Annotated in this window: 48 protein-coding genes and 1 tRNA gene (1 of these 49 running past the window's edge); 31 read left to right on the forward strand and 18 right to left on the reverse strand. The window is 64.6% G+C overall.

Going from position 1 to position 57,671, the window contains the following annotated elements:
• Nucleotides 1–461: 461 nt before the first annotated feature.
• Nucleotides 462–537, reverse strand: a tRNA-Ile gene (locus CWO91_RS07380).
• Between the two features lie 358 nt (nt 538–895).
• Complete coding sequence (locus CWO91_RS07385; RefSeq protein WP_128956408.1) at nt 896–1,870, reverse strand: Bug family tripartite tricarboxylate transporter substrate binding protein; 975 nt, start codon at nt 1,868–1,870, stop codon at nt 896–898.
• A gap of 106 nt (nt 1,871–1,976) precedes the next feature.
• Here CWO91_RS07385 and CWO91_RS07390 point away from each other — a divergent pair, with 106 nt between their 5' ends.
• Nucleotides 1,977–2,939 (forward strand): TAXI family TRAP transporter solute-binding subunit, encoded by a 963-nt coding sequence (locus tag CWO91_RS07390; protein ID WP_130212877.1) that lies wholly within the window; start codon nt 1,977–1,979, stop codon nt 2,937–2,939.
• A 132-nt stretch (nt 2,940–3,071) separates the two neighbouring features.
• Here the strand turns inward: CWO91_RS07390 and CWO91_RS07395 are convergent, their stop codons facing one another.
• Entirely contained in the window at nt 3,072–4,283 is a 1,212-nt protein-coding gene (locus CWO91_RS07395) for an ABC transporter substrate-binding protein (protein WP_130212878.1), read from the reverse strand.
• Between the two features lie 111 nt (nt 4,284–4,394).
• Nucleotides 4,395–5,288, reverse strand: a complete 894-nt coding sequence (locus CWO91_RS07400) for a helix-turn-helix transcriptional regulator (protein WP_130212879.1) — start codon at nt 5,286–5,288, stop codon at nt 4,395–4,397.
• Nucleotides 5,289–5,557: 269 nt separating this feature from the next.
• Between CWO91_RS07400 and CWO91_RS07405 the strand changes: the two genes are divergently transcribed.
• From CWO91_RS07405 to CWO91_RS07415, 3 genes are read left to right on the forward strand one after another with little or no spacing between them, the layout of a single operon-like run.
• On the forward strand, nt 5,558–6,391 hold the full coding sequence (locus CWO91_RS07405) for a substrate-binding domain-containing protein (RefSeq protein ID WP_130212880.1): 834 nt from the start codon (nt 5,558–5,560) through the stop codon (nt 6,389–6,391).
• A gap of 54 nt (nt 6,392–6,445) precedes the next feature.
• A complete protein-coding gene (locus tag CWO91_RS07410) occupies nt 6,446–7,552 on the forward strand; it encodes a molybdopterin-binding protein (protein ID WP_130212881.1) in 1,107 nt (368 codons plus the stop codon).
• Between the two features lie 13 nt (nt 7,553–7,565).
• Nucleotides 7,566–9,515 (forward strand): molybdopterin biosynthesis protein, encoded by a 1,950-nt coding sequence (locus CWO91_RS07415; RefSeq protein WP_165405286.1) that lies wholly within the window; start codon nt 7,566–7,568, stop codon nt 9,513–9,515.
• A gap of 19 nt (nt 9,516–9,534) precedes the next feature.
• Here the strand turns inward: CWO91_RS07415 and CWO91_RS07420 are convergent, their stop codons facing one another.
• The 3 genes from CWO91_RS07420 to CWO91_RS07430 form a co-directional block, all read right to left on the reverse strand.
• Nucleotides 9,535–9,753 (reverse strand): hypothetical protein, encoded by a 219-nt coding sequence (locus tag CWO91_RS07420; protein ID WP_130212883.1) that lies wholly within the window; start codon nt 9,751–9,753, stop codon nt 9,535–9,537.
• 87 nt (nt 9,754–9,840) lie between these two features.
• Complete coding sequence (mobA, locus tag CWO91_RS07425) at nt 9,841–10,491, reverse strand: molybdenum cofactor guanylyltransferase MobA (RefSeq protein ID WP_130212936.1); 651 nt, start codon at nt 10,489–10,491, stop codon at nt 9,841–9,843.
• Complete coding sequence (locus tag CWO91_RS07430) at nt 10,478–11,368, reverse strand: formate dehydrogenase accessory sulfurtransferase FdhD (protein ID WP_130212884.1); 891 nt, start codon at nt 11,366–11,368, stop codon at nt 10,478–10,480. The genes mobA and CWO91_RS07430 overlap by 14 nt, the downstream gene beginning before the upstream one ends.
• Before the next feature lie 244 nt (nt 11,369–11,612).
• Between CWO91_RS07430 and mobB the strand changes: the two genes are divergently transcribed.
• The 15 genes from mobB to CWO91_RS07510 all read left to right on the forward strand — a co-directional run bounded on the left by mobB (nt 11,613) and on the right by CWO91_RS07510 (nt 31,183).
• Nucleotides 11,613–12,140 (forward strand): molybdopterin-guanine dinucleotide biosynthesis protein B, encoded by a 528-nt coding sequence (mobB, locus tag CWO91_RS07435; protein WP_130212885.1) that lies wholly within the window; start codon nt 11,613–11,615, stop codon nt 12,138–12,140.
• A 9-nt stretch (nt 12,141–12,149) separates the two neighbouring features.
• Nucleotides 12,150–13,406 (forward strand): molybdopterin molybdotransferase MoeA, encoded by a 1,257-nt coding sequence (locus tag CWO91_RS07440; protein ID WP_130212886.1) that lies wholly within the window; start codon nt 12,150–12,152, stop codon nt 13,404–13,406.
• Nucleotides 13,407–13,451: 45 nt separating this feature from the next.
• Nucleotides 13,452–13,685, forward strand: a complete 234-nt coding sequence (locus CWO91_RS07445; RefSeq protein WP_028142272.1) for a sulfurtransferase TusA family protein — start codon at nt 13,452–13,454, stop codon at nt 13,683–13,685.
• Between the two features lie 125 nt (nt 13,686–13,810).
• Nucleotides 13,811–15,244 (forward strand): sigma-54-dependent transcriptional regulator, encoded by a 1,434-nt coding sequence (locus CWO91_RS07450; RefSeq protein WP_091884263.1) that lies wholly within the window; start codon nt 13,811–13,813, stop codon nt 15,242–15,244.
• Nucleotides 15,237–17,261 carry a sensor histidine kinase gene (locus CWO91_RS07455; protein WP_130212887.1) on the forward strand — a complete coding sequence of 675 codons (2,025 nt, stop codon included), beginning with the start codon at nt 15,237–15,239 and terminating at the stop codon, nt 17,259–17,261. Before CWO91_RS07450 ends, CWO91_RS07455 begins: the two co-directional genes overlap by 8 nt.
• 340 nt (nt 17,262–17,601) lie before the next feature.
• Nucleotides 17,602–19,254, forward strand: a complete 1,653-nt coding sequence (locus tag CWO91_RS07460; RefSeq protein WP_130212888.1) for an OFA family MFS transporter — start codon at nt 17,602–17,604, stop codon at nt 19,252–19,254.
• A gap of 198 nt (nt 19,255–19,452) precedes the next feature.
• Entirely contained in the window at nt 19,453–21,156 is a 1,704-nt protein-coding gene (locus CWO91_RS07465; RefSeq protein ID WP_130212889.1) for an NADH-ubiquinone oxidoreductase-F iron-sulfur binding region domain-containing protein, read from the forward strand.
• Entirely contained in the window at nt 21,153–23,918 is a 2,766-nt protein-coding gene (gene fdhF, locus CWO91_RS07470; protein WP_130212890.1) for a formate dehydrogenase subunit alpha, read from the forward strand. The genes CWO91_RS07465 and fdhF overlap by 4 nt, the downstream gene beginning before the upstream one ends.
• A gap of 231 nt (nt 23,919–24,149) precedes the next feature.
• A complete protein-coding gene (gene ybaK / locus CWO91_RS07480; protein WP_130212891.1) occupies nt 24,150–24,623 on the forward strand; it encodes a Cys-tRNA(Pro) deacylase in 474 nt (157 codons plus the stop codon).
• 219 nt (nt 24,624–24,842) lie between these two features.
• Nucleotides 24,843–25,679 carry an N-acyl homoserine lactonase family protein gene (locus CWO91_RS07485; protein WP_164940322.1) on the forward strand — a complete coding sequence of 279 codons (837 nt, stop codon included), beginning with the start codon at nt 24,843–24,845 and terminating at the stop codon, nt 25,677–25,679.
• Nucleotides 25,680–25,790: 111 nt separating this feature from the next.
• Entirely contained in the window at nt 25,791–26,738 is a 948-nt protein-coding gene (locus CWO91_RS07490; protein ID WP_130212893.1) for an ABC transporter ATP-binding protein, read from the forward strand.
• On the forward strand, nt 26,735–27,436 hold the full coding sequence (locus CWO91_RS07495) for an ABC transporter permease (protein WP_128935809.1): 702 nt from the start codon (nt 26,735–26,737) through the stop codon (nt 27,434–27,436). Before CWO91_RS07490 ends, CWO91_RS07495 begins: the two co-directional genes overlap by 4 nt.
• Nucleotides 27,437–27,447: 11 nt before the next feature.
• Nucleotides 27,448–29,037, forward strand: a complete 1,590-nt coding sequence (locus CWO91_RS07500) for a Gldg family protein (protein WP_130212894.1) — start codon at nt 27,448–27,450, stop codon at nt 29,035–29,037.
• A gap of 38 nt (nt 29,038–29,075) precedes the next feature.
• Entirely contained in the window at nt 29,076–30,095 is a 1,020-nt protein-coding gene (locus CWO91_RS07505; RefSeq protein WP_130212895.1) for a DUF4340 domain-containing protein, read from the forward strand.
• Complete coding sequence (locus CWO91_RS07510) at nt 30,092–31,183, forward strand: HupE/UreJ family protein (RefSeq protein WP_130212896.1); 1,092 nt, start codon at nt 30,092–30,094, stop codon at nt 31,181–31,183. Before CWO91_RS07505 ends, CWO91_RS07510 begins: the two co-directional genes overlap by 4 nt.
• 6 nt (nt 31,184–31,189) lie before the next feature.
• Here CWO91_RS07510 and CWO91_RS07515 read toward each other — a convergent pair whose 3' ends face one another.
• Entirely contained in the window at nt 31,190–31,873 is a 684-nt protein-coding gene (locus CWO91_RS07515) for a GntR family transcriptional regulator (protein WP_130212897.1), read from the reverse strand.
• A 151-nt stretch (nt 31,874–32,024) separates the two neighbouring features.
• Between CWO91_RS07515 and tcuA the strand changes: the two genes are divergently transcribed.
• Entirely contained in the window at nt 32,025–33,416 is a 1,392-nt protein-coding gene (gene tcuA, locus CWO91_RS07520; RefSeq protein WP_130212898.1) for an FAD-dependent tricarballylate dehydrogenase TcuA, read from the forward strand.
• A complete protein-coding gene (tcuB, locus tag CWO91_RS07525) occupies nt 33,403–34,503 on the forward strand; it encodes a tricarballylate utilization 4Fe-4S protein TcuB (protein ID WP_130212899.1) in 1,101 nt (366 codons plus the stop codon). The genes tcuA and tcuB overlap by 14 nt, the downstream gene beginning before the upstream one ends.
• Before the next feature lie 168 nt (nt 34,504–34,671).
• Here the strand turns inward: tcuB and CWO91_RS07530 are convergent, their stop codons facing one another.
• The gene (locus CWO91_RS07530) at nt 34,672–38,076 is read right to left on the reverse strand and encodes an acyl-[ACP]--phospholipid O-acyltransferase (protein WP_130212900.1); all 3,405 of its coding nucleotides are present in this window, start codon (nt 38,074–38,076) and stop codon (nt 34,672–34,674) included.
• Between the two features lie 673 nt (nt 38,077–38,749).
• Here CWO91_RS07530 and CWO91_RS42760 point away from each other — a divergent pair.
• Nucleotides 38,750–39,370 carry a TetR/AcrR family transcriptional regulator gene (locus CWO91_RS42760; RefSeq protein ID WP_208752995.1) on the forward strand — a complete coding sequence of 207 codons (621 nt, stop codon included), beginning with the start codon at nt 38,750–38,752 and terminating at the stop codon, nt 39,368–39,370.
• Between the two features lie 14 nt (nt 39,371–39,384).
• Here CWO91_RS42760 and CWO91_RS07540 read toward each other — a convergent pair whose 3' ends face one another.
• From CWO91_RS07540 to CWO91_RS07550, 3 genes are all read right to left on the reverse strand, one after another.
• Nucleotides 39,385–40,692, reverse strand: coding sequence for a GGDEF domain-containing protein (locus CWO91_RS07540; protein WP_130212901.1), 1,308 nt, complete (start codon nt 40,690–40,692; stop codon nt 39,385–39,387).
• A gap of 513 nt (nt 40,693–41,205) precedes the next feature.
• A complete protein-coding gene (gene pncB, locus CWO91_RS07545; RefSeq protein ID WP_130212902.1) occupies nt 41,206–42,510 on the reverse strand; it encodes a nicotinate phosphoribosyltransferase in 1,305 nt (434 codons plus the stop codon).
• A gap of 80 nt (nt 42,511–42,590) precedes the next feature.
• A complete protein-coding gene (locus tag CWO91_RS07550) occupies nt 42,591–43,508 on the reverse strand; it encodes a LysR family transcriptional regulator (RefSeq protein WP_165405288.1) in 918 nt (305 codons plus the stop codon).
• Between the two features lie 105 nt (nt 43,509–43,613).
• On the opposite strand from CWO91_RS07550, the gene pcaH reads away from it, so the two are divergent.
• Nucleotides 43,614–44,402: a protocatechuate 3,4-dioxygenase subunit beta gene (gene pcaH, locus CWO91_RS07555; RefSeq protein WP_128938215.1), complete on the forward strand. Its 789-nt coding sequence runs from the start codon at nt 43,614–43,616 to the stop codon at nt 44,400–44,402.
• Nucleotides 44,403–44,405: 3 nt separating this feature from the next.
• Complete coding sequence (gene pcaG, locus CWO91_RS07560; protein WP_130212904.1) at nt 44,406–45,032, forward strand: protocatechuate 3,4-dioxygenase subunit alpha; 627 nt, start codon at nt 44,406–44,408, stop codon at nt 45,030–45,032.
• 21 nt (nt 45,033–45,053) lie between these two features.
• Here the strand turns inward: pcaG and CWO91_RS07565 are convergent, their stop codons facing one another.
• On the reverse strand, nt 45,054–45,659 hold the full coding sequence (locus tag CWO91_RS07565; protein WP_130212938.1) for an NYN domain-containing protein: 606 nt from the start codon (nt 45,657–45,659) through the stop codon (nt 45,054–45,056).
• 394 nt (nt 45,660–46,053) lie between these two features.
• Between CWO91_RS07565 and CWO91_RS07570 the strand changes: the two genes are divergently transcribed.
• On the forward strand, nt 46,054–46,443 hold the full coding sequence (locus CWO91_RS07570) for an SPW repeat protein (protein ID WP_130212905.1): 390 nt from the start codon (nt 46,054–46,056) through the stop codon (nt 46,441–46,443).
• A gap of 33 nt (nt 46,444–46,476) precedes the next feature.
• Here CWO91_RS07570 and CWO91_RS07575 read toward each other — a convergent pair whose 3' ends face one another.
• Complete coding sequence (locus CWO91_RS07575; protein ID WP_130212906.1) at nt 46,477–47,382, reverse strand: helix-turn-helix domain-containing protein; 906 nt, start codon at nt 47,380–47,382, stop codon at nt 46,477–46,479.
• Nucleotides 47,383–47,432: 50 nt separating this feature from the next.
• Between CWO91_RS07575 and pobA the strand changes: the two genes are divergently transcribed.
• Nucleotides 47,433–48,605, forward strand: a complete 1,173-nt coding sequence (pobA, locus tag CWO91_RS07580) for a 4-hydroxybenzoate 3-monooxygenase (RefSeq protein WP_130212907.1) — start codon at nt 47,433–47,435, stop codon at nt 48,603–48,605.
• Between the two features lie 273 nt (nt 48,606–48,878).
• On the opposite strand, the gene CWO91_RS07585 is transcribed toward pobA, so the two are convergent.
• From CWO91_RS07585 to CWO91_RS07600, 4 genes are all read right to left on the reverse strand, one after another.
• Complete coding sequence (locus CWO91_RS07585) at nt 48,879–51,029, reverse strand: CHASE2 domain-containing protein (protein WP_130212908.1); 2,151 nt, start codon at nt 51,027–51,029, stop codon at nt 48,879–48,881.
• A 20-nt stretch (nt 51,030–51,049) separates the two neighbouring features.
• Complete coding sequence (locus tag CWO91_RS07590; protein WP_165405289.1) at nt 51,050–51,718, reverse strand: hypothetical protein; 669 nt, start codon at nt 51,716–51,718, stop codon at nt 51,050–51,052.
• Between the two features lie 152 nt (nt 51,719–51,870).
• On the reverse strand, nt 51,871–52,923 hold the full coding sequence (locus CWO91_RS07595) for an HD domain-containing phosphohydrolase (protein WP_130212910.1): 1,053 nt from the start codon (nt 52,921–52,923) through the stop codon (nt 51,871–51,873).
• 165 nt (nt 52,924–53,088) lie between these two features.
• Nucleotides 53,089–53,787 carry a phosphatase PAP2 family protein gene (locus tag CWO91_RS07600; RefSeq protein ID WP_130212911.1) on the reverse strand — a complete coding sequence of 233 codons (699 nt, stop codon included), beginning with the start codon at nt 53,785–53,787 and terminating at the stop codon, nt 53,089–53,091.
• A 377-nt stretch (nt 53,788–54,164) separates the two neighbouring features.
• Here CWO91_RS07600 and CWO91_RS07605 point away from each other — a divergent pair, with 377 nt between their 5' ends.
• The 5 genes in view from CWO91_RS07605 to CWO91_RS07625 are tightly spaced (at most 36 nt apart) and all read left to right on the forward strand, a layout consistent with a single transcriptional unit that may run on beyond the window.
• On the forward strand, nt 54,165–54,488 hold the full coding sequence (locus tag CWO91_RS07605) for an STAS domain-containing protein (RefSeq protein ID WP_130212912.1): 324 nt from the start codon (nt 54,165–54,167) through the stop codon (nt 54,486–54,488).
• Complete coding sequence (locus CWO91_RS07610; protein ID WP_027562191.1) at nt 54,488–54,853, forward strand: response regulator; 366 nt, start codon at nt 54,488–54,490, stop codon at nt 54,851–54,853. Before CWO91_RS07605 ends, CWO91_RS07610 begins: the two co-directional genes overlap by 1 nt.
• Nucleotides 54,850–56,922 carry a chemotaxis protein CheA gene (locus CWO91_RS07615; RefSeq protein WP_130212913.1) on the forward strand — a complete coding sequence of 691 codons (2,073 nt, stop codon included), beginning with the start codon at nt 54,850–54,852 and terminating at the stop codon, nt 56,920–56,922. Before CWO91_RS07610 ends, CWO91_RS07615 begins: the two co-directional genes overlap by 4 nt.
• Entirely contained in the window at nt 56,922–57,383 is a 462-nt protein-coding gene (locus CWO91_RS07620; protein WP_165405290.1) for a chemotaxis protein CheW, read from the forward strand. The genes CWO91_RS07615 and CWO91_RS07620 overlap by 1 nt, the downstream gene beginning before the upstream one ends.
• A gap of 36 nt (nt 57,384–57,419) precedes the next feature.
• Nucleotides 57,420–57,671, forward strand: partial view of a methyl-accepting chemotaxis protein gene (locus CWO91_RS07625; RefSeq protein WP_130212915.1) — the 5' portion only. The gene runs 1,446 nt beyond the window's last position; only the first 252 of its 1,698 coding nucleotides appear in the window; its start codon is at nt 57,420–57,422; the stop codon falls past the right edge of the window.

Consider the following 57,671-nt stretch of genomic DNA (forward strand, 5'->3'; position numbering starts at 1 on the left):
CGCGGGCGGATATTTGCCTGCCCCAAGGTCAAAAGACAAAATTTGAATCGTGCGTGACCGATGTTGTCAAAATAACCGAGACCGGTTTGAAAATCATGGAGGCTGAAGAGCTTTCGATTGGCGACAAGATCGCGGAAAAATACGCTTGTTGAACTATCGGTTGCGATACCAGTCCGCACGATGATCCCCGCGCGCCCGCCCGCTCTTGTCAGTTGGGAAGAAAAAGGGCCTCCGGTCAATCGGCGGCACCCATCTTCCTTGGAGATGCAGCGGACAGCCCTCGACGAGAAAAGACCCCCTCACTTTTTTCGGGTCGCAAATTCGGCGAAAAAATCGAGGAGAAATTTGACAGGCGTTTCAGGGAGATCTGAGATCGAGTCGTTTTCAAAACGAAATCGAGTCGTTCTTAAAGCGGAAATCGAGTCGTTTTCAAAGTGTCCGCATAATGTGCGAGCGAAGGCTGGTGGGCCCGGCAGGACTCGAACCTGCAACCAGACCGTTATGAGCGGCCGGCTCTAACCATTGAGCTACAGGCCCCGCCGCGAGGCGGCCGCTTCGCGCGGCCGGCAACGGTGCGCGGTTCGTTTACAGGGCCTGAGGCGGGGGTGCAATGCCGGCTCTGGTCAACGGAAATCCGGGGCTGCGCGGCACGCACTGCTCGTCGGATGATCGCTGGATTCGGAATAATCGCATTTTGCCAATGTTTTGCCCGACGAGTCAAATGGCCATGCGGTCATCCGGCCGGTTCCTGCTCTTGCGTTTCTCTAACCCGCTGTGATTGCTCATATCTTCTACTGTGCATGGGGTTGTTTTTGCACTTTTTGTGTTGAGAGGGCCTGTCGGCCCCCTCAAATGCCTCGCCCGGCAGGCGACGCACCCCCGCGACGGGGGACGCCTAGTCCACCGAAACCCCGGCGAACTCGACCACCTTGCGCCACTTCTCCGTCTCGTCGGCGACCAGCTTGCCGAACTCGGCCGGGGTCATCGGCTTGGGGATGCCGCCGGTCTCCGCGAGGCGGGCGACCAGCTTGGGGTCTTTCAGGGCTTCGCCGACGGCCTTGTTGAGGATCTCGATCACCTCGGGCGGCGTGCCCTTCGGCGCGGAGATGCCGTAGAAGCCGACGGATTCGAAGCCCGGCACGGTCTCGGCGATCGCGGGCACGTCGGGCACGCTCGGCCAGCGCTGCGGCGAGGTCACCCCAATCGCGCGGACATTGCCGCCCTTCGCCTGCTCCATGGCGGAGGGCAGGTTGTCGAAGATCAGCTGCACCTTGTTGGAGATGATGTCGGGGAACGCGATGGCGGAGCCGCGATAGGGCACGTGCACCATGTCGCACTTGGTCATCACCTTGAACAGCTCGGCCGACATGTGCACTGAGGTGCCGTTGCCGGACGAGGCGAAGGAGACCTTTCCGGGATTGGCCTTGCAGTAGTCGATGAACTCCTGAACCGTCTTCGCCGGGAACGCGTTGGAGACGACCAGCATGTTGGTGAGCTGCATGATGCTCGCGACCGGCACGGTGTCGCGCAGGAAGTCGAACGGCAGCTTCTTGTAGAGCGAGGTCGAGATCGCGTTGTTGGGCGCGACGAACAGCAGCGTGTAGCCGTCCGGCGGCGAGTTGATCGCGGCGGCGGCCGCGATGTTGCCGCCGGAGCCGGTGCGGTTCTCGACGATGAATTGCTGGCCGAGACGGTCCGACAGCCACTGCGCCATGATCCGCGCCACGATGTCGACCGGGCCGCCGGCGGAAAAGCCGATCAGCCAGTGCACGGGGCGGTCGGGATAGGCGGCGGAGGCGGGAGGTGTGGCGCTGAAAAGACCTAAAAGAACTGCGAGCCCGAAAACACCATTACGCAAAATTCGCAACATGACGCCTCCCATTGTTCTATTGTCGTTGGGGGCATGCTTTCACAAAATCGGGCTGCTGCCTACATCGTCGCAAGTCGGTGTTGACGCAGGCTCGGCGGAAATGACCATGAGATTCGCGACTATCGTTATCACCGCGGCGCTGCTCGCCAGTCCCGCTGCTGCTCAAACCGGAGGCAACGCCATTCCGGCCACGACACTCAGCCTCGGCACTGCGACGCCCGGCGGCGGCTTTCCGCTCTACGGCAACGCCTTCGCAGAGGTGATGAACGCGGCCGATCCGCAAATCACCATCGTCCCGCGCAACACCAAGGGCAGCAACGAGAACATCCCGCTACTGGAGAAAGGCGAGCTTGATCTTGCGTTGGTCGCAGGCGAGCCGGCCTATGAAGCTTTCGCCGGCATCGGCCGCGCGAAGGTAGCGCTGAAGATTCTCACCGCGATCTATTCCAACCCTGGCATGTTCGTGGTGCGGGCGGACAGTCCCTACAAGACCATTCGCGATTTGGTCGGTCAGCCCGTCGCGTTCGGCGCCAAGGGCTCGGGCCTGCCGATCCTGGCGCGCTATGTGCTCGATGGCCTCGGCCTCAAGCAGGACGAGGATTTCAAGGCGGTCTATCTCGACCGCGCCGGCGACGGCCCCGCGATGGTCGAAGACGGCCGCGTCGCCGCGCTGTGGGGCGCGGGCATCGGCTGGCCCGGCTTTGCCGCGGTCGCATCGAGCGCGTCAGGCGCACGCTTCATCGCGCCTGACGCGGAAGAGATCGCGCGCATCCGTGCCAAGCATGCGTTCCTGAAGCCGCTCACCGTGCCGGCCAATAGCTATCCGAAGCAGACAGAGCCGATCGCTTCGCTCGGCTCCTGGAGTTTTGTCCTGACGCGCGAGGATTTGCCGGATGACGTCGCCTATCGCCTCGCGAAGACGCTGCACGGCGCCGAGACGACGTTCTGCAGCAAGCTTGCACAGGCCTGCGAGACGACGGCCGCGAACACAGTCGCGGCCGCGCCGAAGGTGGAACTGATCCATCCGGGCGTGATGAAGTACTTTCGCGAGATCGGGGTGGTGAAATGACGGTCGCAACCACACCCACGCTCGTCATGCCCGGGCTTGTCCCGGGCATCCACGTTCTTCTGTCCACGTGGCGAGACGTGGATGGCCGGGACAAGCCCGAGCATGACGTTTGCGGCTAGCTTGCGTTGCCCGTCACTTCTTCACCAGCGCGCACGCCGGGTCCGGCGGCCCGAACGCCTTGTCGCCGGAGATCGTCGTGAGGATCTTGTAATAGTCCCACGGATATTTGCTCTCCTCCGGCGTCTTCACCTGAACCAGCCAGAGGTCGTGCACCATCAGATTGTCCTCGCGTAGTCGGCCGTTGCGGGCGAAGAAATCCTCGATCGGCTTTTCCCGCATCTTGGCGGCCACTTTAAGCGGATCGTCGGTGCCGGTCTCCTTGATGGCGTTGAGATAGTGCATCACGCTGGAATAGACGCCGGCCTGCCACATCGACGGCATCTTGTTCATCTTGGCGAAATAGCGCTTCGACCATTCGCGGGTCTTGTCGTCCATGTCCCAATAGAACGACGTGGTCAGGAGCAGGCCTTGGGCTGCCTGCAGGCCGAGGCCGTGGATGTCGGTGATCAGCGCCAGCAGCGCCGCCATCTGCTGGCCGCCCTTGAACACGCCGAACTCCGAGCCGGTCTTGATCTCGTTCATGTTGTTGGGGGGACCGGCGGCGATGCCGATGATCTTGGCCTTGGAGGCCTGCGCCTGTAGCACGAAGGAGGAGAGGTCGGGCGTTGCCAGCGGCGGCCGCACCGAGCCCAGCACCTTGCCGCCATTGGCGGTGACGACGGCGGAGGCGTCGCGCTCCAGCGAATGGCCGAAGGCGTAGTCGTCGGTGATGAAGAACCAGCTGTCGCCGCCGCGCTTGACCACCGCATCCGCCGTGCCGACCGCGAGCGCGCGGGTATCGAACACCCATTGGATCGCGTAAGGCGAGCAGAACTTGCCGTGGAAATCCGCGGTGCCGGTGGAGTGGGTGATGAACAGCCGCTTCTTCTCGTTGGCGATGTTCTGCACCGCGAGCCCGACCGCGGAGACCGGCACGTCGACGATCAGATCGACCTGGTCGACGTCGTACCAGCGCCGCGCGATCGCGCCGCCGACATCGGCCTTGAGCTGGTGGTCGCCGATCACGACGCTGATCGGCTTGCCGAGCACGGTGCCGCCGAAATCGTCGATCGCCATCTGCGCCGCCGTCACCGAGCCCTGGCCGGTCGGTGCCGAGGCCGGGCCGTTCATGTCGGTGAGCACGCCGATCTTGACGACGTTGTCCGACACCTGCGCCGACGCCGCACCCGGCAGCAGCGCCGCCAAGGCGGCCGCGACCGGCAGTCCAAATCTGATTGGATTCATGCTTCTCCTCCCCTGATCCGGCTCGTTGGCCGGTGTTGCCCGGGTATGCCCGGCTGAATTGGTTTCTTTTGCAACTATTTGGGGGCGGGCGTCAATGTGCGGGCGTCAATGTCAGGCCGCGAAGCGGATCTGTCCGGCCGGCGAGGGGTCGTAACCGGTCAGCTCCTCGGCGCGCTGCCGCAGCCGCCTTTCGCCGAGCAGCCGGAGCACGGCCTGCATGGCGGGGCGGAAATAGCTGCGCTGCCGCATCGCGAGGTCGAAGTTCTCCCAGACCAGCGGCACGAAATCCAGCCCGGCCGAGCGCGCCGCCGCGCGCGTTGCGATCCCGCAATCGGCCTGGCCGGCGCGGACGATCTCGACGAGGTCCGGGCCGGTCAGAGCTGGCGTCTCAATGCGGCGCAAATCCCGCGTCGAGGCGCCGGCGCGCTTGAGCAGCACGTCGAGCAGCATCTGCGCGCCCGTGCCCTGTGGTCGCATCGCCACCCTGGCGCCGCGTGCGAGCACGTCGGACAGGTCGTGCAGATGCTTGGGATTGCCGTGCGGCAGCATGAGGCCCTGCTCGCGGCGCACGAACGCGACCAGCACCGCATCGTGCAGGTCGGGAGCTGCGCGCAGCGCCTCGACACTGGCATCGCCGGCGAGATTGTCGGCGGCGTCCAAGGCATGGAAGTGCACCGCCGCGGCCATCACTTCGTTGCGCTGCAAGCGCTCGAGCCCGCGCGCGCTGCCCTCGCTCATCGATCCGAGCCCAGAGCCGGATTCGCGCAGGCTCCAAGCCAAGAGCTCGTCCTGGCTGCCGCCGACGACCGGCGGCGGCTCCGCGATCAGCATGCCGGCCGGGCGCGCCAGTCCCGACAGCACCCAGAGATCAAGTTCGTGCCGCGGGAAGAGCCACTTCCCGGTCACCTTGGTGCAGGGGATCGCACCGGTGGTGACGAGTTCGTAAAGCTTGCGTTCGCCGAGCCGAAGATAGTCGGCGGCTTCGCTGGTCGTCAGGAATTCCATCCTGCATTCCTATGCAAATTCTTGCTTCTTTTTGACGTTCGACGCAGGTGGAATTCTGCATTTCAATTCGTGTCCGCGGGAACCATGCCCGATCATCTCGCTGCTTTGCAACACATCCTCGCGCGCGATTTCTGCTTTGGTGAACGATCCCAAAGCGCTCGCGCTTTGCCGAAATTTCCCGAGTGGGAGTGCAAGCAGCAGATGGCGTCACGAGTGCGGCGCAATCGATCATCATCATGATCCCGTCACAGCCAAGGGGAACCCTTATCATGGCCGTCCGCTGCCTTTCCGTTGCATTCGCGCTTCTCTGCGGCCTTGCCGCGGGCGTTGCGGCGTCATCCGCGGAGGAGCGCGGCATCGTGCTCGCCACGACGACGGCGACGCAGGAGTCCGGCCTGCTCGATTATCTGCTGCCGATCTTCCGCGCGAAGACCGGCATCGACGTGACGGTGATCGCGCGGCGCGCCGACGAAGTGCTCGACGGGGCGCGACGGGGCGAGGTCGACGTCGTGCTGATTCATGCGCGGCCGCAGGAGGAGAAATTCGTCGCCGACGGCTTTGGCGTGAAGCGCCTCGACGTGATGTACAACGACTATGTGCTGATCGGGCCGAAGAGTGATCCCGCGGGCGTGAAGGGCAAGGACATCGCGACCGCGCTGAAGGCGATCGAGGCCAAGGGCGCGCCATTCGTGACGCGCGGTGACCGCTCGGGCACCCATGCCGCGGAGCTCGCGCTCTGGATCGTCGCCGGCATCGACATCGCGAGCACCAAGGGCGCCTGGTATCGCGAGGCCGGGCCGGGGATGACGAGGGCCCTCGACGCCGCGCGGGCCGCGAACGCGTATGTGCTGTCGGACCGCGGCAGCTGGATCTCGTTCAGGGATCGCGGCGATCTCGACATCGTCGTCGAAGGCGACAGGCGCCTGCTCAATCAGTACGGCGTGATGCTGGTGAACCCCGAGAAGTTTCCGAACGTGAAGAAAGATCTCGCGCAGACCTTCATCGACTGGCTGACCTCGCCGGAGGGGCAGACGGTGATCGCCGGCTACAAGGTCGACGGGCAGCAGCTGTTCTTTCCCAATTCGGACAGGTCGGGCGGCTGACGTCCGCAGCGCCGGCGGTTGCCAAACCGGGCGATGCATGGTCCATCATGGCGCATGACCCAACGCCTGCCGTCCTCGCTCACGCCGCTCGACACTGCGCTCGCCGCGTTGCTGCGAGGCGTCGATCCTGTCGCGCCGGTGGAGTTGCCGCTGGCGGAAGCGATCGGTTGCATCGCGGTGGGCACTCCGCTGCTTGCCGCCTATCCTCCGCGCGACATTGCCGCCGCAGACGGCTGGGCGCTCTCGGCCAATGATCTCGTCGGTGCGTCTGCGTACTCGCCGCTGCCGCTGGCGATGGCTCCTGCGTGGGTCGATGCCGGTGACGCGATCCCGGAGGGATGCGACTGCGTGCTCGATGCCGGCGCGGTCGAGGTATCAGGTCCGCTGGCCCAGGTGCTGGCAGAGGCCGTGCCGGGGCAGGGCGTCAGGCGCGCCGGAAGCGACGTCGCCGCGCGCACGCCCGCCGGCGCCGAGGGATATCCCGTCGGTGCGGCTGATCTCCTGATCGCGCGCATTGCGGGCCTGGAAAAGCTCAGCGTGCGGCGGCCGCGGCTGCGCATCGTCAATGTGCCGGGCGCAACGACGACGGCGCAGATGATCGCCGAGATCGCGCGCGCGGCGGGGCTGGATGTGGAGACGTATGAGGCCGGCGCAGGCGATGAAGCATCGATTGCCGAGGCGCTCGATGCGTCCTCCTGCGACCTGCTGCTGACCGTCGGCGGCAGTGGCGTCGGCCGCCGGGATGCAGCTGTCGCGGCGCTGGCCCGGCGCGGCGAGGTGCTCGCCCATGGCGTTGCGCTCCAGCCTGGACGGACCGCTGCGGTCGGTCGGCTCGCGCGTGTTCCCGTTGTCGCCTTGCCCGGCTCGCCCGATCATGCGCTCGCGGCCTGGCTCGCGCTCGCGCTGCCGCTCATCGACCGCCTGTCGGCGCGCCGGCCACGCCGACAGGTAAGCTTGCCGCTCGCACGCAAGATCGCATCCGGCGTCGGCATCGCAGAAGTGGCCCTGCTCGCCGAGGAACATCATGCGTGGATGCCGCTTGCCGTGGGTGAATGGCCGCTCCAGGCGATCGCCCGTGGCGATGCATGGCTGCTCGTCCGCGCCAGCCACGAGGGATTTGCGGCGGGCACGCCGGTCGGTGCTTATCTGATGCGGGAATGATATGGGTTCCGGCATGACGATGATTCCGCGATCGCAAGACCGCAGCGCGCTCGAACAGGAGCAGTTCCTCAAGATCCTGTCGCGGGAGGAAGCGCTGGCACGCTTCGAGGCGGCGCTGTTCCCACGGTCGATTCCGAGTGCAGCGTGCAAGCTCGCCGATGCACTCGGTGCGGCGCTCGCCGAAGACGTCACGGCACCGATCGACGTTCCGCCGTTCGACCGCTCCAATGTCGACGGCTTTGCGGTCCGCTCAGCCGATGTCGTGGCGGCGGGGGAAGGTGCACCCGTTCGTCTCGCCCTGAGCCATGAAACCATCCACTGCGGCACAGCCCCGACGCTGCAAGTGGCGGCGGGATCCGCAACGGCGATCGCTACGGGCGGTCCGCTGCCACGCGGGGCCGACGCTGTCGTCATGGTCGAGCACACCCAGCCGGCAGGGGCGGATGCGATCGAGGTTCGTCGTGCCACGTCTCCCGGGCAATTCGTCTCCTATGCCGGATCCGACATCGCGCGCGGCGAAGCGCTGCTGCGTGCGGGGACGATCATCGGCTCGCGCGAGATCGGCATGCTGGCCGCTTGCGGCATCGCCGAGGTGAATGTCGCGCGCAGGCCGCTTGTGGCCGTGATCTCCACCGGCGACGAATTGGTGCAGCCCGGCGAGGGGCTCGCGCCCGCCGAGATCTACGACACCAATGGTGCGATCGTCGCTGCTGCGATCGACGAGAACGGCGGCGAGGCGGTCTTCCTCGGCGCCATTCCCGACGATGAAGCCAAGCTCGAAGCCGCCATGCGCCGCGCGCTGGCGGATGCCGACATGCTGGTGCTGTCGGGCGGCACGTCGAAAGGCGCGGGCGACCTGTCCCACCGCATCATCGACCGGCTCGGCCAGCCCGGCATCGTCGCGCATGGCGTTGCGCTCAAGCCCGGCAAGCCGTTGTGCCTTGCGGTCTGCGACGGCAAGCCGGTGGTGATCCTGCCGGGCTTTCCGACCTCGGCGATGTTCACCTTCCATGACATGATCGTGCCGGTGCTGCGCAGGATGGCCGGACTGCCGCCGCGCTCCGATGCCAAGGTCAGCGCGACCGTGCCGGTGCGCATCGCCTCCGAGCTTGGCCGCACCGAATTCGTCATGGTCTCGCTGGTCGAGGGCAGGGATGGCTTGATCGCCTATCCCTCCGGCAAGGGGTCCGGTGCGATCACGTCATTCGCGCAGGCCGATGGCTTTCTGCGTATCGACGCGCTCGCCGACCAGATGCCGGCGGGGACCGAGGCCGAGGTGACGCTGTTCACGCCTCATGTGCGCGTGCCCGATCTCGTCATCGTCGGCAGCCATTGCACCGGCCTCGATCTCGTCACGGCACAGCTCGCGCATGCTGGCCTGACCGTGCGCTCGATCGCGGTCGGCAGCCTCGGCGGGCTCGCGGCGGCGCGGCGCGGGGAATGCGATCTCGCGCCGATCCATCTGTTCGACGACAAAAGCGAGACCTACAACACGCCCTATCTCGTCGAGGGGCTCGAGCTCGTTCCAGGCTGGCGGCGGATGCAGGGCATCGTCTTCCGCAAGGGCGACAAGCGTTTCGAAGGCCTCAGTGCAAAGGACGCCGTCGCGGCTGCGCTCACTGAGCCCGCCTGCATCATGGTCAACCGCAACCAGGGCGCCGGCACGCGCATCCTGATCGACCGGCTGCTCGGCGGCGTGCGTCCGGAAGGTTATTGGAACCAGCCGCGCTCGCACAATGCGGTGGCCGCGGCCGTGGCGCAGCACCGCGCCGACTGGGGCATGACCATTGCGCCGGTCGCCCATGCGGTCGGCCTCGGTTTCATTCCGCTCGCGGAGGAGCATTATGATTTCGCGCTGGTGACGGCGCGCAAAGACCGGCCGGCAGTGCAGGCCTTTCTCGACGCACTCGGCTCGGACGCCGCGCGCGCGGAACTCGAGCGCGCGGGCTTCCGGCCCGCGTAGATACCAGCTGGGTCTACGGCTACGACGCCTGGTCGGTGCCGCTGGCGGCCTGAGCGGTGCGCTCGCGTTCCTCGGCTTCGGCGAGCGCACGCTGCGCTGCGGGCGGCAGCGGCTTCGGGTCCGGCGGGACCTCGACGATGTCAGGCTTGCTCAGCTGTTTCGTGCGATCGATCGCGTCCGAGAGATCGAACGCGAAATCGACGACGTCGAATACGGCATTCAAGAGCGAGTCGGCCATGGCTCATCCGGGGCAACGTCCCGATCCTTGGTCGCTCCCTTGCCCGGTCCGGTTCAACGATCCATGAATGCGGATGGCGGCCGCCAGCTAAGATGCATCATCGAGCGCCGCCAGCCGCTCGGCCTCGACGATGTCCTCGACGGTATTGGCATTGAAGAACGGGTCGAGCGGCTCGGTCGGCCACGTCACCGTCGCCAGCGGATAGCGCGCGGTCCAGCGGTCGATCTTGCGTAGATCCTCGACGACGAGTGCGTGGCGGAGCTCCTCACGCAGGTCCACGCGCCACAGCCCGATCACCGGATGCGACTGATCGCCCGATGCGGCGACCGCGAGCTGCGCGTTCTCGCGCGCTCGCGCCTCATGTAGGCGGGCGACCAGATCGCGCGGCAGGAAGGGACAGTCGCCGGCGGCGCTGAGCACCCACTCTATCTCCGGCCGGTTAGCCGCGGCCCAGTCGAGCGCGGCGAGGATGCCGGCGAGCGGGCCGGGAAAGCCGGGCACGTCGTCGGCGACCACCTGCAAACCGAATGCGGCGAAGCGTGCGGGATCGCCGTTGGCATTGAGGATCAGTCCGCTGCATTGGGGTGAAAGCCGCGCGATCACACGCTCCAGGATGGTGCGGCCGCCGATGCTGCGCATCGGCTTGTCGCCCCCGCCCATGCGGCGGGCGAGACCGCCGGCGAGTAGCACGCCAAGAGTCGGCGGAATGCTCGTGGCCGGAAAACTAGTCGTCACCACCTTCACCCTTGCGCTTGTGCTTGGCCGATTCCTCCTCGACGTAAGCGAGGTTCTGGTCGTAGACGATGCGGTCTTCGCCCGCGAGCGCGATGAAGCGCTTTCCACGCGTGCGCCCGATCAGCGTCAGCCCGACCTGCCTTGCGAGATCGACGCCCCAGGCGGTGAAGCCGGAGCGCGACACCAGAATCGGAATGCCCATGCGCACAGTCTTGATCACCATCTCCGAGGTGAGGCGTCCCGTGGTGTAGAGGATCTTGTCGCCAGGCTCGACGCCGTGGCGGTACATCCAGCCCGCGATCTTGTCGACCGCGTTGTGGCGGCCGACGTCCTCGGTGTAGCAGAGCGGGGTGCCCTCCTTGCACAGCACGCAGCCATGGATCGCGCCGGCCTCCAGATAGAGCGAGGGCATCGTGTTGATGGTCTGGGTCATCTGGTAGAGCCAGGAGGTGCGCAGCTCCGCCTTCGGCAGTGCGACGCTCTCGACCGCTTCCAGCAGGTCGCCGAAGGCGGTGCCCTGTGCGCAGCCCGAGGTCTGCGTGCGCTTCTTCAGCTTGGCCTCGAAATTGGTGTGGTGCGTGGTGCGCACCACGACCACCTGGAGGTCGTCGTCGTATTCGACCTCGGTGACCGCGTCATTATATTTCAGCATGTTCTGGTTCAGCAGGTAACCGAGCGCCAGATATTCCGGATAGTCGCCGATCGTCATCATGGTGACGATCTCCTGCGAATTCAGGTAGAGCGTCAGCGGCCGCTCCATCGGCACCTTGATCTCGACCCTGGCGCCGGTCTGGTCGGTCCCGGTCACGCTTTGGGTCAGGCGCGGGTCGTCCGTGTCAGGGACGATCAGGGGCACCGGGGTCTTGTCGATCTTCATCATGGTTGCGACGTTAGCATGACATTCGGGTCAAGCCGATATAAGCATGGCGGGGAGACAACGAAATGCCGCCGTCGTCATTGCGAGCCAACGGGTCCGCGCGAAGCGCGGCCCGATGACAGGGTCCGCGAAGCAATCCAGGAATGCACCCGCGGCGACAGTCTGGATTGCTTCGCTCCGCTCGCAATGACGGGGAGGGGACGGTGGTTCCATCAAGGACCAGGTTGCTCGCGGAGACGGAGCTGGAATGAAAGTCATCGGCCTTGCAGGCTGGAGTGGGGCGGGCAAGACCACGCTGTTGACGCGGCTGATCCCGCATTTCAACGCGCAAGGCCTGCGCGTTTCCGTGATCAAGCATGCGCATCACCAGTTCGACGTCGACGTGCCCGGCAAGGATTCCTGGCGCCATCGCGAGGCCGGCGCGGCTGAGGTGCTGGTTTCGTCGGCGAACCGCTGGGCCCTGATGCACGAATTGCGCGGCGCGGCGGAGCCGCGGCTGCCGGAACTCTTGGGCAAGCTGTCCGCGGTCGATCTGGTCGTGGTCGAAGGTTTTAAGCGCGAGCCACATCGCAAGATCGAGGTGCATCGCGGCGCCAATGGCAAGCCACTGCTGTTTCCAGACGATCCCGGCATTGCCGGCATTGTCGCCGACGTCGCGGTTGACACCCGGCTGCCGACTGTCCATCTCGACGATATTCCGGCCGCGGCGGCATTGTTGCTGCGCGCGGCGATGCCGGTCGAGGAAGCGGTGGCGAAAAGCGCCGCGATGCGCTGACGAGGCACCATGGCGCAACTATCGGACGATTGCTTTGCCTTCGGCGGCCCGATGATGTCGGTGGACGAGGCCGTTGGCTTGATCACCACGCGCGTCAATGCGATCACTGATCTCGAAACGGTTGCGCTCGTTGACGCGGACGGGCGCGTACTGGAGCGCGATATCGCAGCGCCTTTGCCGCTGCCGCCCTTCACCAACTCGGCCGTCGATGGTTACGCCGTCCGCAACGCGGATCTTCCGCAAAGCACGGAGCAGGCGCTGCCGCTCGACGGCCGCATCCAGGCCGGCGGTCTTGCGCAGGCGCCGATCAAGCCCGGCCACGCCGCGCGCATCTTCACGGGCGCGCCGCTGCCGCCGGATGCCGAAACGGTCTTCATGCAGGAAGATGTCCGCATCGATAAGTCCGGCAAGGTGGTGCTGCCGCCGGGACTGAAGCCGGGTGCCAATGTCCGCCCTGCGGGCGAGGACATTCCCGAAGGGTACGTCGCGCTGCGCGCCGGCCAGCGCTTGCGGCCGCAGCACGTTGCCCTCGCCGCCGCTTTCGGCCTGAGCAGCCTCGATGTCGTCAGGCGCATCCGTGTCGCGGTGTTCTCGACCGGTGACGAACTGGCCTCGCCCGGCGAGCCGCGCGCAGCCTCGCAACTGTTCGATTCCAACCGCTTCATGCTGATGGCGATGCTGCGCCGGCTCGGCTGCGAGGTCAGCGATCTCGGTATCTTGCGCGACGAACGGACGTCGCTTGCGAACGGCCTGAAGCAGGTCGCAGGCAGCCATGACCTGATCCTCACCACCGGTGGCGTCTCGACCGGGGAGGAGGATCACGTCAAGGCGGCGGTCGAGAGCATCGGCTCGCTGGTGCTGTGGCGGATGGCGATCAAGCCCGGCCGTCCCGTGGCGATGGGCATCATCGACGGCACGCCGCTGATCGGATTGCCCGGCAATCCCGTTGCGAGCTTCGTCACCTTCGTCCATGTGGTGCGGCCGACGGTGCTGGCGCTCGCCGGCAGCCTGCCGGAGCCGCTGACTTCGATCCCTGTACGCGCCGCGTTCACTTACAAGAAGAAGGCGGGCCGGCGCGAATATGTTCGCGTCTCCTTGCGGCGCGGAGAGGACGGCATGCTCGAGGCGATCAAGTTCCCGCGGGAAGGCGCTGGGCTGTTGTCGTCGCTGATCGAGACCGACGGCTTGGTCGAACTCGCCGAAAGCGTCACGGGCGTCGAGCCGGGGCACAGCGTAGGTTTCCTACCCTACGCCGTTCTGCGCTGACGCGGTTGCGTTGACGCCATCGCCTCATCCCGCCATGTTGCGCCCATGACCCGAACGACGCTCGATCTCACCGGGCTGAAATGCCCGTTACCTGCTCTGAAGACGCGCAAGGCGCTAAAGCCGTTGCAGCCTGGCGATCAACTCGAAGTGCACTGCACCGATCCCTTGTCGGTGATTGACATTCCGAATCTGATTCGCGAGACCGGCGACAAGGTCGAGATCACCGAGCGCAACGAGGCGCGCATCGTATTCCTGGTCGAAAAGAGCGACGCCCCGTAGAAAGGCGAATGTTCACGGCGGCGACGTTTGACTATGCTGCGCCTGCGGGGGACGGCCGAAGCTTCGCTGCAGTGCGAAAGGCGCCGAATATTGCGGTGGATGATCTCAAACCTAAGACATCGGGCATGACTTTCTCAACGCCGAGGGCAAGCGCAGCCGCGAGTCCCGCGGTGGGCCGCGAGCCTGCCGTCAAGCTCGGCAAGACGGCTGCAGGGCCGGAGTTCGGCGCGCTGGCCCAGGCCTCCATCCTGATCGTCGACGACGAGCCGGGCATGCGCAATTTCCTGGTGCGCACGCTTGCGCCGCGCTGCAAGTTGGTGGACGAGGCAGCCGATACCGACCAGGCCTCGCGCAAGCTCGATTCCAACCGCTACGACGTCGTCATTCTCGATAACATCATGCCAGGCAAGAATGGCGTCGATTGGCTCGCCGAGCAGCGCGCCGTCGGCTTTTTCGCCGACGCCATCCTCATCACCGCCTATGCCGACCTCGACACCGCGATCCAGGCCCTGCGCGCCGGTGCGGCCGATTTCGTGCTCAAGCCGTTCCGCTCCAACCAGATCCTCAACGCGGTGGCACGATGCCTCGACCGTGTCCGCCTCCAGCGCGAGAACTATGTCCTGCGCTATGCTCTGCGTGCCTCGTCCGACCGCACCTTTCTGCGCGACAATCTGATTGGACAATCGGCAGCGACGCTGCGCGTACGCGAGACCATCGCGCGGGTCGCGCGCCTGCCGACCTCGGTTCTCCTCACCGGCGAATCCGGCACCGGCAAGGAAGTGGCAGCGCGCTCGATCCACTCGCTGTCCGACCGCGCCGACAAGCCCTTCGTGCCCGTGAATTGCGCGGCGATCCCGCCCGAGATGATCGAGGCCGAGCTGTTCGGACACATCAAGGGCGCCTTCACCGGCGCCGATTCGGGGCGCGAGGGCTTATTCCTGTATGCGCATGGCGGCACGCTGTTCCTCGACGAGATCGGGGAGCTGCCGCTGCCGATGCAGAGCAAGCTGCTCCGCGTGCTCGAAGACCGCCGCGTCCGTCCGGTTGGCTCCGAGCGTGAAGTTCCGGTCGACCTTCGCTTCATCTTCGCAACCAATGCCGAGCTTCAGAAGGAGGTCGAGAAGGGCCGTTTCCGAGCCGATCTGTTCTACCGGCTCAACGTGATGCAGATCCGCCTGCCGCTCCTGAAGGATCGCGGCGATGACGTGCAGGAGCTTGCCGCCATCTTCATGAGCAAGCTGTCGGCTCAGCTCGGCATGCCGCCGGTGCCGATCGACGCCTCGGTGCGGGCGGCGCTCGCAAGCTATGACTGGCCGGGCAATGTGCGCGAGCTGCGCAATTTGATCGAGCGCACGCTGATCCTCGGCGCCTTCCCCGACGATTTCGCCGGTCCCCGCAACAACGGTCAGTCGGCGCCTGCCGACAGTCTCGCGGAGCTCGAGCGCCGTCACATTCTCGGCGTGCTGAAGGAGGTCAATGGCAATCGCGAGGAGGCGGCGCGTCGCCTCGGTATCTCGCGCAAGACCATCGACCGCAAATGCGCGTTGTGGGATGTCTGATGCTGCCGGCCGCAGCGGCGAGCCCGTGCGGGGACGCTCCGTCCGCTTCCGGCTGCTCGCCATCGCGCTGCTGCCGATGCTGGTCATCCTGCCGCTCCTGCTCGGCGTTGCGATCTATCGCTGGAACGCGAAATTCGACGCGACCCTGATCTCCAAGGTCAACGGCGATCTCACCATCGCCCACCAATATCTCGCCCGCATCCTGGAAAAGACCGGCGTCCAGCTCCGGGCGCTCAGCCTGTCGGCCCGCTTCCACGAGGTGCTGGCGCCGGATGCGCGCGGCTCCCTGCAGGATCTGCTCGACGAGACCCGCAAGGAAATCGGTCTCGATTTCCTGTATCTGACCAACGGTCGCGGCGACGTCCTGGCCTCATCGCCGCCGCTGCAGCATCGACCGAGAAGTGACTGGCCGATCATCATGTCGGCGCTGTCGGGCCAGGTCCCTGCGACGGGCGTCGACATTTTCGGCAATGACGAGCTCGCCGCAATTTCGCCGGCCCTGGCTGAGCGCGCGCGATTGGACCTCGTGCCGACCCCGAACGCGGTGCCGACCGACCGCAACACGGAGACGCGCGGCATGGTCGTGCATGCGGCGAGCCGGGCGGTGCTACCTGACGGTGGCGCCGCTGCGCTGGTCGGCGGCACGCTGCTCAACCAGAATCTCGAATTCATCGACACGATCAACGATCTCGTCTATCGCGCGGCGAGCCTGCCGGAGGGCAGCCAGGGCACTGCGACGCTGTTCCTGGACGACGTGCGGATATCGACCAACGTCCGTCTGTTCGAGGGACGGCGCGCGCTCGGCACGCGCGTGTCGGCGGCGGTGCGCTCCGCCGTGCTGGGCGAGGGGCGGACCTGGCTCGACAGCGCCTTCGTGGTCAATGACTGGTATATCTCCGCCTACGAGCCGCTGGTCGACAGTTATGGCAAGCGGGTCGGCATGCTCTATGTCGGCTTTCTGGAGAAGCCGTTCAGCGAAGCCAAATACCAGACATTGATAATCATCATCGCAGCGTTCATCGCGATCACCGCAGCGACCGTACCAATCTTCCTGCGCTGGGCGAGCTCCATCTTCATGCCGCTGGAGCGCGTCACAGCGACGATCGCCGAGGTGGAGCGCGGGAACCTCTCCGCCCGCACCAAGATGCCGGTGTTGGGTGACGAGATCGGCCGCGTCGCGGTTCATCTCGACAGCCTGCTCGACCAGATCCAGGAACGCGACCGACAGCTCCGGGAGTGGAATGAGGAACTGAACGTCCGCGTGCGGGAGCGCACCCGGGACCTCGAGCACGCCAATCTTAAGCTCGAGGCAACCACCAAGCAGCTCATTATGTCCGAGAAGCTGGCTGCGATCGGCGAGATCACCGCCGGCGTTGCGCACGAGATCAACAATCCGATCGCGGTGATGCAGGGCAATCTCGACGTCATCCGCAGCGTGTTCGGGGCCGATGCCGACAAGGCGAAGGTCGAGTTTCGCCTGCTCGACGAGCAGATTCACCGCATTAGCCAGATCGTGACCAAGCTGTTGCAGTTTGCAAGGCCGGAGGAATATGCCGGCTATGTCGAGCGCCATGCGCCGGCGAGCGTCATCTCCGACTGTCTGCCGTTGGTGCAGCATCTTCTGAACAAGACCGAGATCGCCGTGGTCAGGGACGACCGCGCCAACCGGCTCGTGCTGATGAACCGCAACGAGCTGCAGCAGGTCCTGGTCAATCTCATCGTCAACGCGATCCACGCCATGCCGGAAGGCGGAACCCTGACGCTCCGCTCCTTCGATGCCGAGCGCGACGGCCATCAAGGCGTCGCCATCGAGGTCGCCGACACCGGCATCGGCATGAGCGCCGAGGTGATCGAAAAGATATTCGACCCCTTCTACACCACGAAACGGCGGCAAGGCACCGGACTCGGCCTCTCCATCAGCCAGACGCTGATCAAGCGCCAGGGCGGACAGATCACGGCCGAAAGCCGCGTCGGTTCCGGGAGTACATTCACGGTGTGGCTGCCGGAAGCGACCTGATTGGACATTTTGTCCGAGGATCTCGGGACATTCTGTCCGGCGCAGCACATTGCGCTGCGGGAAGTCGTTGAATTGTCACGATGCGACTTCTGGCACGTACGTTGCTCATGTCAGGACAGGGTGTTGAGGGGGATGAGGGCGCGATAGCCGTCACAGCAACGCTGCTTGCGAGGCGAAGGGACATCACCCGCAACCAACTACTTGCTCGGCGCACATGACGAATACGCACCAGACGATTCCGCTTCGGCATGAAGTCCGACCTGTCATGCGCGGCTGCCAAGCTCGCACGACCGGTCTCAAACCGATGTGCCGGCAAGGCCGCGCTTGGGAGGTAATGCTTATGACGACTGCCGATACCGTTCTTGCACCAGTTGGTGCTTCCGGCTTCCTCGATCGTGAACGCACGATCGCGACTGCCGGCTTCAATCGCTGGCTGGTGCCGCCGGCCGCGCTGTGCATCCATTTGTGCATCGGCATGGCCTATGGCTTCTCGGTGTTCTGGCTGCCGCTCTCGCGCGCGATCGGGTTGACCGCACCGAAAGCCTGCCCGGATATGTCGCTGTGGCAAGAGCTCTTCACCACCACCTGCGACTGGAAGGTCGCGAGCCTGGGGTGGATGTACACGCTGTTCTTTGTCTTGCTCGGCGTCTCCGCCGCGATCTGGGGCGGCTGGCTCGAGCGCGCCGGTCCGCGCAAGGCGGGCGTCGTCGCCGCCTGCTGTTGGGGCGGTGGTCTTCTGATCGGTGCTTTCGGCGTCTACGTGCACCAGCTCTGGATCATGTGGCTCGGCGCCGGCGTGATCGGTGGCGTGGGACTTGGGCTCGGCTACATTTCCCCCGTGTCGACCTTGATCAAATGGTTTCCGGATCGTCGCGGCATGGCGACCGGCATGGCCATCATGGGATTCGGCGGCGGTGCCATGATTGGAGCGCCTTTCGCCAATCTCTTGATCAACTATTTCAAGACACCCACTTCGGTCGGCGTCTGGGAGACCTTCGTCACGATGGGGGTGGTCTACTTCGTCTTCATGATGATCGGCGCCTTCGCCTATCGCGTGACGCCGGCCGGCTGGCAGCCCGAAGGCTGGACCCCGCCGAGCGAGAAGAAGTCGATGATCACCGAGCACCATGTGCACCTCGACAACGCGCACAAGACGCCGCAGTTCTGGCTGATCTGGTGGGTGCTCTGCTTGAACGTCTCGGCGGGTATCGGCGTGATCGGCATGGCCTCGCCGATGCTCCAGGAGATCTTCGCCGGCAAGCTGATCGGGCATCCGGAGCTGACGTTCGGCCAGCTTTCGGTTGAACAGAAAGCCGCGATCGCTGCGATCGCCGCCGGCTTCGCCGGTCTGTTGTCATTGTTCAACATCGGCGGCCGGTTCTTCTGGGCGTCGATGTCGGACCTCATGGGCCGCAAGAACACCTATTACACATTCTTCATCCTCGGCATCGCTCTCTACGCGCTGGCGCCGACCTTCGCAGCGATGGGCTCGAAGCTGCTCTTTGTGCTCGGCTTCGGCATCATCCTGTCGATGTATGGCGGCGGCTTCGCGACCGTGCCGGCCTATCTCGCCGACATGTTCGGCACGCAGTTCGTCGGCGCCATTCACGGCCGGCTGCTGACGGCGTGGTCGACCGCCGGCATCATCGGCCCGGTCGTGGTGAACTACATTCGCGAGTTCCAGCTCGCGGCGGGCGTTCCGCGCGACCAGCTCTACAACACCACTATGTACATCCTCTGCGCCATGCTGATCGCGGGCCTGATCTGCAACTACCTGATCAAGCCGGTCGATCCGAAGTGGAACATGAGCGAGGAGGAGGTTGCCAAGCTTCAGGCTGCAAGTGCCAAGACCCAAGCCGGCATCCGGTATGGCTCCTTCGGCATCGGCAAGGGCGGTTTGGATGCCAGGGCCGCGCTGTTCTGGGCCTTCGTCGGTGTTCCCTTGGCATGGGGTGTGTACAAGACGCTCGAAAGCGCGGTGAAGATCTTCTGATCGCGCGGGCCCCTCTCGCAGCGGAAATCTTCACTCCAACGTGCATGAGGGGCGGCGCCAGATCGATCCGAGCGGGGCATGTGGCTTGTTGGCCGCATGCCCCTTAAATACTTATTGCAACGGACGAATTCTCTTGGCATCTGGTATGCCAATGGCTAGAGTTGGACATGTTCTAAAGAAGGGCTACGAGACGCAGCGATGAGCCACGACGTGCAACAGGTCCGCTCGTTCGAACATCCGGGCGAGGGGCGGAAGCGAGCCAAGGCGACGCCCAAGGGGCGCCAGGTCGATCCTACGGCCGCGCACGAGATCGAGCAGCTGCTCGGCGACAAGCCGCGGCGGCGCGATCTGCTGATCGAATATCTGCACCTGATCCAGGACAAATACCACCAGATTTCGGCCGCGCATCTCGCCGCGCTCGCTGACGAGATGAAGCTCGCCTTCGCCGAGGTGTTCGAGACCGCGACCTTCTACGCCCATTTCGACGTGGTGAAGGAAGGTGAGCCCGACATCGCGCCGCTGACGATCCGCGTCTGCGATTCGCTGACCTGTGCGATGCTCGGCGGCGAGAAGCTGCTCAAGGATTTGCGGAGCGCGTCGGGTCCCGGCATTCGCGTCGTGCGCGCGCCCTGCGTCGGCCGCTGCGATACGGCACCTGCTGCTGAAGTCGGCCACAACTTCGTCGACCACGCGACCGTCAACAGCGTGATGACGGCGGCGAAGGCCGGCGACACCCACGCGCATCTGCCCAACTATGTCGGCTACGAGGCCTATGTCGCCGGCGGCGGCTATAAGCTGCTCAACCGCCTTCGCTCCGGCGAGCTGCCGAAGGACGATCTCTTGAAGGCGCTCGACGACGCTTCGCTCCGCGGTCTCGGCGGCGCAGGCTTCCCGACGGGGCGCAAATGGCGTGCGGTGCTCGGCGAACCCGGGCCGCGGCTGATGGCGATCAACGGCGACGAGGGCGAGCCCGGCACGTTCAAGGACCGCTATTACCTCGAAACCGATCCGCACCGCTTCATCGAGGGCATGCTGATTGGCGCGCATGTGGTGCAGGCCTCCGACGTCTACATCTATTTGCGCGACGAATATCCGGCCTCACGCGAGATCCTCGAACGCGAGATCGCCAAGCTCCCGCCGGGCGGTCCGACGCTGCATATGCGCCGCGGCGCCGGCGCCTATATCTGCGGCGAGGAATCCTCGCTGCTGGAGAGCATCGAGGGCAAACGCGGTCTGCCCAGGCACAAGCCGCCGTATCCGTTCCAGGTCGGCCTGTTCGGCCTGCCGACGCTGATCAACAACATCGAGACGCTGTGGTGGGTGCGCGACATCGTCGAGAAGGGCGCCGACTGGTGGAAGGGCAATGGCCGCCATGAGCGTCATGGCCTGCGCAGCTTCTCGGTCTCGGGCCGCGTCAAGAATCCCGGCATGAAGCTGGCGCCCGCGGGCATCACCGTGCGCGAGCTGATCGACGAATATTGCGGTGGCATGGCCGACGGCCATCAGTTCTACGCATACCTGCCGGGCGGCGCGTCGGGCGGCATCCTACCGGCGTCGATGGACGACATCCCGCTCGATTTCGGCACGCTGGAAAAATACGGCTGCTTCATCGGCTCCGCCGCGATCGTGATCCTGTCGCAAAAGGACAGCGTGCGCACCGCGGCGTTGAACCTGATGAAGTTCTTCGAGGACGAGAGCTGCGGTCAGTGCACGCCGTGCCGCGTCGGAACCCAGAAAGCGGCGCTGCTGATGCAGAAGCCGGTCTGGAACCGGGCCTTGCTGGAAGAATTGAGCCAGGCGATGCGCGATGCCTCGATCTGCGGGCTCGGACAGGCGGCATCGAATCCCGTGACCACCGTGATCAAATATTTCCCTGACGAGTTCAAGGAAGCGGCCGAATGACCAAGATTACGTTCGAGCTCGACGGCAAGCAGGTCGAGGCCAAACCCGGCGAGACGATCTGGCAGGTGGCCCAGCGCCAGGGCCGCGAGATCCCGCATCTCTGCTATTCGCCCGCACCCGACTATCGCCCCGACGGCAATTGCCGCGCCTGCATGGTCGAGATCGAGGGCGAGCGCGTGCTGGCGGCGTCCTGCAAGCGTACGCCGTCGGTCGGCATGAAGGTGAAGACCGAGAGCGCGCGCGCCGTTGCCGCGCAAAAAATGGTGATGGAGCTGCTCGTCGCCGACCAGCCCGCGCGCGAGACCTCGCACGATCCGGATTCGAAGTTCTGGCACTGGGCCGAGACGACCGGCGTCACCGAGAGCCGCTTCCCCGCCGCCGAACGCTGGGCAACGGACGCCAGCCATCCGGCGATGCGCGTCAATCTCGATGCCTGCATCCAGTGTGGCCTGTGCGTGCGCGCCTGCCGCGAGGTCCAGGTCAACGACGTCATCGGCATGGCCTACCGCAATGCCGGCGCCAAGATCGTGTTCGACTTCGACGATCCCATGGGCGAGTCGACCTGCGTCGCCTGCGGCGAATGCGTGCAGGCCTGCCCGACCGGCGCGTTGATGCCGGCCGTGATGCTCGACGACAAGCAGACCCGCGTCACCTATGCCGACAGGAAGGTCGATTCGCTGTGCCCGTTCTGCGGCGTCGGCTGCCAGGTGACCTACGAGGTCAAGGACGAGAAGGTGATCTATGCGGAGGGCCGCGACGGCCCCGCCAATCATAATCGTCTGTGTGTGAAGGGCCGCTTCGGCTTCGACTACATCCACCATCCGCATCGGCTGACCAAGCCGCTGGTACGGCTGCCGAACGCGAAGAAGGATGCCAACGACCAGGTCGATCCGGCCAATCCGTTCACGCATTTCCGTGAAGCGAGCTGGGAAGAGGCGCTCGACATCGCGGCCAAGGGCCTCGTGAAGATTCGCGACGAGAAGGGCGTGAAAGCGCTGGCCGGCTTCGGCTCGGCCAAGGGCTCGAACGAAGAGGCCTATCTGTTCCAGAAGCTGGTGCGCACCGGCTTCGGCTCGAACAATGTCGATCACTGCACCCGGCTGTGTCACGCCTCGTCGGTCGCGGCGCTGTTCGAAGGCTTGAGCTCGGGCGCGGTGTCGGCGCCGTTCTCCGCCGCGATGGATGCCGAGGTGATCTGGGTGATCGGCGCCAACCCGACGGTGAACCATCCGGTCGCTGCGACCTACATCAAGAACGCTGCCAAGAACGGCGCAAAGCTGTTCGTGATGGACCCGCGCAAGCAGACGCTGTCGCGCCACGCGACCAAGCATCTGCAGTTCAAGCCGGGCTCCGACGTCGCCATGCTGAATGCGATGATCAACACGATCATCACCGAAGGCCTGACCGACGACCAGTACATTGCCGGTTACACCGAAGGCTTCGAGGAGCTCAAGGAGAAGATCAAGGAGTTCACGCCGGAGAAGATGGAGCCGATCTGCGGCATCCCGGCGCAGACGCTGCGCGAGGTCGCGCGGACCTATGCGCGCGCAAAATCCTCGATCATCTTCTGGGGCATGGGCATCAGCCAGCACGTCCACGGCACCGACAATGCGCGCTGCCTGATTGCGCTGGCGCTGATCACCGGCCAGGTCGGCCGTCCCGGCACCGGGCTGCATCCGCTGCGCGGCCAGAACAACGTGCAGGGCGCCTCCGATGCCGGCCTGATTCCGATGTTCCTGCCGGACTATCAGCCGGTCGGCCGCGACGACATGCGCGGCGCTTTCGAGAAGCTGTGGCAGCAGGATCTCGATCCGGTCCGCGGATTGACCGTGGTCGAGATCATGAACGCGATCCATGCCGGCGAGATCAAGGGCATGTACATCGAGGGCGAGAACCCCGCGATGTCCGACCCCGACCTCCAGCACGCGCGCCACGCGCTGGCCATGCTCGATCATCTCGTGGTGCAGGATCTCTTCGTTACCGAGACCGCGTTCCACGCCGACGTGATCCTGCCGGCCTCGGCCTTTGCCGAGAAGGAAGGCTCCTTCACCAACACCGATCGCCGCGTGCAGCTCGCGCGCCAGGTGATCAAGCCGCCCGGCGATGCGCGGCAGGATCTCTGGATCATCCAGGAGATCGGCAAGCGCATGGGGCTGCCGTGGAATTATTCCGGCCCCGGCGACGTCTACACCGAGATGGCGGAGCTGATGCCGTCGCTGAAAAACATCAGCTGGGAACGGCTGGTGCGTGAAGGCGCGGTCACCTATCCGGCCGACGCTCCCGATAAGCCCGGCAACGAGATCATCTTCACCACGGGCTTCCCGACCGCGAGCGGCCGCGGCAAGATCGTGCCGGCCAAGGTCATCCCGCCGGACGAGCTGCCCGACGCCGAATATCCGATGGTGCTGTCGACCGGCCGCGTGCTCGAGCACTGGCACACCGGCTCGATGACGCGCCGCGCGCAAGTGCTCGACCAGATCGAGCCCGAGGCGGTCGCGTTCATGTCGCCGAAGGACATGCGCAAGAAGAGGCTCGCGCCGGGCGATTTCATTCGCCTGGAGACCCGCCGCGGCGCCGTCGAGGTCAAGGTGCGCTCCGACCGCGACGTGCCCGAGAACATGGTGTTCATGCCTTTCTGCTACGCAGAGGCGGCGGCGAACCTGTTGACCAACCCGGCGCTCGATCCCTTCGGCAAGATCCCGGAGTTCAAGTTCTGCGCGGCCAGGGCGGAACGGGCAGAGATGCGGGACGCGGCGGAGTAGGGGCCTCGCTTCTTGGGCGAAAGGACGCCGTCAGTTTCTCGGTGTCGTCCTGGCGAAAGCCAGGACCCATACCGCGGAATCCATCGATAGCAGGCGGTCGCAGTACCGAACAACGAATCTTCGCCAAACTCTTCCCTGGGGTAATGGGTCCTGGCTTTCGCCAGGACGACGGCTGAGAGCGTGGTGCTCTACGCACTTCGCCGCTGGCATCGACGGTGCTACACATCGCCCATGTCCAAAGTCACCCCCGCCACACGGGCGCTTGAAGCCGCCGGTGTGGCTTTCACCGTCCACACTTATGACTACGATCCCGACGCAGAAAGCATCGGGCTCCAAGCCGCTGCCGCGCTTGGTGAGGATCCGGCGCGCGTGCTGAAGACGCTGATGGCCTTGGTGGACGGCAAGCCGGTCTGCGTGGTCGTGCCGTCCGACCAGGAAGTCTCAATGAAGAAGCTCGCCATCGCTGCGGGTGGCAAGTCGGCGCAGATGATGAAGCCGCTCGAGGCCGAGCGCGTCACCGGCTACAAGGTCGGCGGCATCAGCCCGTTCGGGCAGCGCAAGCCGGTGCGCGCTGTGATCGATCGGCGGGCCATGACGCAGGAACAGGTGTATCTCAACGGGGGCCAGCGCGGCTTACAGGTGCGGCTCAAGCCGGACGATGCGCGCGAGGTCCTCAAGGCAGTCGTGGCCGACGTGATCGCCTGACCACGACGGCGGTCGCACGCGCCATCAGTTGCGGTGCACAAACGCAGCGTCTTGCAAGTTGAATTTGTTGCACGCTCGCGTGCATGGAGCCTGCACAGCATCATTAGACTATGGTAGGGTACGATATCCGCGGAAAAAAAGTGCGTCGAAAACAGGGAGGACGACATGCGGGTGATTGCGTCGAAGGTCCTTGGCTCGTTGGCCGCAGGACTTTTTTTTATGTCCGGTGCCGTGATGGCCGCGGAGCCGCCGAAGGAGATGAAGCTCTACGTCTTCTCGTCGGGGGCGCTCAATCTCGACAAGTCTATCATTCAGAATGGCAGTAGTGGCAAGGTCCAGATCCCGGTCGGCTTCTTTCTGATCCGGCATCCGAAGGGCGACGTGCTGTTCGACTGCGGCAACAACGACCGCATCATCAAGGATCCCGACTATTGGGGCCCGTTCGTGAAGGCGCTTGACCCCGGCCGTTCGCCCGACATCGCCATCGACGCCCAGCTTGCCAAGATCAACGTCAAGCCGTCCGATATCAAATATGTCGTGCTCGGCCATTTCCACGTCGATCACGCCGGCAACATTGGAAAATTCCTGGACTCGACCTTCGTGTTCCAGCGTGACGAGATCAGGAACGCGTTCTGGCCGGCGCCTGGCTACGCGACCTTCTTCATCTCGGACGACTTCGCCATGCTGCGCAACAGCGTCGGCGGCGGCATGCCGGCCAAGTACAAGACCATCGAGCTCGACGGCGATCTCGATCTGTTCGGGGACAACAGCGTCTTCATTCATCGCACCGTGTCGCACACGCCCGGAAGCCAGATCCTGGTGGTGCGGTTGCCGAAGACCGGAACAGTGGTGCTGACCAGCGACGCCATCTATCTCCAGGAGAATCTGGATAAGAACATCCTGCCGAGCATCGGCAGCGTCTATGATCCGGTCGGCATGCTCGATGCCTATGCCTGGGTGAAGCGGGTCCGCGATACCGAGGGCGCCGACATCATCTACGCCCACGATCCCGACGTGTTCAAGGCGCACAAGCATTCGCCCGAATTCTACGAGTGATCGGTCGCGACATCGGGTCATCTCGCGCAAGTCGTTATCCCAGGTCCCTGGGCCCGGGATTCCGTTCGGTGCTCCGAGGGAGTGCCCGCCAGAGGGGTGTCTAAAGTCTCCATGCTTCCGGCTGTCTCTCCGGTCGTTGTCGCCGAGCGCGTGACAAAATGGTACGGGCCGCGGCGCGCTGTCGCCGACGTCTCGTTTTCCATCGCGCGGGGCGAGATCGTCGGACTGCTCGGGCCGAACGGATCCGGCAAGAGCACGATCTTCCGCATGCTCACGGGCTATCTGGTTCCGACGAGCGGGCGCATTGCGGTCGCCGGCCACGACGTGGTTGAGGATTCCATCGGTGTGCGCCGCGCCATCAGCTACGTGCCGGAAGATGCGCCGCTCTACGACCACATGCGGGTCGGCGAATTCCTGCATTTTATGGCGGGGCTCAAGGGCCTGCACGGGGCGAAGGCGAGGGCCGCGGTCGACGAGGCGGCCGAGCGGCTCGACCTTGCGCGCGTCATGAAGCTGACCGCCGGCAAATTATCGCGCGGCTTCCGCCAGCGTGTCTCGATCGCGCAAGCACTCTTGGGCGATCCAGACGTTCTGGTGCTGGACGAGCCGACCAGCGGGCTCGATCCGCATCAGGTGATCGCCGTACGCGACCTGATCCAGTCGCTGGCCGGACGGCACACCGTGCTCATGGCCTCCCACGTCCTGCCCGAGATCGAGAAGATTGCTTCGCGGGTGATGATCCTGCTCGATGGCGTGCTGCTGACATCCGATGCATTGAAGGATGCCGCGCCCGATCTCCGGCTTCGCTTGTCGGCGGATGCGTCGCTCGAATCCATTCGCGCTGCGGCTGGTGCGGTCGCCGGCGTGCGCGACATCGTCGCCGCTGCCGATGGAGGTGGGCGCTTTCTCGTTGCGGCGGATCGGCGTCCCGCACTTGCCGCCGACCTCCTGTCCGCGCTGGTCAGCGCGCAAATTGCGGTGCGTGAGCTGACCGAGCTGCGGCCCGACCTCGAGCGGGTCTTTCTCGACCTCACCCGCCAGCCGGAGGCGGTCGCATGAGAAGCTTCGCCGTGCTGCTGGGCAAGGAAGCGACGGCGCTGTTCTCTTCGCCGATCGCCTACGTGCTGATGACCGTGTTCCTGCTGATCATGGGCTATAGCTTCACGCTGACGCTGTTCCTCAGCCATCAGCCGAGCATGGTGCATGTCTTTTTCCAGATGTTCGTGCTCTTCATGCTGACCGCGCCGCTGATCACCATGCGCCTGTTCGCGGAGGAGCGGAAGCTCAAGACCCTGGAGGTGCTGCTGACCGCGCCTGTCTCCGAGGTCGCCATCGTGCTTGCGAAATTTCTCGCCGCGATGAGCCTGATCGTGGTCATGCTTGTGCTGTCGGGGGCCTATGCGGCCGCGCTTGCCTGGTTCGGCGATCCGGATTTCGGCCCGATCTACAGCGGCTATTTCGGCCTCTTGCTGTTCGGCTCGGCCCTGGTCGGCGCGGGGCTGTTGGCCTCGGCGTTGACAGCCAACCAGGTGATCGCAGCGCTGATCTCGCTCAGCGTGTTCCTCCTGCTCTGGATCATCGACAATTTCGGCTGGCTGCTGCCGAGCCCGTTCGACACGCTGGTGGTGAACCTGTCGCTCTCGGTTCATTTTCGTCCCTTTGCCGTCGGCTCGATCTACCTGTCCGACGTGGGCTTCTTCCTCAGCGTCACGCTGCTGATGCTGCTGTTGACGGTCCGCGCGTTGGCGCGGCGGTGAGAGGCAACGGAATGACCGGCCCCGCCAGATCGAACGTCGCGCTGCTCGCCCTGGCGGCCGGAGCGATCATCTGCGGCGCACTAGGCTTTGCCAGACTCGGCGAGACGGCCACGAACATCTTGCTGTTCATGGCCTGCGTCCTCACCTTGCTCGCACTCTTCATCGTCGCGATCAGGCTGCCGTTGCGCAGCGGCGGTTCGGCCTGGCTCGCGAACACGTCGATCGTCCTTGCCGCCATCGCCGTCGTGATCGGCGCCAACGTTGCGCTCTATCGCCACGATTTGCACTTCGACGTCAGCCGCGAAGGGCGCAACACGCCGCCGCAGCAGCTCACCGACGTGATCGCGCAATTGCGCGTCCCGCTGTCCCTGACCTATTTCTACAATGCCGGCGATGCAAATGCAGTCAACCTCAAGGAATTGGTTCAGACCGCCGCGCGCAACCATCCGTTGTTCGCGTTCCGCGCCATCGATCTCGACAAGGAGCCGGGCCTTGCCCGCGATCTCGGCGTTCGCGCCTACAACACGGCGGTGCTCCAGGCCGAGGATCGCAAGGTCCTGGTCGAGAACGTCATTGATCCCGCCCGCATCGGCTATGCGGCGCTGCGGGTGCTGCGCAAGCGGGTGGAGATTGTGTGCTTCGTCACCGGTCACGGCGAGCCGTTTCGGCCGTTGCCCTCGCATTTCCATTTCAGCCATGTCGAGACGCTGAAGGGGCACGAGACGCCCGGCGCCGGCGACGTGCTGGAGGCGGCGCCCGAAGCGCTCGATAGGCTTCAACTCGCGTTGAACCAGATCGGTTTCGAGATGCGCGAGCTCGTCACGGCGACTGGCTCCAGCATCCCGTCGGACTGCTCGGTCGTCGCCGATGTCGGCCCACGCACTGCCTTTTCCGCTGACGAGGCGGCACTGCTTGGCGACTATGTACGAGGAGGGGGCCGGCTTCTGCTGCTGATTGATCCGCTGTCGGAGGTCAACGGCGATTTCGAGCGCCTGCTGTTGAGGCCTGTCGGCTTGTCGACCGAGGCGGCGATCGTGATCGATCCCCTCAATCATTTCCGCACCGACGCCGACAAGGTCGCGGTCCCCTATTATCCGCCGCATCCGATCACCCGGCGCCTGGCGTTGACCGTGTTTCCGCAAGTCCGGCCGCTCGCCGTGGCGCAGCCGCCAAGCGGCGTAAGCACGATCGTGCTCGCGGCCAGCAGCCAGGACAGCTACCTGCGTTCGCCCAGGACTGTTGCCGCTGCGAGCGATGGGGCGGCAACAGGGCCCCGCAATGCCCAGCCGCTCGCGGTTGCTCTCGAGGGGACCTGGCCGGGCGGCGCGCCAGACAAGCGCTTCCGCATGGTCATAGCCGGGACCAGCAAGTTCGCGAGCAACGAATATTTCCCCTATGTCTCCAACGGCGAGCTGTCGCTCGCCACGCTACGCTGGCTCGCCGAGGATGATAATTCGCCAAGTGTCGCGCCGCAGACCTTCAAGCTGCCGGAGATCGTGTTGACCAGCGGCCAGATGCGCGACACCTTCATTGTGCTGGAAGTCCTGTTGCCGCTGAGCACGGCCTTGTTCGGTGTTGCGATGTGGTGGAGGCGGCGGTGAGGGCCGGGGCGGCCGGAGGCGGGACGCCCCGATGGCTGATGCCGCTCTTGGCTCTGGTGCTGGTGGCGCTCCTCGGGCTGCTGGTCCTCAGTGGAGAGTGGCCGGCGCTGCGCAGCAAGGTCGCATTCGCACCCAAGGGCCTCCTGGCTCTCACGCCGGCCGACATTCGGAGAGTGGAGATCCGTTCGGATGGTGACAGCGTCGTCTTGCTTCGCAGGGAAGGCGCATGGGCGATCGAGGGGCTGGATGGCACCATGCCGGCTGAGCTCAGGACGCATCTCGAGACGGCGCTGCGGCTCGCCACGGTGAGCGAGCCGGCGCGCGAAATCCCCGCCGGTGAGCTCAGCCCGGCAAGCTTCGCGGGCTTTGGTCTGGACCCACCCGCAACCGTCGCGGTCATCGAGGCCGTCGACGGTACGGCGACGTCGGTGAATGTGGGCGCGCTCAATCCGGCGAACACGTCGCACTATGTCCGGGTCAGCGGTCGCCCCGCCGTATACCTGATGCCGCGCCATGTCGGCGAGGAGTGGCGCGTCACCTTCGACATGACACGCCGCCTGCGCGGTCCGGCCGGCGCCGATGCGGCGAGCCGCGGCAAGAGCCTGTTGCTGCCGGTATCGATGACGCGGGTCTGGGCGCTCGAGATCGTCTTCGCCGGCAAGCTCACCCGTTTCGAGCGCGATGCCGGCGGCAATTGGTTCCGCCATCTCGGTCAGCACAATCATGCCGCCGGTAATGTCGTCCATGTCGCCGATTCCGAGCAGGCCCGCATCATCGATGCAGCGCTGCGTGCGTTCGATGCCGCTGCGGTCGAGACGCGGATTGGCGCTGCCGATCCGTCGCAATTGGCGCGCTACGGCCTCAATCTGCCGAGCCTGATCGTTCTGGTCTTCGCGCGCGACGCGCCGGCGCCGCTCGCAAGGCTCGAATTCGGCGCCTCCGCCGACAGTCTCGATCGTTACGCGCGGCTCGCGCCCGACGGTGCCGTGGTCACGGTGGTCGAGTTCGAGATGCGGCGCTTGACGGAGCTGCTGCGCGCGGTCGGAGCCGGATCATGATGCGACCGCGCCTGGCGCTGCTCGGCATGATTCTGCTCGGCATCGGCATGCCGGCATGGGCACATCAGGTCAATCTGTCGACCGCACGTGTCGCACTGACCGCCGCTCGCGCCGTGACCATCGAGGTGGCACTCAAGGGTAGCGACGTCGACCGGCTTGTCGGCACGAAGGTCTATGACGCGAAGCAAGATGCGGTCGATCTGGCCGCGGTCGACGTGGCCGCGGCATCGATCCTGACCTATGTGCGATCACATCTCGCGGTAACCGGCGTCGGCGGCACGGCGTGCTCGGCCGGGACTGCCACGATCCTGGCAGACGGCGACGGCATCATTTATCGCAACAGTTTCGACTGTGCCGCCGTAGTCGGTGACATCGTCTATCGCTCCACCGTGCTGACCGAGAGGGATCCCACTGCGCGTCAGGTGGTGCTGGTCGCGCAGAATGGGACGGAGGCGCAGGCGCTGCTCGATTCTGGCAATACGACGGTCACGCTGTCCGCCCCCGCGCCGCAGCTGTGGTCGACGATGCAGCGCTATCTCCTCACCGGCGTCGAGCACATTTTTCTCGGCTACGATCACATCGCCTTCCTGATCGCCGTCGTGCTGTGGGCGCGCCGGCTCATTCCCATCATCAAAATCGTCACCGCCTTCACCATTGCCCATTCGCTCACGCTGTCCCTGGCCGCGCTGAACGTCCTCGTTATTCCGAGCCGGATCGAGGAGCCGGCGATCGCCGCCTCGATCGTGTTCGTTGCCGTGGAGAATTTCTTTTCGCGCGACATCGACAAGCGCTGGCGCGTGACCTTTCTGTTCGGGCTGATCCACGGCTTTGGTTTCGCCGGTGCGCTTCAGGAGATTGGCCTGCCGGCGAACGCGGTGGTGCCGGCGCTCGCCGCCTTCAACATTGGCGTCGAGATCGGGCAGGTCGCGATCGTTTCGATCGTGCTGCCGTTGCTTGGCCTGGTCGATCGGCTGTTTGCAGCCGACCGGACGAAGCCAGTGCGGGCTGCGAGGCTGGTCTATGCGGTCTCCGCGGCAATCAGCCTGCTCGGCGGCTACTGGCTGCTGACGCGCGTCTTCGAGGCGTGATCCCCGTTACTGCTTCTGCAGCAGTTTCAGCCGGCAGCGCAGGGCCTCACGGATGTGTGCACGCGCAAGCTGCTCGGCCCTGTCGCCGTCGCGCGCGGCGATGGCGTCGATGATAGCTCGATGTTCGCCGTGGCTGGTTGAGGGACGGCCGGTCACCGTAAAGGTGGTCGGGCCGAGCAGGGCGATCCAGTCCTGCAATTCCCGCGAGGCGTTGTCGAGATAGCGGTTGCGCGCGGCGCGGCAGATGGCTTCGTGGAAGGCGCGATTGAGCCTCGCCATCTCGGCCGCGTCGCTCTCCGACACCTCGACAAAGGCTTGCTCGATATCGCGGAGCGCGTCGATCTCCGTGGCGGAGGCGTGTGCGGCGGCGAGGCGCGCGGCGGCGCCTTCCATGATCTCGCGCATGGCGTAGAGCTCGAGCACCTCGGATATGTCGAGGTTGCGCACGATCAGCCCGCGGCCGCCGGCCGGCGCGACGAAGCCGCGTGCCGCGAGCCGGCCTAAGGCTTCGCGAACCGGGGTGCGGCTGACCTTCAGCCGCTGCGCGACCTCTTCCTCGCGCAGGCGGTCGCCGGCGCGGTAGCTGCCGGCCTGAAGCGCCTCGCAGAGCGAACGGAACACGGCTTCGCCGAGCGCGACACCGCCGCCGCGCGCGATCGTTCCGCCTGTCTTTGCCGGACGTCTGGCCATTGTTCCTCGATGCGCATCCGGCCCGTGCAAAGACGCCGCTTGCGTCGCCTATGTATATCTTTGTATACAAAGGTACGCAACGGCGCCCTGGTTGGGTATGGCCGCTGACGGACAGAATGTCTCCAATCTCGCGTGCCAGCGGGCAGACGGTATGGGCAGCAAGTACGATGTGCTGGTGATCGGCGGTGGCAATGCCGCGCTGTGCGCAGCGATCGCCGCGCGGCGCGGCGGAGCGTCGGTGCTGGTGCTCGAGGGTGCGCCAAAGTTCTATCGCGGTGGCAACACCCGCCACACCCGCAACATGCGCTGCGCCCATGACGCCGCCACCGAAATCCTGACCGGCCCCTACACGGAGGAGGAGTTCTGGGAGGATCTGCTGCGCGTTACCGGCGGGCAGACCGACGAGGTGCTCGCCCGTCACATGATCCGGGAGTCCAAGGATATTTTGAACTGGATCGTGGAGCAGGGCGTGCGCTGGCAGCCCTCGCTCGGCGGCACGCTGAGCCTCGGCCGCACCAACTCGTTCTTCCTCGGCGGCGGCCGCGCGATGCTGAATGCGCTCTACCTCACGGCCGAGCAGTTGGGCGTAGAGGTCGAGTACGATGCCGAAGTCACCGACCTCGTGATCGAGAACGGCATGTTCCTTGCCGCGCGCCTCAAACGGCCGATCAAGGGCGAGACCGAGATCCGCGCGACCTCGCTGGTCGCGGCGGCCGGCGGCTTCGAGGCCAACATCGAATGGCTCAAGCAATATTGGGGCGAGGCCGCCGACAATTTCCTGATCCGGGGCACGCCCTACAACCGCGGCTCGATCCTGAAGATGCTGCTCGATAAGGGCGTGCAGGAGGTCGGCGATCCCACCCAGTGCCATGCGGTTGCGATCGACGCCCGCGCACCGAAATTCGACGGCGGCATCATCACGCGCCATGACTCCGTCGTGTTCGGCATCGTCGTCAACAAAAATGCGCAGCGCTTCTATGACGAGGGCGAGGACATCTGGCCGAAGCGCTACGCCATTTGGGGCCGGCTGGTCGCGGCGCAGCCGGATCAGATCGCCTACATCATCTTCGACTCGACCGTGGTCACGAGCTTCATGCCGACGCTGTTCCCGCCGATCGCCGGGCAGACCGTGGCGGAGCTCGCCGGCAAGCTCGATCTCGATCCGGCCGCGCTGGAGAAGACCATCACCGAGTTCAATGCCGCGGTGCGGCCCGGCACCTTCGATCACACCATCCTGGACGACTGTCGCACCGAGGGCATCACGCCGCAGAAGACCCATTGGGCGCGGCGGATCGAGACGCCGCCTTATCTCGCCTATCCGGTGCGGCCCGGCATTACCTTCACCTATCTCGGCACGCGCGTGAACAAGGAGACGCGCATGCTGATGGCTGGCGGCAAGCCGTCGGCCAATATGTTCGCGGCCGGCGAGATCATGGCCGGTAACGTGCTCGGCAAGGGCTATGCCGCCGGCATGGGCATGACCATCGGCAGCGTGTTCGGACGGATCGCAGGACGGGAAGCGGCGAAACATGCACGGAACTAGGATTCTCGACGAAGCCGACCGTCTGATGACGGTCTGCAATTCCTGCCGCTATTGCGAGGGATTGTGCGCGGTGTTTCCGGCCATGGAGATGCGCCGCGCCTTCTCCGACGGCGATCTCAACTATCTCGCCAATCTCTGCCATGCCTGCGGCGCCTGTTATGTCGACTGCCAGTTCTCGCCGCCGCACGAATTCAACGTCAACGTTCCGAAGACGCTGGCCATTGCGCGCGCCGAGTCCTACGCGGCCTATGCCTGGCCGCGGGCGCTATCCGGCACATTTGCGCGGAACGGCCTCGTCATCAGCATCATCGCCGCGCTCAGCATGGCCGCCTTCATTCTCGGCTTCGCCGCTTGGAACGACCGCAGCGTGCTGTTCGGCGTGCACACCGGTCCCGGCGCGTTCTACAGGCTGATGCCGCACAATTCGATGGCCGCGCTGTTCAGTGCCGCCTTCCTTTATGCGATCCTCGCTCTCGTCCTGAGCGTGCGCGCCTTCTGGCGCGACATCGGTCCGCCGATCGGCGGCCGCGCCGATGGTGGCTCGATCTTTCAGGCGATCCGCGATGTCGGCGAGCTGCGCTATCTCCATGGCGGCGGCGTCGGCTGCTATAACGAAGACGACAAGCCGACCGATCGGCGCAAGCTCTATCACCACCTGACCTTCTATGGCTTCCTGCTGTGCTTTGCCGCGACCTCGATCGCCACGCTGTATCATTATCTGCTCGGCCGCGAGGCGCCGTATCCGTGGTGGGACCTGCCAGTCGTGCTGGGCACGTTCGGCGGCATCGGCCTGATCATCGGGCCGATCGGCCTGTTCTGGGCCAGAATGCGGCGCGATCCGGCGTTGCTCGACGAGAGCCGCTACGGCATGGATGTCGGCTTCATCGCCATGCTGTTCCTGACCGGCATCACAGGAATGGCACTTCTGCTCCTGCGCGAGACCTCTGCGATGGGGCCGTTGCTGGCGCTGCATCTCGGCGCAGTGTTCGCGCTGTTCATCACCATGCCCTACGGCAAGTTCGTGCACGGCATCTATCGCTTCGCGGCGCTGGTGCGTTATGCGCAGGAGCGGCGGACGGCGGCGTGACCGTTACCCCGGCCGAAAGCGGCCGTCGCGCAGGAAGGCGATCGTCTGTTCAATTGCAATAGTGTGGCGCGGAAGTCCGTGGGAAGCAGAGGTCCGCGCGATGCCATGAAGCAAAACCACTCCCGGGCATCGCGCCTCGCCTGTTTGGGGCGCCCCGTGCATCTCTCGTTACGCCACCTCGCGCTCCGGTGTTGACGCTTGCTCGCGGGCCATCGTCGTTGCCGTGACATAGTCGGTCTTGCCGGTGCCGAGCAGCGGCACCTTGTCGACCACCATGATCGTTGCCGGAACGGTCAGTTCGGACGCGCCGATCGCCTTGGCCTGGCCCTGCATCGCGCTGCGCTCGGCGTTCTTCTCCGTCGTCAGCAGTACGATGCGCTCGCCCTTGCGCTGGTCGGGGATCGACACGGCGACCGAGGCGGCCTGCGGCCACAGCGTCGTCGCGATGCTCTCGACCGCCGACAGCGAGACCATTTCGCCCGCGATCTTGGCAAAGCGCTTGGCGCGGCCCTTGATAGTGATGAAGCCGGCCGCGTCGATCGACACGATGTCGCCGGTGTCGTGCCAGCCCTCGGCGAGCGGCTCGAGCACGCCGGGATTTTCGGCCCGCAAATATCCGAGCATCACGTTCGGTCCGCGCACCGAGAGGCGTCCGCCGTCCTCGATGCCGGGGACCGGATCGAGCCTGCTTTCCATCAGCGGCGACAGGCGGCCGACGGTGCCGGGGCGGTTGGCCATCGGCGTGTTCATCGCCAGCACCGGCGCCGTCTCGGTGACGCCGTAGCCTTCGAGGATGCGGATGCCGTAGCGCTCCATGAACACCTGACGCGTCCGATCCTTGACCGCTTCGGCGCCGGCGATCACGAGGCGCAGCGTGCGGAAGTCGTAGGCGTGTGCCGAGCGTGCATAGCCGGTGAGGAACGTGTCGGTGCCGAACAGGATCGTGGCGCCGGTCTGATAGATCAGCTCGGGGACGATCCGGTAATGCAGCGGCGAGGGGTACATGTAGATCGGAATGCCCGCCAGCAGCGGCATCATCATTCCGCCGGTCAGCCCGAAGGAGTGGAACACCGGCAGCACATTGAACACCTTGTCATTGGCGTTGGCGTCGACCCGCGCCAGCGCCTGCGCCGCGTTGGCGAGGATGTTGCGGTGGGACAGCACCACGCCCTTGGGCGTGCCTTCCGAGCCGGACGTGAACAGCACGACGGCCGGATCATTGGCCCGGCGGGTGACGCGCGGCGCGGTGCCGGCGAGCAGGCCCTTGATCTTGTCGGCCACACCGATCGAGGCGCGGACGTCCTCGAGATAGACGATGCGAGCCTCCGCGGAGATTGCCGCCATCAGCTTGTCGAGCTTGCCCTTCTCGATGAAGGCTTTTGAGGTCAGCACGGTCTTGACCTGCGCGGCCTTCATGGCCGCGAGGACGTTGACCGGGCCGGCGGAGAAATTGAGCATCGCCGGCACCCGGCCGATGTTTTGCAGCGCCATGAAGACGACGGCGACGCCCGCGGAGTTCGGCAGCAGCACGCCGACATTCGCGCCGGCCGAGGTGCCGGCTTCGAGCTTGCGGCTCAGGACCTGCGCGCCGAGGATCAGCTTGCGGTAGGTCAGCTTGGTGCCGAGCGCGTCTTCAATGATGACCTTGCCGGTGTCGCGGTCGCGGTAGGCGTGCCCCAGCGCTTCGAACAGGGTGTGATCGAGCATTGCGTTCTTGACGAGGGCGTCGATCATGACGTCCTGAAGTGCGGCGCCGGCGGCATTGCGGCGCGCCTTGCCCTTCAGCGCCGGGTCGACCGGCAGCTTGACCGGCGGCAGGATCGTGACCGTCACGCGCGGGAACCAGGAGCGCTTGATCTGGCTGCTGTTGAGATAGCTGAGATGCGAGCGCTGCGCGCCTTCGATGCGGACCGGCACGACCACGGCGTCGGCCTTGTCCGCGATCATCGCGGTGCCGTCATAGACCTTCATCAGCGAGCCGGAGACGGTGATGCGGCCTTCCGGAAAAATGACCACCGGCTCGCCGGCGGCGACCAGCTTGATCAGGTCGCGCGCGGCCAGCGGCTTGGTCGGATCCATGGTGTAGTGCTTCACCACGCGCAGGAACGGCTTGGCCCACCAGGCCTTGGAGATGCCGGTATCCACCGCGAAGCTGGCGTCTACCGGCAGCACGGCGTGCAGCAGTGGGCCGTCGATCAGGCTGACATGGTTGGGCGCGATCAGCATGCGCGTGCCTGCGGGCGGCAGGTTCTCCAGCCCGCGCACCTCGGTGCGGAACAATGCACGGAACAGCAGTCCGCCGAAGTCGCGCACGCCTTCCTTGCCCCACTTGGTCAGCACGAACCACACCGTGCCGAAGCTCGCGACGCCGAGGCCGAAGAAGATCCAGCCGACATGCAATCCGCCCGCCTGCAACAGCGCGACGAATAGCGAGCCGACCACCATGAAGGCGGCCTGCAGCACATTGCCGGCGGCGATGATGCGGGCGCGCTCGGACGGCGCCGACCAGGCCTGGACGGCGGCAAAGGACGGAACGACAAACAAGCCACCGCCGAATGCAAAGGCGACGAAGTCGATCATCATGCGCAGGCCCGCGAACGAGGTCGCGAAACCGGCCGCGGTGATGTCCTGACCCTTGGTGGTCACGGCGATGGCCCAGGCGAGATCGAGGCCAGAACATCCCATGATGATGGCGCCGATCGGCACCAGCGCGAGGTTCGGGCGAACGTGGCTCAGGCTGGCGGCGAACAGCGAGCCGATGGCGATGCCGATCGCGAAGATCGCAAGACACAGCGTCACCACGCCCTCGGTGCCACCGACGACGTCCTTGACCAGCGCCGGCAGCAGAGACAGCACGATGGCGCCGACCAGCCAGAACCAGGAGACGATCACGGTGCCGTCCCACAGACGGTGGTCGGCGTGCAGTGTCTTCAGCAGGCTGAGAGTCGAGGTCCAGGGATTGGCGGTGACGGGCAGTTCGGGCGCAGACGGCGTGGTCGCGGGAATGCGGGAGGCGAAGGCCCAGGACAACAGGGCCAGCACGACCACGGCGGAGGCGACCCAGCCCATATGCGCGGAGCCGGCCACGAACTGGCCGCCGGCGACGGTGCCGAGCAGGATGGCCATGAAGGTCGCGCCTTCGACCAGCGCGTTGCCGGTCGCGAGCTCGCCGAGCTCGAGCTGGTCCGGCAGCATGGAATATTTCACCGGGCCGAACAGGGCGGCGATGATGCCGAACAGCGCGAGCGCCGCGAACAGCAGCGGCACCGAGTGCAGGAAGAAGCCGGCGGCGGCAAAGCAGGCGGCGAAGATCTCGGCGAATTTGAGCCGCCTTGCGACGACGGACTTGACGTATTTGTCGGCGAGCTGGCCGCCGAGCCCGGACAGGATGAAATAGGGGAAGATGAAGACGGCGCCTGCCACCGTCACCAGCGCATCGCCATGGCCGGTCGCGGCACTGTAAAGCAGGATGATGACGAGTGCGTTCTTGAGCACGTTGTCATTGAGCGCCGAGAAGAACTGCGCCCAGAACAGCGGCGCGAAGCGGCGTGACGACATCAATTCCCTGATCATGACTAGTCCTGTTTTGAAAAAGGCAGCCTGAGGTTCGTTACGTTGTCTGTGAAGCGTCACGACCGGAAGGGTGTGGACGAACGATTGCAGGTGACGATGATCGCTGGCCTGCTTTGTCCCCTCGATCCCTCCGATCCTGTTGGTCTCCAGCTGGTCTCGTTAGGTTCGCAAATATCTGGTCGCGGCCAGGTTCGGCCGGAGAAGCCTTGTCGGGATATCGGCCCAGCGGTGAGGAAAAGCTGAACCGCATTGTCTAGCGCCGCGGTGTCGGTTGCGAATGTCGGGACATGGTGAGTCCTTTGTTGCAACCGCCTCTTGCATTCGAGCCGATCGGAACGTGCCGGCTGCGCCCGTCTCAGGTGAGATGGGCGAGGTGGCGAAAGGGCGAGAGGCGGCCGAGCAGGCTGAACCGGCGGCCCTCGTCGCGAGCACGGGCACGGCTCTTCCGCCACATCCGAAAGGTCGCGCGCCGCTCGGTGAGCACGCCGGCGATGTCGCAGGCATTTGCGATGCGATCGATCGGGGCCATGGCGAACCGCAACAGGGCCCGGCCAAAGCCGGTCACGAGAGCTGCGGCGTCATCGACGAAGGTGGCGGCGATATCAACAGCGAGGGTTTGCATTTTGCAGGTCTCCGGGTTAATTTGAACAATGTTCACATGAGTAGCTTGAAAATGAACAATGTTCAAGAAGAATCGGTGCGCGGGCAGAAAAAAAATCGGCGACGGCTTCAGATCGTGGAGATCGCTCGCGCCATCATTTCAGCTAAGGGGCTGAGATCATTGAAGGTTCGGGATGTCGCGGAGGCCGCCGGCTGCTCGGTCGGCAGCGTCTATAACGAGTTCGGCGACTTCGATGGGGTGATCCTGACCGTAAACCGGGAGACGGTTCAGGCGCTCACGGCGCGGCTGCGCGGGGTTCCTGCCGAGGATCCGGTTCGCCAGCTCTATGGTCTTGCCGCGACCTATCTCGACTTCTTTGCCGAACACGCCAACCTGCTGCGCTCGCTGTTCGAGCATCGGATGGAAGACGATCGTCCTTATCCCGACGACATCCTTCAGATGGTCATGGATGCCTTCGCGCTGATGCATCCACCCCTGGTGCGGCTATTGCCGGATGCGGATGACGTGAAGATCGCGCTGTTGTCGCGCACGCTGTTTTCCGCGGTGCATGGAATCATCTCGCTCGGGCTCGAGGAGCGCATGGTGGCCGTGCCGCCGCAGATGTTGCGCCAGCAAATTGAACAGTTTGTTGACGTCCATCTCGCCGGCCTTGGCATTTTGCCTCGGCGGTGACGGACCGGGCAGCGTCAAGCGCGTGCAGCTTCGCGTGGCCGGGCTGTCACGACGACGACATCCGGTCTCCCGCCGTCGACCTGAACCCGGTTACGTCCCTTTTCCTTGGCGCGATAGCAGGCTGCATCCGCACGCCGCATCGCGTCCTCGAGCGTGGTGTTACGGTCGGCGATGCAGGCGACGCCGATGCTGGCGGTCACCGCAAAGCAACGGTCGTCCCAGGCGAAATTGAACAGCTCGAACGATCGGCGCAGCCGTTCGGCGATATCGACGGCTTTCGAGGGCGGGCACCGCGGCAGGATCAGGCCGAATTCGTCGCCGCCGAGCCGGGCCACCTGATCATGCGCATGCCGATCCTGTTGCAGAAGGCGCGAGATCTGGCAGAGCAGGCGGTCGCCGGCGAGGTGGCCGCAGCTATCGTTGACACTCTTGAACTGGTCGAGGTCGAGCAGGATCAGGCCCAGCGAACCCGCCGCACTATTGTCTAGCTCGCTTTGCAGACGCGCCTCGAAGGCGCGGCGGTTGGACAGGCCGGTCAGCCAGTCGTGCGACGCCTGCCAGGCCAGGCGCTCCTTCTCGGCGTGCAAGGCATCCTCGAATGCCTGTCGTTGCAGCACCAACCGCCGCGTATGCCAGATCAGGAGCAGGATCAGCGTCGCGGCGGTGACGATGTTGATGCAAGTCAGCGTCAGCTTGATGGCACGGGAGCCTTCACCGAGGACAGTGGAGAACCGCTTGGCATGCACCGTAAATTGGGTGTTGAGCTCCGAGAGGCGCGACGACAGCAATTGCAGGCGGTCGTCGTCTTGAATCGGGCCGTTCTCCAGCTCGGACCGGATCACCTCGCCGAACACGCTGAGCTCCAGCAGCATCGGATCGGTGGCAGCCCATTCGCGGATCGCTTCCTGGAGGAAACTGACGCGATTGAAGTAGCGAAACAGCCAGATCAGTCCCGGAACGTCATCGGGATGGTTGCCGCCTTGCAGGAAGCCGATGCGGGCGACCTCGACGTCGACCGGATCGCGCTCGAGCGCCCAGCGCGCGAACTCGTCGCCAATGGGAACGGCGAGGGCGGCCCGGTATTGTGCGAACTGGCTGACGTCGCCCGAATGCAGGTAGCGATGGAGGAAATAGACGGCGTTCTTCTGCGAGCGCGACCACAACGCTTCCCCAGCGACATAGGCGCGGACCGATGACATCACCTCGAGGCTGAATCCCGCGATCGCCGCCTGGAGCACGACGACCATCACGAAAGGCGAGACGAGCTTGATGACGTGAAGGAAACTATGTCCCTTCGTCGACGTCGCTGTTTTGCGAAACACCCTGCGTTCCCCAAATCGATCAACGATCCCAGCGGACCGTTGGGCCTGCAACGCGAAGTAGAGCAGAACGTCGCTTAACTCGACCTGAAAACGCGAGCGACTGCGCCGCACGGTGAAGGCGCTGTGAAGTGGATGCGCGCAGATCGCTTCAAATACCGGTCAATCGGAACTGGCGCGGCCATCGGCGAACCAATGCTTCGCATTCATCGTGCGCCGTTTACCCGATCGAGAGGAGTCCAGTCCGCAGCTAAAGCGTGATGAGATAAGGCTCGATAGCCGCAAAGGCGAAGGTGGGCTCCCTCTCCCGCTTGCGGGAGAGGGTTAGGGAGAGGGTGCTTCCGCAATGGGACAATCCCCTAGTGGAGAGAGCCCTCACCCGACGCTTCGCCATAGCCGAGGCTTTGCCTCGGCGTCTCTTGATATGACGGCCGCCGAAGGCGGCCTACGCCTCTCCCGCAAGCGGGAGAGGTGAGCGAGCCCGCGGCAATGGATTCGACCTAATGCGATTCCACTTTACACCAGTACCGGCTTGCGCACGCGGCCGGCATCGCCGAACACGCGCAGGTAACGCTCGATCTCCGAGGGCAGGCCGGTCGCTTTCTCCGGATTGTCGGAGAGCTTGACGGCCGGCTGGTCGTCGACCGACGACACCTTGCAGACCAGCGAGATGGGATCGAGATTGAACGAGCCGTCCGGCGCGCAGCCGACGAAGTCGTTGGTGAGGTTGGTGCCCCAGCCGAACGAGAGCCGCACACGGCCGGCGAAGTGGTGATAGGTCTCCTCGATCGAGCCGACGTCCATCGCGTCGGAGAAGACGAGCAGCTTGTCCTTGGGATTGCGGCCCTTCTTCTTCCACCAGGCGACGATCTCCTCGCCAGCCTGGATCGGCGGCGCGCTGTCGGGGCGGAAGCCAGTCCAGTCGGCGACCCATTCCGGCGCATCGCGCAGGAAGGCTTTCGTGCCGAAGGCGTCGGGCAGTGCGATCAGGAGATTGCCGCCATAGGTCTGGCGCCACTGGTCGAGGATGCGATACGGCGCCCAGCGCAATTCCTCGTCGTCCCTGGCGAGCGCGGCCGCGACCATCGGCAGCTCATGCGCGTTGGTGCCGATGGCTTCGAGATCGTTGTCCATCGCCAGCAGCACGTTGGAGGTGCCGATGAAGGACGAGCCGAGGCCTTCCTTCACCGCCTCCACGCACCAGCGCTGCCAGAGGAAGCCGTGGCGACGGCGGGTGCCGAAGTCGGACAACCGCAAATTCTCCAGCTTGCGCAGCCGCTCCACCTTGGTCCACAGCTTGGCCTTGGCGCGGGCGTAGAGCACGTCGAGTTCGAAGCGGCCGCGGTCCTTCATTGCTGCGCGCGAGCGCAGCTCGTTGAGGATCGCAAGTGCCGGAATCTCCCACATCGTGGTGTGGGTCCAGGGGCCGTGGAAATGCAGCTCGTACTGGCCTTCGACCTTGCGCAGCTCATATTCGGGCAAGCGGAATTCGGCCAGCCAGCGGATGAAGTCCGCCGAGAACATGTGGGTCTTGCCATAGAAGGTGTTACCGGCAAGCCAGATCAGCTCCTTCTTGGAGAAACGGATGGTGCGGGCATGGTCGAGCTGGGCGCGCAGCTCGCCCTCGTCGATGATCTCGGCGAGCCGCACATGGCGCGAGCGGTTGATGACCGAGAAGGTCACCTGCTGATCCGGGTAATCCTCCCGAATCATCTGCAACATCAACAGCTTGTAGAAATCGGTATCAAGCAGGCTGCGGATGATGGGATCCAGCCGCCAGCTGTGATTGTAGGTTCGGCTCGCAATGTCGGTCACGGTCATGAGAGGATTTTAGCGTGGCTCCCCTTGCGCAACCAGTGGCTTTGGCGGGAATCAGGTTTTCGCAGGCTGCGGCCCGTCGGTCAGGCGGCGGCCGTCGCCGCGACAGTCTCGAGTTGATTCCTGATCCAGCGATGGGCCGGATCCTTCTGGTAGCGCTGGTGCCAGACCATGAACATCGGCAGCTCGGCCAGTGTCTGTGTGCGCGAGGCCAGCGGAATTCGCACGTGGGCGAAGCCCAGCATGACGCCAGGCGCCAGCAGGCTCGGCATGCTCGCAAGCATTTGCGAGCCGCGCAGGAACGACGGCACGCCGGAGAAGCTCGGCACGGAGATGGCGATATCGCGGTGGAAGCCATTGGCTGCCAGGCGACGGTCGAAGTCGAGCCGCTCGTTGTCGGTGTAGACGACCGTGATGTGGCGCGCGGCAAGATAGGCGCTACGGCCGCTTGGCGCGGCACGCGCTTTGGCGTCGTAATAGCAGACGTAATGATCTCTCAGCAGCCGCTTCTGCACGATGTCGACGCCGGCGGGCGGCAGCGGCGTGATCAGCAGATCGCAGCGGTTTTCGCGCAGCATCGCGGGCGAGGGCGACTGTGAGGGGATCACGCGCAAATTCAGGCTCTTCACTTGCGCGGCGACATGATCGAAGAACCGCGGCAGCAGCAGGTCGCGCTGGAAGTCATTGGCGGCGATGGTCAGCGAAAGCTGCGCGCGCGGCGGCTCGAATGTGATTCCGCCGGCAAAGCTTCGCATCTCATCGATCAGCGCGCGTGCCTTTCCGGCCAGCGCCTGGGCATGGGCCGTCGCAGCGATGCCGCGGCCGGATTTGGCGAACAGCGGATCGCCCGCGATCCGCCGCAGCTTGTTCAGGGCGTGGCTGACGGCGGATTGCGTCAGGCCGAGCCGCGTGGCGGCCGCCGTCACCGAGCCTTCCTCCAGCACGGCGAGGAACAGCTCGAGCGCGTGGCCGTCGAGAGCCAAATGATCGATTTCCTTCATGCAATATATTATAATCGATCTATTTATCTGTGGAATAGACCGGCTCATGATCTCCCGATAAGCCGCGCCCGCGGACCCCGGGGCGCCAAGGGAGATACAACGCCGATGAATGCCCAGGCTCCATTCGCAGCCTTGCAGGATCCCCGCCTCAACCGCCCCGAGCCGTTCACGCCCCGCGACGGCGGCTTCTTCCAGCGCGACCGTTCGATCCATCCGCCGGCGCATGCGCCCGGCTACAAGTCCTCGGTGCTGCGTTCGCCGCGCCAGGCGCTGCTGTCGCTGGAGAACTCGGTGTCGGAGATCACGGGGCCGGTGTTCGGCCATAACGATCTCGGGCCGCTCGACAATGATTTGATCCGCAACTACGCCAAGGACGGCGATCCCGTCGGCGAGCGCATCATCGTCCACGGCCGTGTGCTGGACGAGACCGGCCGCGGCGTGCCGAACACGCTGGTCGAGTTCTGGCAGGCCAATGCCGGAGGCCGCTACCGGCACAAGAAGGACACCTATCTGGCGCCGATCGATCCCAATTTCGGCGGCTGCGGCCGCGCGCTGACCGATGACACCGGCTACTACTATTTCCGCACCGTGAAGCCCGGGCCCTATCCCTGGCGCAACTACGTCAATAGCTGGCGTCCCGCCCACATCCACTTCTCGGTGTTCGGCTCGGGCTTTGCGCAGCGGCTGATCACGCAGATGTATTTCGAGGGTGATCCCTTGATCCCGGTCTGCCCGATCCTGACGACGATCCCGGACAAGGACGCGCTCGACCGCCTCGTGGCGCCGCTCGATCTCAACGCCTCCACGCCCTTCGATTCGCTAGCCTACCGCTTCGACATCGTGCTGCGCGGCCAGCGCTCCACCTATTTCGAAAATCGCTCCGAAGGAAACTGAGCAATGCCGCAGCCGCTCAACTACCTCAAGGAAACCGCCTCGCAAACCGCCGGTCCCTACGTTCATATCGGTCTGATCCCGGCAATGGCCGGCTTCGACATCTTCGAGAAGAATTTTTCGAATGTCCTGGTGACGCCGAGCACCAAGGGCGAACGCATCACGCTGGAAGGCAGGGTCCTCGATGGTACCGGCACGCCGCTGCGCGACGTGCTGCTGGAGATCTGGCAGGCCAATACGGCCGGCCGCTACAACCATCCGGCCGACCGCTCGGCGGGTGCGCTGGAGCAGGAGTTTCGTGGTTGGGGCCGCGCCGGTTCCGACTTCGAGAGCGGCCTCGTCAGCTTCGAAACGATCAAGCCCGGTGCCATCATCGACAAGGCGGGCCGTAGATGCGCGCCGCATGTCAATGTCTGGATCGTCGCGCGCGGCATCAACATCGGCTTGAACACGCGGCTCTATTTCTCGGATGAAGAGGCCGCCAATGCCGCCGACCCCGTGCTCAACCTGGTCGAGCCGCCGGTGCGCCGCAAGACGCTCGTTGCCACGCGCAGCGAACGCGCCGGCAAGGTCGTGTATTCCTTCACGATCAATTTGCAGGGACCGGAGGAGACGGTGTTCTTCGACGTGTGACGGGCGGCGGCCGGCCCGGGATCATTCCACCCGGTCGCCCCGATTGATCGATCCGCGCGCGAGGAATTGCGGTGGCTGCCGCAGCTCGCGCGGCCGGTCGGCGGGATCGCGCCCCACTTTTGGTTTCAGCTCCGCCAAATCAATGAATACGTCGGTCTGTCGGCGCAGGTCGTCGGCGACCATGGGCGGCTGAGTGCAGAGCGTGGAGACGACAGTCACGCGGACGCCGCGGCGTTGCAGGGCTTCCACCAGCGAACGAAAATCCCCGTCGCCCGAGAACAACACGATCTGATCGACGTGCTCGGCGAGCTCCATCGCTCTTACGGCGAGGTCGACATCCATGCTGCCCTTCACCTTGCGGCGGCCGGTGGTGGCGTCGACGAACTCCTTGGTGAGCTTGGTGACGACGGTGTATCCGTTATAGTCGAGCCAATCGATCAACGGGCGGATTGACGAAAACTCCTGATCCTCGATGACGGTCGTGTAGTAGAAGGCGCGCAACAGTGCGCCTCGGCTTTGAAATTCGCCGAGCAACCGCCTGAAATCGATGTCGAAGCCGAGCGCCTTGGAGGTGGCATAGAGATTGGAGCCATCGATAAAGAGTGCGATCTTCTCAAGAGAAGACATTGTGCACAAATCTCCAATTCCGCAAAAAGCTGGCCGGCCCAGCCGACAGGGCACGGTTTGTTGGCCGGAAAACACTGAAGGCGCCGATGGCTTGCTGAAAAAGGCGGCGCAGACGACCAGACAGGGGTGGCCGTCTTGCGCCAAGGTCAGGGAGGTTCCATGCCACCAGCGCCAGGGCGCCGAATGCAGCCACGCTAAAGCGCGCGCATGCCCGACTCAATTGTACGGAGGTAAAGGGCCTATATACGAAGGTAAGTGGCTGCGAAGACGCGGGATTGAGGAGGTCGGCTCAAACCACGGCCTGCGACCAAAGTCTATCATGCGAAGCGCGTTGATCGGGAACCAAAGCGCTGGCGAATGCTTCCTCCGGCATATCCTCATTGAGAGGTGTGTCATGAGCAGGTTGCAAGAGCGCGAAACAGTCCCTGACGTCTACAATCTGTTTCTCGCCGCTGTACTCTTCATATCCCCGTGGCTGTTCAAGTTGACGATCAGCCAAGGCAAGATCGACCTCTGGGTAACGAGCGCGATCATCGGCATCCTGTCGCTGGCTGCCATCATCGCCTATCGGGATTGGGAGGAGTGGCTCAACGTTCTGATGGGCATTTGGCTCATCGTGTCGCCCTGGTTGCTTGGCTTCCCGCACACACGCGCAATGCACCTCAGCATCGGCTTCGGTATCGTCATTGTGTTTCTGGCGCTGCTCGATCTCTTCCTCCATTACGACAAGAGGCATCCCGAGGAAGAGCCGATCCATGCCAGGCAGAAAAGCGCGCGCGAGTAGAATGCGACGCTTGGAAGTTTGGCATCCGGGGCCTCAGCTTTCACTGCCATGGAGCTGCGCGCGAAAGGCACGCGGCGACAGCCCGGTTGCAGCGGCATAAACCCGGCTGAAATAGGCGGGATCCTCGAAGCCAAGCGCATAGGCGATCGTCGAGACCGGCAGGTTGGTGTAGACAAGGTTGCGCCGCGCCTCGCGGATCAGCCGGTTGAGGATCAGATGCGATGCAGTGTCGCCGGTCGCCGCCCGCGTGATCCGGTTGAGATGCGTCGGCGTCACCGACAGCGCATTGGCGTAGTCGGCGACGCTCCAGCGCTCCAGATGATGCTGCTCCAGCAGCGCCTCGAAGCGGCGGAACAATCCGCTTTCCGCAGAACCGTTGCCGCCGCTCTCGCTCGTGAGCGCCCGCGCCACGAGCCCGATCATGGCCGACGACAATGCGCGCAGCACATGCGCGCGGCCGAAATCGCGGGCGGCGTGTTCGGCGAAGATCTGCTTCATGGTGGCGCGGATCTGTGGCGTGCCGCGCACCACACCCGATTGCGACAGGGCTCCGCGCAGGCCTTCGGCCGCAAGCAGCGCCTCGTCCAGGATCTCCGCGGCGATGGTCAGCACCCATCCCTGGGTATCGGGCACGAAGCGGAAGCCGTGGACGTGTCCGACCGGAACGTTGACGATCTGCATCGGCCTCAAGGGTACCACGCGCCCGTCCAGCGTTGCCTCGCCGCCACCACGCTCGATCAGCAGCACCTGATGCAACCGGGCGTGGCGGTGCACGGCCAGTGTCCAGTCGTGCAGCACCGAGCGGGATGCGATGGTCTCGCAATGCACGACGTCGGGCAGATCGCCGGACTCGCCAAAGAGATTGTAGACCCGGATCGCCGGGGCAGGGGCTATGCTTCTCATGTTCGAATAGTACAAGACAAAGACGAAACCCTCCATCGGTTTGCGGCTCTGAATCTGCAAAATAGCGCCGACGGGAGGACGCAAAAATGAAAGTTCAGGTCTGTATCATCGGCGGCGGGCCGTCCGGGCTGCTGTTGTCCCAGCTCCTGCACCTGCAGGGCATCGAGACGGTCGTGCTGGAAAAATACAGCCGCGACCACGTGCTGGCCCGGATCCGCGCCGGCGTGCTCGAGCACGGTTTTGCAAAACTGATGCGCGAGGCGCAATGCGGCGAGCGGATGGACCGCGAGGGCGAGATCCATCGGGGATTCGAGATCGCCCATGACGGCGTGCTGTCCCAGATCGACCTGCACAAGCATTCCGGCGGCAATTCGGTGCTGGTCTACGGTCAGACCGAGCTGACGCGCGACCTCTACGACGCGCGCGACCGGCTCGGCGGCAAGGTCGTGCACAATGCCGAGGACGTGACGCCGCACGATCTGACGTCGGACCGTCCCTACGTGACCTATCGTTCGAACGACGAGACCGTTCGCATCGATTGCGACTACATCGTCGGCGCCGACGGCTTTCACGGCGTCAGCCGCAAGTCGATCCCGAAAGACGTGCTGCGTGAATATGAAAAGGTCTATCCGTTCGGCTGGTTAGGGGTGCTGTCGCGCACGAAACCGGTGTCGCCGGAGCTGATCTATGTGAAACACGAGCGCGGCTTCGCGCTCTGTTCGCTGCGCTCGCAGGTGCTGAGCCGCTACTACATCCAGGTGCCCTTGACCGACAAGGTGGAGGGCTGGAGCGATGACGCGTTCTGGGCCGAGCTGAAGCGCCGCCTGCCGGAGCAGGTCGCTGGCCGCCTGATCACGGGGCCGTCGATCGAGAAGAGCATCGCGCCCTTGCGCAGTTTCGTCGCCGAGCCGATGAGCTATGGCCGCCTGTTCCTCGCCGGCGACGCCGCTCACATCGTGCCGCCGACCGGCGCGCGCGGGCTGAACAGCGCCGGCTCCGACATCTACTATCTCTATCATGCTTTGCTCGCGCACTATCAGCACGACGACGATTCCGGCCTCAAAGGCTATTCCGCCAAGGCGCTGGCGCGGATATGGAAGGCGCAACGCTTCTCCTGGTGGATGACGATGCTGCTGCACCGCTTCCCCGACCGGCTCGAGTACGAGGATCGGCTTCAGCAGACGGAGCTGGATTATCTGCTGTCGTCCGAGACGGCGCAGCGCCTGCTCGCGGAGAATTATGTGGGGCTGCCGTTTTAGACGCCCTCTCTTTCACTCTCCCCTGGAGGGCAGGGCAATCGCATATGATCTCTTGGAGCGGCCTGAGCAAGCGCCTCGTCCTTCGAGACGACCGCTCCGCGGTCTCCTCAGGATGAGGCTAATTGACATCGGGTCCGTTGAAACTGATACCGCACACTCCGCCCTCATCCTGAGGAGCCCGCCCAAGCGGGCGTCTCGAAGGATCGGCCGCAGGGAATCCGCTTCCCATATGCGATAGCCCCTGCCTTGGAGGGGAGGGAGAGCGACCAACCGCTACTTCCCTTCCAGTGTATTGACCGGTGTCCATTCGGGCGACGGTGGACTTGCGGCGAGAGCGCTGGCGCGTTTGGCGAACAGCGCCGACGACGGATCGATCTTCGCCGCACGCTCGAACGCTTCGGCCGCCTTGCTAAACTCCCGCGCCCGCCAGCAGGTCAGCCCTTCCGCATACGCCGCGGCCACCTTCGTCTGCTCGGTGCTCTCCGCGCCTTTCTCCGTCAGCGGTTCGAACACCCTGATCGCTTCGCCGCGCCCCAGCACCCTGATCGCATCGAGCTCGCGCCAGGCGAAGGTGTCGCCGGTCTGCGCCATCGTGGTTTCGGAGGCCATGATCGCGGTGCCGTAATATTTGTTGGCGCCCTCGAGCCGCGAGGCCACGTTCACGGTGTCGCTCATCACGGTGTAGTTGAAGCGGCGGCGCGAGCCGATGTTGCCGACCACGGCTTCGCCGCTGTTGAGGCCGATACGGTGCGAGAGGCCGTGGCCGGCGAAGGCAGGATTGTCGGCGTTGAGCTCCGCCAGCTTCTGGTGGCACTCCAGCGCGGCATGGACGGCATTGCGCGCATGTGCTGGATCGTCGGCCGGGGCGCCGAACATGGCGACGATGGAATCGCCGATATATTTGTCGACATAGCCGCCATGGCCCTCGATGATGTCGGTCATGGCGGACAGATACTCGTTCATCAAGGTCACAAGCTCGCCAGGTGTCATCGTCTCCGCGATCGAGGAGAAGCCGCTGAGGTCGGAGAAGAACATGGTGACATTGCGCATCTCGCCGCCGAGTGCCGGCATCTTGCCGGACGCAACCATGGTGTTGATCACTTCAGGGGCGAGATAGAGGGCAAAGCTCTTGCGCAGGAAGCGCTCGTCGCGATCGGCCAGCACGAAGCGGTAGCCGATCATCATCGCGAGCGCCGCAAGGCTTGCGAGTGCGGGCTCGGTCAGCGGCAGTGCCAGTGCGTGGACGAACGCACCGACGGCCACGGCGGCGTAAACGGCGGTGAGGCCGAGCCATGCAATCAGTGCGCCGCTCGGCGCAAGCATGCAGGCGGCGCAAGCGATGACGAGGGCGAACGCGATCGTGAGAATGCTCCGCGCGGGAAAGCCGAGCTCGGTCACGGCATCGCGTTCGATCAGGTTGCGAACGACGGTGGCGTGCACAAAGACGCCGGCGACATCGCTGCGCGGGCGTTGCGCGCCACGCTCTGGCGCGGGCAGAGCGCATCGCGCGGCCGGCGTCCCGTCATATCCGCCCGACAGGCGCATCGAGGTGAGCTTACGGTCCTCGAAATTCAGGACCGTGCCGAGCAGCACGACCTTGTCGTCGAAGGCGCGGCGAAAGAAATCGCGATCGCCCTTCTCGACGCAGGCGCGCAGGTCGGCGAAGGAGAAGGTCGGGACGTCGCGTCCCAGCCCGCGAAAGTTGAGCGTCATTGTATTCGGTATCGCGCTCGGGATCGCATAGCCGGACAACTCGGTCGCGCCGGACGGCGCAATCTCAGGCTTTGCGCCAAGCGCACGCGCTGCGAGCTCCACCGCCATCGCGGGGACCGACCTGCCCTCGATGGCAAAGCTCAACGGCATGCGCCGCATCACATCGTCGGGGTCGGTGTGGACATTGAGCGCGCGGACGGTGTTGCGCACGGCCACTTGCTGTGCGCGATAGGGTACTTCCGGATGGTCGTTGCTCAGGATTTCGCCGAGCACCAGTTTGCCGCTGTCGGAGAGCTGCCGCAGGGCGATCAAATAATCCCGATCAAATCCTTTCATGCGCGTGCCGAGCGGGGCGTCGCCGAAGGGAATTTCCGACTGCTCGATCGAGTTCTTGAAGATGACGTCGAAGCCGATGACCTTGGCGCCGCCCTCGGTGATGCTGCCGAGCACCCGGCCAATCTCGCGCGTCCAGGTCTGCGTCGGCGATCCCTTGAAGGGCGGGGTGTCGTAGGTCTCTCCATCGATCGCCACCACGACGACTGGCGACGTCGCAGGTTCGCGGCGCTCGCCGACCAGCTTGCCGCGCATCGCCGTGAGGATGTCGAGCGAGAGACCTTGCAGCGTCTGAAGCGGCGGGGACGTGACGATCGCGCCCGCGAGGAGCGCGATCAGGATCGCCGCAACGATGTCCCGCCTGCCGATCCGCCGCATCGCGCCGTCGCTAGGTCCGTTTATTCGAGCCGCAGCAAGCGGCCGATCACCGGGGTGGTCGACGTGGTGGCGCCGGCGTCGACCTGGAAGGCGTAACGCTTGGCGCCGAGAATGGCGAGATAGCTGCCGCCCGGGGTCAGCGCCTTCCCGGCCTTGGCAAAGTCATAGAACTTGCCGCGGATCATCACGTCGTTCTTGAGCGGCACGCTGATCGTGGGCTCCTTGCCGTCGGTGCGCTCGATCACCAGCGTGCTGCCGCTCTTGGCCTGGACCAGCGGCGCGACGCCATAGATCGTCGGCAGCTTGGACGGAGCGCCCTTGGCATCGGACCGCATGGTCCGGAACGTGGTCGCGGCACTCTGGTTCGCCTCGCGTTCGGAGAGCTGCGCCGCCTTGGTATCACAGGGCACCTTGGCGCGCTGCACGTCGCCGAGCTGCACGGTGCTTTGCTCGGCGCCGACCAGGACGACGCCTTCGCTGATCGTCTCGCGCAAGCAGGATTTGAGATAGCTGAGCGTAATGCTGGTCTTGGGCCCGAGCTTGATGATTTTGCCCGGCGCCACATAGTCCATGAACTCGACGCCGTCGATCTTGCCTTGCACATCCTCGACGATTGCGGCCGGGGTCTCCGCCACGGCGGGGCCCGCAACACAGAACGCGCCGACAAGGGCGCCGATCAGGCTTCTCATGGGTATTCTCATTCAGTTCGACCGATGCTTTGCCGGTCCCCGTCCCGGTCCGATGCTTAGCAGCGGCGCGCCCAGGCAAGTGTGACCAGAATCACTCTTTGATATTGGTGCACCTTATCAGGAACAGGTTCAAATCGGCATCAGGAACAGGTTCAAATCGGCGATCGGGTATCAAGCCGTCCGGCGGCGATCTCGACAACCTCGTCCCAGCGCGACAGGAAGGCCTCGACGCAAGCCGGATCGAATTGCCGACCCTTGTTCTCGACCAGGTAATTGCGCGCCACCTCGAGCGCCATTGGCTCCTTATAGGGCCGCCGGGTCGTCAGGGCGTCGAAGACATCGGCGACCGCGACCACGCGCGCGGCGACCGGAATCGCGTCGGCCCTGAGGCCGTTCGGATAGCCCGCGCCATCCCAGCGCTCGTGATGGCCTGCGGCAATTTGTGCTCCGAGCCGGATCAGCTCGCAGCCGGAGTCCGCCAGGATCCGTTCGCCGATCGCGGCATGCGTCCTGATCACCGCCATCTCCTCGTCGGTGAGCTTGCCGGACTTGAGCAGGATGTTGTCGGGGATGGCGACCTTGCCGACGTCGTGCAGGGGGGCTGCGAGATAAATGTCGCGGCAGAGCCGGGCCGGCAGGCCGAGCTGTTCGGCGATGATGCGGCTGTAGCGTGCCACCCGTAGCGTATGCTCGCCGGTGTCATTGTCGCGGTATTCGACCGCAAGCGCGAGCCGCAGGATGATCTCCTCTTCGCGCTCGCCGAGCTTTCGTGTCGCTGCTGCGACTTCGCTGGCCAGATGCGCGGCACGATCGCTGAGCTTGCGCACGGCTGCACCAAGCTGAATCAAATTCCGCAAACGCACCGTCATCTCGACGCTTTGCGGCTGCTTGGGCAGGAAATCAGTCGCACCGGCCTGCAGCGCTTCCATCTTGAGGTCATCGGTCTGTCGCGAGGTGATCATCGCGATCGGGATGTCGGCGCAGCCGGGCAGGGTGCGGAAGACGCGGATGAAGCTGATGCCGTCCATATGCGGCATCTCGTAGTCGACCAGCACGAGATCGAAGACGCGCTCGCGCGCGCAGGCCAGCGCTTCGACGGGATCGAGGAAGGTTGTGGCCTCGACCAGGCCTTCGGCCTCGATATGACGTTTGAGGAAGTTGAGGACGGAGCGGCTGTCATCAACCAGGAGCGCTTGGGTCAGCATCGGCGGCCGGGGCTCTCTTCGCTGGCAAAGGCACGAACCCCACGCATAACCCGAGCGAATTTAACGCGAAGCAAATGCCCGCACGGAGGCGCACGGCGACGATGGCGCTCAATCCCACGGATGCGGTGTCGTTGTCGCGCCACACCGCCTCACACGACGCGATCGCTATCGGAATTGCCCCCACATTCGCACAAGGCTTTTTCCGGCTTGTTGCAAGCCCTGAAAGAGGTTGGCCGCATCTGACAAGAAAATGAATAAAAGTGCATGAACAATATACATGCGGCCCTCAAACCATGTCAGTACGCGCTCAAACATTATTCTTGGGTATGGGATTGCGCTAAAAAGAAAGACGCATGTCGGTCCCAAGACCAGCGATCCAATGATATCGCTTGGATAGTGCCACGCAAAAATGACCCGAGGGAGTGCAATGACCGTCGTGGTCCAAAGGAAGCAAAACAAGCCCACCAATCGATTCTCCAACAAAATAACCGTGGCTAAGGCGAAAAACAGTGTCGCCGTGTCGCTGGGGAACGAGCCTGTACGATCCCAGGCCACCCTCCATCTGTGATCGTCGATTATTTTCAGTTGAAGCGCTGGGTCCAAGAGTGGACGTGTATGGCCAGCGAGATGAAACTGCATCCAAACCGAGAGGACAGTCGCTACACAGACTGCAAGGAGTCCGGTCAGCATTCGGCTGCGACGTTCTCCGCAATCCCCGGAGAACCACAGGGCGATCAAAGCAAAGAATAGCGGAAAGCCACTGAATAGGTGATTGTTGACAAGCTCCCACAGATACCGCGACTCGCTTCCCCCGAACGAGTTGAGACTCCACAGGAGTTCCTGATCCCAATCGCCGTTCATCATTAATCATTAATCGCTGAACCGCATTTTTAGTTCGCAGGCCAATCACATCAGAAACGCTTTCTGCCTCCCGGATCATCTACGTCTTTAGTTAAACGGAGGGTCCATCCGGATTACGCCGTCTAATCCCACACGCTGCACGCCTCGGAGGAAACCTCGTCCCAACGGCGGGCAAGTGATCGCCCCGGCCTCTTGCCGAACGAATTCCAATGTTGGTCGAAGCGCCGGCACGGCCTCTCAACGAGCTGTGCACGCCTGCATGCATTTGCGCGAATTACGAGTGAATGTGACCCGTAGTTGTACGGAGGCCCGCGTTAGGGGTTTGCTCACTCGATTCGCGTCAAACGTGTATTGTTAATTTTAGCAAGGGCGGGGCAGCGATGGCGCTCAATCCCACGGAGCCGAAGTGGTCGTTGCGGTTGCCCGCCGATTGCAGCATTGCGGCCATTCGCAGCGTCTATGACCTCATTCGCGAGGCATTCGGCCGTCAGGAGCGGCTCGAGATCGACTGTTCGAGCGTCGACAAGGCCGACGTGACCTCGATCCAGCTTCTGCTGTCGACCGCCAAGACGGGCGAGGCGCAAGGCCGCCCGGTGGTCCTGACCTCCTTCTCTCAGTCTTTCCGCAACACCCTTCGCCGCGCCGGCTTTGCCGGCGAGGCGATGATGGATCAGCATTTCCCGCAAAAGAAAGATGGCACCTGATGGCCACGATTCTGACCGTCGACGATTCCCCCAGCATCCGGCAAATGATCAAGGTCGTGCTCGAGCCGGCCGGTCACAACGTGATCGAGGCCGGCGATGGCGCGCAGGGGCTTGCCAAGGCCCAGGCTGGCAAGCTCGACCTCGTCATCACCGACCTTAACATGCCCGTGATGAACGGGCTGGAGCTGATCCGGGCGCTGCGCAAGCTGCCGAGCGCGGTCGGAATGCCCATCGTGTTCCTGACCACCGAATCCAACGACGCGGTGAAGCAGGAAGCCAAGAGCGCCGGTGCCACCGGCTGGATCACCAAACCGTTCAAGCCCGAGCAGTTGCTCGCCGTCGTCGGCAAGCTGGTGCGTGCATGAGCGCAATGGACCCGACCGAGGTCTTCCGCCAGGAAGCCAGCGAGCTCTTCGAAGTTCTGGAAGGGGCCCTGCTCGACCTCGGCCAGCGTCCCGACGACCGCGAGCTGGTCGATTCCGCTTTCCGCGCCCTGCATACGATCAAGGGCTCGGGCGCCATGTTCGGCTTCGACAAGGTCGCCTCGTTCACTCACGAATTCGAGACCGCCTTCGACCGCGTCCGCAAGGGCGAGATCAAGCCGACGCAGGAGCTGATCTCGGTCGCGCTCGCCGCCAAGGACTACATCCGCGCGCTGATCGAGGATCCCCAATCGACCGACGACATCATCGGCGAAGCCATCCTCGACGATCTCAGGCGCTTCGTCTCGTCCGACCAGCCTGTTGCGCCCGTCGCCGAGATCGCCGAAGCGCCGCCGCTGGCCCCCGGCGAGCGCAAGCAGGCCGGCTGGCACCTATATCTGGAATTCGAATCCCACGTCCTGCGCAACGGCTCGAACCCGCTCGACCTGCTGGAAGATCTCTGCAAGCTCGGCCCCTGCTTCGTCGTCCCGATCACCGACGGCATCCCGTTCCTCGACGAGATGGAGCCCGAAGACTGCTATCTGAAGTGGGACGTCAAGCTGCATGCGGCCTGCGACAAGGACGCGATCGACGACGTCTTCATGTTCGTCCAGGACGAGATGAAGCTGACGCTCTCGCCGCTGGAGCATGTTGAGGCGCCCGCGCCAATGCCGCTGTTCCAGCTGCTCGACGAGGAGCCGGCGGCCCCGGTGGCCGAGATGCCTGCGCCGGCGGTTGAGGTTGCCGCGCCGGTCGTCGAGCAGCCTGTTGCAAAGGCGGAGCCGAAATCTGAATCAAAGCCGGAACCGAAGGCCGAGGCCAAGCGCGACGATCGCGGCATCGCCACCGTCCGCGTCCAGGCCGAGCGCCTCGACGAGCTAATGGATCGGGTCGGCGAGCTCGTCATCGCCCAGGCGCGGCTGACCCAGCTCGCCGCCGCCGGCTCCGATCTCTCGATCAAGATGATCGCTGAGGAGATCGAGCGCCTTGCGTCCTCCTTACGCGACACCACGATGGGCGCGCGCATGGTGCCGATCGGTTCGTTGTTCGGCCGCTTCCGCCGCCTGGTGCACGATTTGTCGCGCGACCTGTCGAAACCGGTCGAATTCGTCACCTCGGGCGAGGACACCGAGCTCGACAAGACCATGATCGAGTGCCTCGCCGATCCATTGGTGCACCTGATCCGCAACGCCATCGACCACGGCATCGAGGACACCGCGACGCGCGCCGCCAACGGCAAGACCGAGCAGGGCCGCATCGAGCTCGCCGCCGTTCATTCCGGCGCGCAGGTGCTCGTCACCGTGAAGGACAATGGCGGCGGCCTCAACACCGCGCGCATCCGGGCCAAGGCGGAAGAGCAGGGGCTGATCGCGGCCGGCGCCGTGCTCACCGATCACGAGATCCACCAATTCCTGTTCCATCCGGGATTCTCGACCGCGCAGACCATCTCGGCGCTGTCCGGCCGCGGCGTCGGCATGGACGTGGTCAAGCGCACCATCGAGAACATGCGCGGCTCGATCGATCTGTCGACCAGGCCGGGCCAGGGCACCACCGTGACGCTGCGCCTGCCGCTGACGCTTGCGATCATCGAGGGCCTTCTGATCCGCGTCGGCGAAGGCCGCTACATCATTCCGCTGTCGGCTGTGGAAGAATGCGTCGAGCTGACGGCCGAGGACGAGCGTTCGCGCGGCCGCAACTTCCTCAACGTGCGCGGCAATCTCGTCCCGTTCCTGCGCTTGCGCGAGATCATGGCCGCATCGGGCGTACCTGACCGGCACCAGAAGACGATCATCATCTCGACCGGAGAGACCCGCGTCGGCCTCGTCGCCGATCAGATCATCGGCAACCACCAGACCGTGATCAAGTCGCTCTCCAAGCTGCATTCGGATGTCACGATGTTCTCCGGCGCGACCATCCTCGGTGACGGCACGGCGGCGTTGATCCTCGACGTCGCGCAGCTCGTCGCGCTGGCGCAGTCGAAGGTCGAGAAGCACATCAGCGAGGCGGCGTGATGAACGACGGGTTGGCGGGCGAGCAACGGTCGGGTGCGATGCAGGTCGTGATGATCGGCCTCGGGGAGGAGAAGTTCGCGCTCGACGCCGGCCTCGTGCGCGAGATCATCGATCCTGTGCCGGTGACCAAGGTGGCGGGCGCGCGGGCCTTCGTCCCGAGCGTGATCAATGTGCGTGGCAATGTCATTCCGCTCGCCGATCTACGCATCCGCTTCGGCATGCCGCAACTCGACAATTCGGCCGATACGCGCATCGTCGTCATCGAGCTCGAGCTTGACGGCGAGCCTGTGCTGGTCGGCGTCACCGCCGACAAGGTCTACGAGGTCACGGAGATCTCGCAGACCGACGTGCAGCAGACGCCGCGCGTCGGCATGCATTGGAAGCCGGAGTTCATTCGCTTCATCGCCAAATGGCGTGAAGAGTTCGTCATCGTTCCCAACATGGAACGCATCCTGAATTGAAATGGGGTCTCGGGCGAGACTGGGTAGGGGCTGGAAATGAGATTTACCGTCAAGGCAAAGCTTGCCACTGCGTTCGGCTTGATCATCGTCCTGTCCGCGCTTGCGGGCGGTGTGGCTTACATGAAGCTCGGCGACATGATGGCCACCGCAGACAGCATGGTCCTGCGCGCAAGCCGGATGGAGAAGGCGACGCAGATCGAAAAGGATATCCTGCTTCAGCTGCGCGCGGAAAAGAACTCCATTCTCGGAACGGAAGCCCAGGCCGAACAATTTGCAGCGGAAGCAGCC

The organism is Bradyrhizobium genosp. SA-3 (assembly GCF_004212635.1).
GTDB lineage: Bacteria > Pseudomonadota > Alphaproteobacteria > Rhizobiales > Xanthobacteraceae > Bradyrhizobium.

Coding starts and splice junctions, on each gene's coding strand:
- CWO91_RS07395 (WP_130212878.1), bottom strand. CDS start 4,283: ATGAATCCAATCAGATTTGGACTGCCGGTCGCGGCCGCCTTGGCGGCG.
- CWO91_RS07600 (WP_130212911.1), bottom strand. CDS start 53,787: ATGATGAACGGCGATTGGGATCAGGAACTCCTGTGGAGTCTCAACTCG.
- pcaH (WP_128938215.1), top strand. CDS start 43,614: ATGAATGCCCAGGCTCCATTCGCAGCCTTGCAGGATCCCCGCCTCAAC.
- CWO91_RS07575 (WP_130212906.1), bottom strand. CDS start 47,382: ATGGAGGGTTTCGTCTTTGTCTTGTACTATTCGAACATGAGAAGCATA.
- CWO91_RS07615 (WP_130212913.1), top strand. CDS start 54,850: ATGAGCGCAATGGACCCGACCGAGGTCTTCCGCCAGGAAGCCAGCGAG.
- CWO91_RS07620 (WP_165405290.1), top strand. CDS start 56,922: ATGAACGACGGGTTGGCGGGCGAGCAACGGTCGGGTGCGATGCAGGTC.
- pobA (WP_130212907.1), top strand. CDS start 47,433: ATGAAAGTTCAGGTCTGTATCATCGGCGGCGGGCCGTCCGGGCTGCTG.
- CWO91_RS07505 (WP_130212895.1), top strand. CDS start 29,076: ATGCCGCTCTTGGCTCTGGTGCTGGTGGCGCTCCTCGGGCTGCTGGTC.
- CWO91_RS07590 (WP_165405289.1), bottom strand. CDS start 51,718: ATGAGAAGCCTGATCGGCGCCCTTGTCGGCGCGTTCTGTGTTGCGGGC.
- CWO91_RS07585 (WP_130212908.1), bottom strand. CDS start 51,029: ATGCGGCGGATCGGCAGGCGGGACATCGTTGCGGCGATCCTGATCGCG.
- CWO91_RS07515 (WP_130212897.1), bottom strand. CDS start 31,873: ATGGCCAGACGTCCGGCAAAGACAGGCGGAACGATCGCGCGCGGCGGC.
- CWO91_RS07415 (WP_165405286.1), top strand. CDS start 7,566: ATGACGATGATTCCGCGATCGCAAGACCGCAGCGCGCTCGAACAGGAG.
- CWO91_RS07445 (WP_028142272.1), top strand. CDS start 13,452: ATGACCCGAACGACGCTCGATCTCACCGGGCTGAAATGCCCGTTACCT.
- CWO91_RS07530 (WP_130212900.1), bottom strand. CDS start 38,076: ATGATCAGGGAATTGATGTCGTCACGCCGCTTCGCGCCGCTGTTCTGG.
- CWO91_RS07405 (WP_130212880.1), top strand. CDS start 5,558: ATGGCCGTCCGCTGCCTTTCCGTTGCATTCGCGCTTCTCTGCGGCCTT.
- CWO91_RS42760 (WP_208752995.1), top strand. CDS start 38,750: ATGAACAATGTTCAAGAAGAATCGGTGCGCGGGCAGAAAAAAAATCGG.
- ybaK (WP_130212891.1), top strand. CDS start 24,150: ATGTCCAAAGTCACCCCCGCCACACGGGCGCTTGAAGCCGCCGGTGTG.
- CWO91_RS07410 (WP_130212881.1), top strand. CDS start 6,446: ATGACCCAACGCCTGCCGTCCTCGCTCACGCCGCTCGACACTGCGCTC.
- CWO91_RS07400 (WP_130212879.1), bottom strand. CDS start 5,288: ATGGAATTCCTGACGACCAGCGAAGCCGCCGACTATCTTCGGCTCGGC.
- CWO91_RS07570 (WP_130212905.1), top strand. CDS start 46,054: ATGAGCAGGTTGCAAGAGCGCGAAACAGTCCCTGACGTCTACAATCTG.
- CWO91_RS07420 (WP_130212883.1), bottom strand. CDS start 9,753: ATGGCCGACTCGCTCTTGAATGCCGTATTCGACGTCGTCGATTTCGCG.
- tcuA (WP_130212898.1), top strand. CDS start 32,025: ATGGGCAGCAAGTACGATGTGCTGGTGATCGGCGGTGGCAATGCCGCG.
- CWO91_RS07565 (WP_130212938.1), bottom strand. CDS start 45,659: ATGTCTTCTCTTGAGAAGATCGCACTCTTTATCGATGGCTCCAATCTC.
- CWO91_RS07465 (WP_130212889.1), top strand. CDS start 19,453: ATGAGCCACGACGTGCAACAGGTCCGCTCGTTCGAACATCCGGGCGAG.
- mobB (WP_130212885.1), top strand. CDS start 11,613: ATGAAAGTCATCGGCCTTGCAGGCTGGAGTGGGGCGGGCAAGACCACG.
- CWO91_RS07460 (WP_130212888.1), top strand. CDS start 17,602: ATGACGACTGCCGATACCGTTCTTGCACCAGTTGGTGCTTCCGGCTTC.
- CWO91_RS07500 (WP_130212894.1), top strand. CDS start 27,448: ATGACCGGCCCCGCCAGATCGAACGTCGCGCTGCTCGCCCTGGCGGCC.
- CWO91_RS07605 (WP_130212912.1), top strand. CDS start 54,165: ATGGCGCTCAATCCCACGGAGCCGAAGTGGTCGTTGCGGTTGCCCGCC.
- CWO91_RS07550 (WP_165405288.1), bottom strand. CDS start 43,508: ATGAAGGAAATCGATCATTTGGCTCTCGACGGCCACGCGCTCGAGCTG.
- CWO91_RS07430 (WP_130212884.1), bottom strand. CDS start 11,368: ATGATGAAGATCGACAAGACCCCGGTGCCCCTGATCGTCCCTGACACG.
- CWO91_RS07510 (WP_130212896.1), top strand. CDS start 30,092: ATGATGCGACCGCGCCTGGCGCTGCTCGGCATGATTCTGCTCGGCATC.
- CWO91_RS07390 (WP_130212877.1), top strand. CDS start 1,977: ATGAGATTCGCGACTATCGTTATCACCGCGGCGCTGCTCGCCAGTCCC.
- CWO91_RS07450 (WP_091884263.1), top strand. CDS start 13,811: ATGACTTTCTCAACGCCGAGGGCAAGCGCAGCCGCGAGTCCCGCGGTG.
- CWO91_RS07385 (WP_128956408.1), bottom strand. CDS start 1,870: ATGTTGCGAATTTTGCGTAATGGTGTTTTCGGGCTCGCAGTTCTTTTA.
- tcuB (WP_130212899.1), top strand. CDS start 33,403: ATGCACGGAACTAGGATTCTCGACGAAGCCGACCGTCTGATGACGGTC.
- CWO91_RS07455 (WP_130212887.1), top strand. CDS start 15,237: ATGTCTGATGCTGCCGGCCGCAGCGGCGAGCCCGTGCGGGGACGCTCC.
- CWO91_RS07595 (WP_130212910.1), bottom strand. CDS start 52,923: ATGCTGACCCAAGCGCTCCTGGTTGATGACAGCCGCTCCGTCCTCAAC.
- CWO91_RS07495 (WP_128935809.1), top strand. CDS start 26,735: ATGAGAAGCTTCGCCGTGCTGCTGGGCAAGGAAGCGACGGCGCTGTTC.
- CWO91_RS07440 (WP_130212886.1), top strand. CDS start 12,150: ATGGCGCAACTATCGGACGATTGCTTTGCCTTCGGCGGCCCGATGATG.
- CWO91_RS07485 (WP_164940322.1), top strand. CDS start 24,843: ATGTCCGGTGCCGTGATGGCCGCGGAGCCGCCGAAGGAGATGAAGCTC.
- fdhF (WP_130212890.1), top strand. CDS start 21,153: ATGACCAAGATTACGTTCGAGCTCGACGGCAAGCAGGTCGAGGCCAAA.
- CWO91_RS07610 (WP_027562191.1), top strand. CDS start 54,488: ATGGCCACGATTCTGACCGTCGACGATTCCCCCAGCATCCGGCAAATG.
- CWO91_RS07490 (WP_130212893.1), top strand. CDS start 25,791: ATGCTTCCGGCTGTCTCTCCGGTCGTTGTCGCCGAGCGCGTGACAAAA.
- pncB (WP_130212902.1), bottom strand. CDS start 42,510: ATGACCGTGACCGACATTGCGAGCCGAACCTACAATCACAGCTGGCGG.
- pcaG (WP_130212904.1), top strand. CDS start 44,406: ATGCCGCAGCCGCTCAACTACCTCAAGGAAACCGCCTCGCAAACCGCC.